The organism is Streptomyces sp. NPDC049837 (assembly GCF_040674455.1).
Classification (GTDB): Bacteria; Actinomycetota; Actinomycetes; order Streptomycetales; family Streptomycetaceae; genus Streptomyces.
On the sequence record NZ_JBFAMP010000002.1, the window covers coordinates 673,348 to 728,835 of the forward strand.

Genomic DNA, 55,488 nt, shown 5'->3' on the forward strand with positions numbered 1-55,488 from the left:
TGCGCATCGCGCCCGGCCCGGCCGAGCGCGACCGGGCCGAGCGCCTGCTGCTGGAGGCGGCCGAGGACGCGGCGCGCTTCGGCGTGGAGGCGGTCAGCACCGCCCGGCTGCTGCTCACCCAGCACTACGGCCGGACCGGGCGCGTCGACCTCGCCCGGCGCCAACTGGAGACCGCCCGGGAGGAGTTGACGCCCGGTACGGCCGAGATGTTCACCGGGATGCTCCTCGGCCTGCACGGCTGGCTGGACTGCCTCGACGGCGACCACGCGCGCGCCCGGGAACGCCTGGCGGCGGCCGTCCGCAGCATGGAGAGCCTGGCGTACCTGGTCGCCCCGCACCTGGTCCTCACCCAGTTCCCCACCGCCGCCTGGGCCATGGCCCACCAGGGCGACCCACGCGACGGGGCACGGCTGCTCGGCGCGTACGACCGCCACGCCGATGGCCCTGCCGGTACGGGCTTCCGCCAGTTGTCCGCCGACGCGGAGGCCGAGATCAGAACCCGCGCCGAGGCGGAACTGCGCGCGGTCCTGGACGACCGGGCCTACACCCGCGCCCACGCCGAGGGCAGCGACCTCCCGCTCCGGGCCGCCGCCGCGCTCGTACGCTGACGCCTTTCGCGCGCCTCGCCGAGTGTGACCGCTTGTATGCACAGGGTGACAGGTCGCCGTGCCCACACCGCACACACCCGAATGGTGTAGGGGATGCGATCCGGGTACCCGGCGACGACAATGACTTCAGGACAAGCAAGGAGGCGGCATGAACGCTGAGCCCGATTCGACCTCCAAGCGAGAGGGCGTCACGCCCGACAGGCTTCTGCACAGCGGCGCCGAAGGCGAATTCAACGCGGAAGACCTGGTGCTCGCTTCAGGACGTGACGTCAACCCCAAGAACCTGGCCTGGGCCGAACGCAGGCTGGCCGAGAAGGGCAAGGCCGCCCTCGACGAACTCCTCCCCTGACCCACCCACCGCCCGGGCCACGCGACCACCACCGCGCCGCGTGGCCCTCGCGCCTGCCGCCGTAAGCCCACCGCCGCGCCCGCCGCACGCGACGCGCCACAAAGGCCCCACTGGCCAAGCGGTGGCCCCACTGGCCCCAACCGTCACATGCGCGCCGCCACCGCCGGCAGCGGGCCGCGCAGCGACGAGCGGCCGTGGTCCCAGGCCGTGAGCACCCGGTTCTCCCAGAGCTCGTCCAGCCAGACCGTGGCCCGGATGCCGAACGCCACGTCGGCGGCCAGGTCAGGCTCCCGGTCCAGCAGGTCGCCCAGGACGTCGCGGCGCATCACCTGCTCGTGGACCGCGTCCGCCTCGATGTGCTCCGTGAAGAACCGGACGCACCGCTCCTCGGCCCCCAGCCGCTCCAGCGCCTTCGCCATCCGCCGGGCACCCGGCGGCGAGGTGATCTCCAGCACCGCGAAGTTCCCCGCCGCCGCGCCCCGCAGGGAGCGGTGCAGCCCGAACAGCGACATCACGTTCACCGTGGCCAGCGTGGTGGCCGGGGCGAGATCCAGATAGCGGCCGTACGAGGGGTTCAGCCCGGCTCCGTCCATGAGGTCCGCGAACAGCCGCGCGTGCACCCGTTCACCGCGCCCGGCCCCGAACTCGTCGTACGCCACCGCCACCAGTGACGCCTTCGCCTGCCCCTCCAGGCGCGGGATCAGCCACGCCTGCGGATCGGACTCCTTGAGCTGGTACAGCGAGCGGTGCACCAGGTACTCCCGCATCCGCTCCCAGGTGCCGTGCTCCATCAGCCGGTGCGACACCCCATGACCGTCGACGGGCTCGACGAGCAGCGGGGCGAGCGCCGCCGCGACGTCGTCGCCGCCGGGCACCGCCTCGCGCAGGGTGCCCAGGAACGCCTCCTCCATCGGGCGGCGCAGCCCCAGCAGACCGGCGTCCCACTCCCGCTCGGCGGCGACGCCCTCCAGGTCCCGGTAGTGGGGCTCGTACGACAGGTACAGCGCGAGCTGGAGGTCCTCGCCCAGCGGGTCGGCGCCGGCCACGGTGACCTCCGGCGCCGGCCCGCCCCGCAGCACGCGCAGCACCGCCGCCGACAGCGGGCCCCGTTCCTCCGGCAGGGGAGCCGGGCGCGGGGCATCCGGGCGCGGGGTTCCCGGGCGCCGGGAAGCCGGGCCCAGGGGAGCCGGGCGCGGGGCGGCGGCCGACGTCATTCGTACTCCTCCTCGTCCATGTGCTCCTCGTCCGCCTGCTCCACGTCCATCTGCTCCAGCGGTCGCAGCGCCGGACCCTGGACCACCTTGCCGTCCACGTCGAACCGCGAACCGTGGCACGGGCACTCCCACGCGCACTCCTCGTCGTTGAAGTGGACGATGCACCCCAGGTGCGTACAGCGCGCCGACACCGCGTGCAGCGACCCCGCCGCGTCCCGGTGCACCGCGAGCCGCCGCCCCCCGACCCGGACGACCGCTCCGCCGCCCCGGGGGATGTCGGCCGTCGAGTCGGCGTGCGCGCCCGGCAGCCGGTCGCCGATGAAGTGCTTGCCCACCTGCGCCTGGAGCCGCAGCATCGCGGGCGCCTCACGCACCGGATGCAGCCGCACCGGGTCGTACAGGCTCGTCCAGGCGGGCTCGCGGCCCCGGATGCGGGACGCGATCAGATCGCCCGCCATCACCCCGTTGCTCATGCCCCACCCGGCGAAACCGGTCGCCACGTACGCGTGCCGGGACCCGGCGTGCAGCCGCCCCACGTACGGCACCCGGTCGGTCGTGACGTTGTCCTGCGTCGCCCAGCGGTGGGTGAGCTCGACGCCCTCGAAGCGCTCCCGCGCCCAGGAGGAGAGCTTCTCGTAGTGCCTCCCGACCTCGCCCTCGTCGACCGTGCCGGGCGTGAACTTCTCGCCCGTGACGATGAGCATCCGCCGCCCGTCCTCGCCGTACGGCGCCGTCCGCACCGACCGCGTGTTGCCCTCCCACGTCAGGAACATCCCGCCCGGGTCCTGCCCGGCCGGGATCGGCCCGGCCACGACCAGTTCCCGCTTCGGTTCCAGCCGGGTGAACAGCAGCGCCCGGTCGAAGACGGGGTAGTGGGTGGCGATGACGACGTCACGCGCCTTGATCGTGTGCCCCGCGCTCGTGGTCAGCTCGCACGGCGAACCCTCCTGGAGACGCGTCACCCGCGTCCGCTCGAAGATCCGCCCGCCCAGCACCTCCAGGTCGGCCGCGAGCCCCAGCAGGTACTTGCGCGGATGGAACTGGGCCTGGTTCTCCACCTTGACCGCGCCCACCACCGGGAACGGCAGCGGCACGTCGGTCTCGTACGAGGCCTCCAGCCCCGCCGCCCGGGCCGCCTCCGCCTCCGCGCGCAGTTGGTCCTCCTTCGCCGGGTCCTCGGTGTACGTGTACGCGGGCAGCCGCTCCAGGTCGCAGTCGATGCCCAGCTCCTCGCTCACCTCCACCACATGATCGATGGCGATCTGCTGTGAATGGGCGTACAGCCGGGCGGCCCGGGCGCCGTGGATGCGGGCGATGTCCGCGTACACGAGGCCGTGCAACGCCGACAGCTTCGCCGTGGTGTGGCCGGTCACGCCCGACGCGACGCGGTCCGCCTCCAGCAGCACCACCGGATGCCCGGCGCGGGCCACCTCCCACGCCGTGCAGAGCCCGGCGATCCCGCCGCCCACCACGGCCACCTCGGTCTCCACCGGACCGTCCACGGCCGGCCGGGCGGGCCCCGGGGCGTACTCCATCCACAGAGAACCGGAACCGGAACCGGACTCAAGACTCATCGCTCACTCCTCACACACCGATCACCGGCGTTTCGCCGGGGAAAGTCCGAGGTACCCGCTGTCCATGCGTCTACTCAGACCGCGCGGCGTGTACGCGCCCCAGGAGGACACGGAACTGCTCGCCCAGGCCGCCCGCGATGAGCTGCGCACCCTCCGCTCCCAGCCCCGCGTCGAGGTGCTCGACGTGGGAACCGGGACCGGCGCGCTGGCGCTGTTGGCGGCGGAGTGCGGAGCGGCCCGGGTGACCGCCGTCGACATCTCCTGGCGCGCCGTGCTCGCCGCCCGGTACAACGCCTGGCGTCTCGGTCTGCCGGTCGTCGTCCGTCACGGCGACCTGACGGAGCCCGTCGAGGGCCGCCATTTCGACCTGATCCTGTCGAACCCGCCGTACGTGCTGTCCCCAGGACCCGCCCGCGGGGCGGAGCGGACCTGGAACGCGGGAGCGGACGGGCGGCAGGTCCTCGACCGGATCTGCGCGCGGGCGCCGGACCTGCTGCGGGACTCGGGGGTCCTGTTGCTGGTGCAGTCGGCGCTGTGCGGTGTGGACGCCACACTGGACACACTGCGGGACCGGGGCCTGTCGGCGCGCGTCGAGCTGCGCAGCACGATCCCCTTCGGGCCGGTGATGGCGCGGCACGCGAAGTGGCTGGAGGAGCGCGGGCTGATCGCGCCCGATGAGCGCAAGGAAGACCTGGTGGTGATCCGTGCGCAGCGAGTCTGAACGCACCGCCGAACGGGTGGTGATCGATCCGGAGGGGCCGCTGCTGCTGGAGGGGCCCGTCGAGATCCGGCTGCCGGACGGCACGACGGCGTACTCGGACCGCTTCATGGTCGCGGTGTGCACCTGCCGCCGCAGCCGCCGCTACCCGTGGTGCGACACCAGCCACCGGCGCCGCACCCGGGCGGACGGCCCACCGGACGGCCTGGCCGAGGACCGGGCCGAGGACCCGGCGGAGGATTGAAAGGCGCCTGCCTGCGCACTCGTACGGCATGACCCACCCGAACCCGAACCCCGACCCGGATCCTGATCCGGAGCGCACCCCGGGTCTCGAAGCCGGTGGCGGCGTCCCGCCGGGCGACACGCCGCCCGCGGAATCGAGCATGTCCGGGGCCGGGCCGAGGGAGACGCACAACCCGCCGACCGGCTGGGCGAAGGCACCGATGGTGCTGATCCTGCTGGTCGTCGCCCTCGTGGCGGCGCTGTTCGTCGCGATGGCCATCGTGATCGCACTCTGAAGGGAGCTCGAAGCATGACAACCGCACGTCAGCTCATGACCAAGGGCGTCGACTGCGTCGGCGAGAACGACACCGTCCTCCAGGCCGCCGAGATGATGAAGCAGCTCGGGGTCGGGGCGATGCCGATCTGCGGCTCCGACGACAAGCTCAAGGGCATGCTGACCGACCGCGACATCGTGGTGAAGGCGCTCGGCGCCGGCAAGGACCCGGCGACGACGACGGCGGGCGAGCTCGCGCAGGGCCAGGTCGTGTACGTGGACGCGGACGACGACGCGCAGATGGTGCTGCGCAAGATGTCGGAGCACAAGGTGCGCAGGCTTCCGGTGATCGACAACCACCGCCTGGTCGGCATGATCGCCCAGGCCGACGTCGCCCGTGCGCTCCCCGACCCCCAGGTCGGCGACCTCCTGGAAGCTCTCTCCACCGACTGACCTCCACCGACTGACCCTCCGCCACCGGAGCGCCTTCGCCCCGCCCCGCGCACCACGCGGGGCGGGGGCGGTGCGTGCCCGCCCCGCTCAGCCCAGCCCAGCCCAGCTCATGAGGCAGCCCCGCCACGGTGGCGGGGCTGGGGCTGTGCGCGCCGGTACGGCGCCTCCGCGCGCCGCCCGGGGTCACCTGCCGCGTTCGCCCTTCGGGCCGCGGCCGCGTTCGGTCTTGGGCCCCTTGGACCGGAGGCCCTCGTCCTCCTGGAGCGTCGCGTTGGCCTCCCTGTTCGCGTCCTGGTCGGACACGCCCCGGTTCTCCTCGTCCTTGCGGGTGCGGGCGCGCCGGACGTCGTACTTCTTGCTGCCTGGCTCGGGCATGTGCGATCACCTCCGGCGTGACCGGGTACCCACCGCGCCCACCGGGAACCGTGTCACGGGCCTTCCGGATTACTGGAACAGGTTCTACTCTGTGCCGCGCCGCAGGGACTGGCCGCGACACCGCGACGCCTGGAGGGGCCGTGCACCTCGAATACACACCGGAGCAGCACCGGCTGCGCGCCGAACTGCGCGCCTACTTCGCCGAGCTCGTACCCGAAGGCGCCCACCCGGGCGACGCCGATCCGACCGCCCGCAAGCGGTTCTACCGCGCCACCATCCGCCGCCTCGGCGCCGACCGCTGGCTGGGCGTGGGGTGGCCCGAGGAGTACGGCGGGCGCGGGCTGACGCCCATGGAACAGTTCATCTTCTTCGACGAGGCCGCCCAGGCGGGCGTACCGCTGCCGCTCATGGCCCTCAACACCGTCGGCCCCACGATCATGCGGTTCGGCACCGACGAGCAGAAGGCGTACTTCCTGCCCCGCATCCTCTCCGGCGAGATCGACTTCGCCATCGGCTACAGCGAACCGGACGCCGGCACCGACCTCGCCGCCCTGCGGACGAAGGCCGTCCGGGAGGGCGACGAATACGTCGTCAACGGCCAGAAGATCTGGACCACGAACGGGGACACCGCCGACTGGGTGTGGCTCGCCGTCCGCACGGACCCCGACGCCCCGCCCCACAAGGGCATCACCATGCTCCTGGTCCCGACCTCCGACCCCGGCTACTCCTGCACCCTCATCAACACGCTCGCCGGACACGACACCACGGCCGGCTACTACGAGAACGTCCGCGTCCCCGTCTCGAACCGGATCGGCGAGGAGAACAAGGGCTGGCGGCTGATCACCAACCAGCTCAACCACGAGCGCGTCACGCTCGCCGCGCACGGCACGATGGCCATCCGGGCCCTGCACGACGTGCAGCGCTGGGCCGCCGGGACCAAGCTCGCCGACGGCCGCCGCGTCATCGACCTCGGCTGGGTCAGGAAACGCCTCGCGCAGACGCACATGAAACTCGACGCGATGAAGCTGCTCAACTGGCAGATGGTCACCGCGCTCCAGCACGGCACCCTCACCCCCCAGGACGCCTCCGCCGTCAAGGTGTACGGCTCCGAGGCCCGCCGCGACGCCTACGCCTGGCTGATGGAGGTCGTCGGCTCGGCCGCCCCGCTCAAGGAGGGCTCGGCCGGCTCCGTCCTCCAGGGCGAACTGGAGCGCGGCTACCGCTCCGCCGTGATCTTCACCTTCGGCGGCGGCAACAACGAGATCCAGCGCGAGATCATCTCCTGGATCGGCCTCGGCATGCCCCGGGTACGGCGGTGAACCCACCGCTCCGCTGCCCCATCCGTATCCGCCCGTAACTACCGCCCCAGCGCTCATCGAAGCCGTTATCGGTCCGTCGCCCGACACCCGCCCGGCCCCGTACACACTCCGCAGAGGGGCAGCCATACTGGACGGGCCGGGGAGGGCGTAGCGGGGGCGACGGGCAGAGCGACGCGCACAGCGAGCGTGGAGCGACGGGGACTCGACGGGGGCGAGGGCACGCGATGGGGGAGACCAAGCTGCTCCAAGGCCGTTACCGGCTGGAGGAGTTGATCGGACGCGGCGGCATGGGCGAGGTGTGGCGCGCCACCGACGAGTCGCTCGGGCGCCGCGTGGCGGTCAAATGCCTCAAACCGCTCGGACCGCAGCAGGACCCGAACTTCGTCCGGGTGCTGCGCGAGCGCTTCCGCCGTGAGGCGCGCGTCGCGGCGGCGCTCCAGCACCGCGGCGTCACCGTCGTCCACGACTTCGGCGAGTCCGACGGCCTGCTCCACCTGGTCATGGAGTTCCTCGAAGGCCGCAACCTCAGCCAGCTCCTGGAGGACAACGAACAGCACCCGCTGCCCGTCCACGACGTCATCGACATCGCCGGACAGATCGCCGACGCGCTCGCCTACACCCACCGGCAGGGCATCGTCCACCGGGACCTCAAGCCCGCCAACATCATGCGGCTCGCCGACGGCACCGTGAAGATCTGCGACTTCGGCATCGCCCGCCTCGGCGCCGACATCGGGTTCACCTCCCGGCTCACCGGCACCGGCATCGCCATGGGAACCCCGCACTACATGTCGCCCGAGCAGATCAGCGGCGGCCACGTCGACCACCGCAGCGACCTGTACTCGCTGGGCTGCGTCCTGTACGAGATCGCCACCGGCGTCCCGCCCTTCGACCTGGACGACGCCTGGGGGATCCTCGTGGGCCACCGCGACACCCCGCCGGAGCCGCTGCGCAACCACCGGGCGGAGCTTCCCGAGTTCTTCGAGCGCCTCGTCCTCGACCTGCTCGCCAAGACCCCCGACGGCCGCCCCGACGACGCCGCCGACCTCGTCCGCCGCATCACGGCCGCCCGCCCCGCCCCGGCCACCGTGCTCCGCGCCCCTTACCCCCTCGCTCCCGCCTACCCGCGCGCCCAGCACCGCCTCCCGTCCTGGACCCGCGGCATGACCACCGGTCACAAAGCGGTCGGCACCACCCTGCTGCACGCCACCCCGCCGCCCGACCCGTCGGCCGGCCTCACCGGCGAGTGGACCACCTCCACCGACCCGCACGGCACCGCCGCGCCCCCGGCCGACGTGCCCGTCCACCTCTCCCACCTCGCCGGCCGGCACAGCACCGGCCTCCGCCTCGGCAGCCTGGGCCGCTGGGAGGAAGCGGGGGAGGTGCACCGCGCGGTCGCCGCCGAGCGGGAGCACACCCTGGGCGCCGACCACCCCGACACGCTCACCAGCCGGTACGAGGCCGGCTTCGCGCTCAGCAGGACCGGCCGCGACGCCGACGCGCTGCGCGAGTTCGGCCGCGCCGCCGAGGGCCGGGCCCGGGTGCTCGGCCCCGACCACCCCGACACCCTCACGGCCCGCCAGGAGATGGCGTTCGTCCTGGGCCGGCTCGGGCGCCACGTCGAGGCCCACCAGGTGTACACCTCCGTCCTGGAGGCCCGCAGCCGCACCCTGGGCGCCGACCACCCCGACACCCTGCGCTGCCGCCACAACCTGGCGTTCAACCTCGGCCGGCTCGGGCGCCTGGAGGAGGCCCACCGCATGGCGTGCGACGTGGCAGCCGCCCGCGCCCGGCTGCTGGGGCCCGACCACCCCGACACCCTGGTCACCCGGTACGAGGTGGCGTACGCGCTCGGCCGGCTCGGGCGGTGGACCGAGGCGCTGGGCACCTACCGGGACGTCGCCGCCGCGCGCGCCCACGTCCTCGGCCCGGACCACCCCGACACCCTCGCCGCCCGCTACGAGGTGGGGATAAGCCTCGGCAGACTCGGACGCGGCCCCGAGGCGCTGGAGCTGTTCCGTGACCTCGTCGGCGCCCGCACCCGGGCGCACGGGCCGGACGACCCCGAGACGCTGCGGGCCCGCCACGGCCTGGGCGTCAACCTCGGCCGGCTCGGCCGCTGGCAGGAGGCGCTCGCCGAGGCCCGCGAGGTGTGTGCGATCCGCGAGCGGGTGCTCGGCCCCGACCACCCCGACACGCTGGTCAGCCGCCGGGAGGTCGCCGTGGGGCTCGGCTGGCTCGGCCGCTGGGCGGAGGCGCTCTCCGGCTACCAGCGGGTCGCCGAGGCCCGGGACCGGGTGCTCGGCGCCACCCACCCGGACGCCCTGGCCAGCCGTGACGACGAGGCGCAGTGCCTCCAGCAGCTCGGCCGCCGGGCCGAGGCCGCCGAGCTGTACCGGCGGGTGGCCGAACTGCGCCGGCAGCGCGGCGGGCACTGGAAGACCCGTAGGGGCGCGTGTTACGAAGGGCCATGACCGCACCGCGCTCGTACGACGCCGTCATCATCGGCGGCGGCCACAACGGACTGGTCGCCGCCGCCTACCTCGCCCGCGCCGGGCGCTCCGTCCTCGTCCTGGAACGCCTGCCCGGCACCGGCGGGGCCGCCGTCTCCACCCGGCCGTTCCCCGGGGTGGACGCCCGGCTCTCGCGCTACTCCTACCTGGTGTCCCTGCTGCCGCCGAAGATCGTGCGCGACCTGGGCCTGCGGTTCGCCGTCGCCAGGCGCACCATCTCCTCGTACACCCCGGCCGAACGCGGCGGACGGGCCGCCGGCCTGCTGGTCGGCGGGGAGCGGACCCGGGAGTCGTTCGCCGCGCTCACCGGCTCGGACGCCGAGTACGCGGCCTGGCGGCGGTTCTACGCCAAGACCGGGCACGTCGCCGAACGCGTCTTCCCCACCCTCACCGAGCCGCTGCCGACCCGCGAAGCGCTGCGCGCCCGGATCGCGGACGACGAGGCGTGGCGGATGCTGTTCGAGGAGCCCGTCGGCGTCGCCATCGAGGAGTACTTCGCCGACGACCTCGTACGCGGCGTGGTGCTCACCGACGCGCTGATCGGCACGTTCGCCGACGCCCACGACCCGTCCCTGGTCCAGAACCGCTGCTTCCTCTACCACGTGATCGGTGGCGGGACGGGCGAGTGGAACGTGCCGGTCGGCGGCATGGGCGCCCTCACCGGCGCCCTCGCGGACGCCGCCCGCTCGGCCGGCGCCGAGATCCGCACCGGTCACGAGGCGACCCGGATCGGGACCGACGGCCACCACGCCGAGGTCGCCTTCCGCACGGCCGACGGGGAAGGCACCGTCGCCGCCCGGCACGTCCTGGTCGGGGCCTCGCCCCACACGCTGGCCGCCCTGCTGGGCGAGGACGCCCCGCCGCCCGCCGAGGGCGCCCAGCTCAAGGTCAACATGCTGCTGAAGCGGCTGCCCCGGCTGCGCGACCGGTCCGTCGACCCGCGCGACGCGTTCGCCGGGACGTTCCACGTGTCCGAGGGGTACGGGCAGCTCGCCGCCGCGTACCGGGAGGCGGCGGCCGGCCGGCTGCCGAGCGCCCCGCCGTCGGAGATCTACTGCCACTCCCTGAGCGACCCGTCGATCCTCGGCCCGGACCTCGCCGCCCGGGGGTACCAGACGCTGACGCTCTTCGGCCTGCACACCCCGGCGCGGCTCTTCGCCGCCGACAACGACACCGCCCGCGCCGCCCTCCTCAAGGCCACCCTCGCCGAACTGGACGCCCATCTGGACGAACCGCTCGCCGACTGCCTCGCCACCGACGCGGAGGGCCGCCCCTGCATCGAGGCCAAGACCCCGCTCGACCTGGAACGGGACCTGCGGCTGCCCGGCGGCCACATCTTCCACGGCGACCTGGCCTTCCCGTACGCCGCCGACGGCACCGACGGAACCGGCCGGTGGGGCGTGGAGACCGCGCACGCCAACGTGCTGCTCTGCGGGGCGGGCGCGGTGCGCGGCGGCGGCGTCAGCGGCATCCCGGGCCACAACGCGGCCATGGCCGTGCTGGGCCGCTGAGGCACGGCGGCCGGACGAGGGACGACACACGGATGGGCGCCACCAGGGCGCCCATCCGTGTACCGCTCGTGATCAGACGTCCCAGCAGGTGGCCTCGTGGTGCTTCACCTTGACGTCGCCTGCCTTCACGTGGCCGCCGGACCCCCAGCAGCCTTCAACGTCCTTGTCGTGGGCGGCGGCGGGGGCCGCAGCCATGAAGCCGACGGCCAGCAGGCCGGCCAGAACGAGCGAGATGCGCCGAAGCATGAGTTTCTCCTTCGAGTTGGGGACTCGACACGACTGTTAATCAGCCGCAGCTCCACCGCACGCCGAGTCGTGCGTGCGGGTGGTGGAGCACTCGAAGGAGCCGGGTGCCGCTGCCGGACGTCCGTGCGCGCCGCGTCCCCGGTGGCCGTGGGAGCACGGCCGCCAGGGACGGACGGGCCGGTCGCGTCAGGGCCGGGTCGGCGGTTCCTGGTCGCGGTCCGCGCCGAGCTGCTGCTTGAGATTCTCCTGGCCGGTGTCGACCTGACTGCTGTACTTGCCCTGGGTCCTTTCGTCGACGAAGTCACCGGCCTTGTCGACGCCTTGGCCGGCCTTGTCCTCGTGGCCCTTGAGCATCTGCTTGAGCTTGTCCATCACGGACATAGGGTCATCCTCTCCTCGCAGAGTGACCCCCCGCCCCTCAGTTTCGCTCGCCCGTACGAAGCCCGCATCCGCACCCCGCTGACCTGTCAGTTCGCCGAGGCGACCCACCCCTGCGCCTCGATACGGGACCCGTCCCCGGGGCGCGTCTCGTCGAACAGGGTCCGCGAGCCGTCCTGGACGCGGAGGGCGTCCACGTACGCCCCCCGCCCGACGTAGAGCCGGTCCGTCGCGTACCGCCAGCGAAGCCGCACCGGTGTGCCCCGCCACCCGGACAGGTCCGCCTCCAGCCGGTACCAGACCCGGCCCGACCAGCCGCTCACCGACCCGGTCGGGTGCGGCCGGGGCTCCTGCCCGTTCCCGTGCCCGTTCCGGTTCCCATTCCCGTTACGTACGGTCACGAACGGCACCGGGTGCCAGGTCGCGCCACCGTCGCCGGACGCCTCCAGGAACAGGGCGTCCGAGCCGGGCTCGGTGTCCCACCACACCGCGCAGCGCAGCCGGGGGCGCGGCGAGGCGGGCGTCAGCTCGGGCAGGGTGAGCGTCGCCGCCGTACTCGACGCCATGCCCGCGTACCAGGCGGTGCGGCCGCGGGCGGGGCGTACCGGAACGGCGCGTGCCAGGTTGTTCGCGGCGGCCACGCGCGGCGCGGAGCCGGAGCGCCAACCGCGCACCGGGTGGACCGAGTTGCCGAGGACGACCAGGAAGGAGTCGGTGGTCGGGTCGACGACCAGACTGGTGCCGGTGAAACCGGTGTGGCCCGCGGTGTACGGGGTGGCCATGGCGCCCATGTACCAGTGCTGGTAGAGCTCGAAGCCCAGGCCGTGCTCGTCGCCGGGGAAGGCGGTGTTGAAGTCGGTGAACATCAGCTCCACCGACTTCGGTTCCAGGATGCGGGCGTGCCCGTACACGCCGCCGTTCAGCAGCGTACGGGCCAGGACCGCCAAGTCCCACGCGCAGGAGAAGACGCCGGCGTGACCGGCCACACCGCCGAGGCCGTAGGCGTTCTCGTCGTGGACCTCGCCCCACACCATGCCGCGGTCGAGGCCCGACCAGGGCGCCCGGGCGTCCTCGGTGGCCGCGATCTTCGGTCTCCAGGACGCGGGCGGGTTGAACCGGGTGCGGTGCATCCCGAGCGGGCCGGTGATCTCGTTGCGGAGCAGGGCGTCCAGCGAGTGGCCGGTGATCTCCTCCAGGATCAGTTGCAGGGAGATCAGGTTGAGATCGGAGTAGAGGTACCGCGTACCCGGTGGGTGCGCCGGGACCTCCTGCCACAGCAGCCGCAGTTGCCCCTCCCGCGTCGGCTCCTTGTACAGCGGGATCCAGGCGCGGAACCCGGAGGTGTGGGTGAGGAGCTGACGCACCGTGATGTCCTGCTTGCCGCCGCCCCCGAACTCCGGCAGGTACGCCGTGACCCGCTCCTCCAGCTCCAGCGCCCCGCGCTCGATCTGCTGCACGGCCAGCACGGACGTGAACAGCTTCGAGACCGACGCCAGGTCGAACACCGTGTCCTCGGCCATGGCGATCCGCCGTTCCGGCGGCAACTCCACGCCCGTGTCGGTCTTCTCGTCGTACGCCGCGTAGCGCACCGCGTGCCCGATCGCCCGGTGCAGCGCGACCGTGCCGCCGCGCCCCGCCAGCAGCACCGCCCCCGCGTACCACGGGTGCTTGGGGGAGGGCTCCAGGAACCGCTCGGCGTCGGCGACCAGCCGGTCCAGGTGCTCGGGCAGCAGCCCGGCGCGCTCGGCGGAGCCCAGCCGCAGCGTCGGCCGGCCGCCCGGTGAACCACCGGAACCCGCCGCCGTCGCGGCCCCCGGAATCGTACCGATCACCAGCCCACCTCCCAGGGTCAGCACCCCGCCGCCGAACCGGCGACGGCTGATCCCCTCCGTCATCCCCACCACGATCCCCCTTGCCGAAAACGCCCGGAGAAGCCCGCTGAAAAAATCCTTCGCCACCACCCGCACCACGTGAAACTTTCTTACCGCCGACCCGGCTCCGTCAAGAACCGGCCATGCGGAAAGAATCTGACGCATCATCAGAAAATCTCTTCCCTCGCCCGCCCCGCTGCGGCATCCTGCCGCCCATGGAGACGGAGCTGAGCAAGAGACTGGGTGTCGAGCACGCCATCTTCGGCTTCACGCCCTTCCCCGCCGTGGCGGCCGCCATCACCAGGGCGGGTGGATTCGGCGTCCTGGGCGCCGTCCGCTACACCGCCCCCGACGACCTCGCCCGGGACCTCGACTGGATGCAGGCCCACACCGACGGTCTGCCCTACGGCCTGGACGTCGTCATGCCCGCCAAGAAGGTGGAGGGGGTGACCGAGGCCGACGTCGAGGCGATGATCCCCGAAGGGCACCGGCGGTTCGTCGCCGAGACCCTCGCCAAGCACGGCGTACCCGAACTCGCCGACGGCGAGGCCTCCGGCTGGCGCATCACCGGCTGGATGGAACAGGTCGCCCGCGGCCAGCTCGACGTCGCCTTCGACTACCCCATCGCCCTCCTCGCCAACGCACTCGGCTCCCCGCCCCCCGACGTCGTCCACCGCGCCCACGACCGCGGCGTCCTCGTCGCGGCCCTCGCCGGCAGCGCCAAGCACGCCCGGCGCCACGCCGAGGCGGGCATCGACATCGTCGTCGCCCAGGGGTACGAGGCGGGCGGCCACACCGGCGAGATCGCGTCCATGGTCCTCACCCCCGAGGTCGTCGAGGCGGTCAGCCCCCTGCCCGTCCTCGCCGCCGGGGGCATCGGCAGCGGCGAGCAGATCGCCGCCGGGCTCGCCCTCGGCGCCCAGGGCGTCTGGCTCGGCTCGATCTGGCTCACCACCACCGAGGCCGACCTCCACTCGCCCGCCCTCACCGCCAAACTGCTGGCCGCCGGCTCCGGTGACACCGTCCGCTCCCGCGCGCTGACCGGTAAACCCGCCCGCCAACTGCGCACCGAGTGGACCGACGCCTGGGACCACCCGGACGGCCCGGGGCCCCTGCCCATGCCGCTCCAGGGCCTGCTGGTCGCCGAAGCCGTCTCCCGCATCCAGAAGTACGAGGTCGAGCCGCTGCTCGGCACGCCCGTCGGCCAGATCGTCGGCCGGATGACCTCCGAGCGCGGCGTCCGGGAGGTCTTCGACGACCTCACCCGGGGATTCGAACGGGCCGTGGCCCGCCTCAACCGCATCGCCCAGAGGAGCCGGTGACATGACGCAGCCCAATGGCCCGCAGCCCAATGGCACGCAGCCCAACGGCTTCTGGGCCCAGGCCGCCGCCGACCCCGCCCGCACGGTCCTGACCGCGCCCGACGGCGAGCAGTGGACCGCCGGCGAGCTGCACGCCGCCGCCAACCGGCTCGTCCACGGACTGCGCGCGGCGGGCCTGGAGACCGGCGACGCCTTCGCCGTCGTCCTGCCCAACGGGGTGGAGTTCCTCACCGCCTACCTCGCCGCGTCCCAGGCCGGGCTCTACCTGGTCCCCGTCAACCACCACCTGGTCGGGCCGGAGATCGCCTGGATCGTCGCCGACTCCGGCGCCAAGGTGCTCATCGCCCACGAACGGTTCGCCGACGCGGCGCGGGCCGCCGCCGACGAGGCGAAGCTCCCGCCGAGCCACCGGTACGCCATCGGAGCCGCCGACGGCTTCCGCCCGTACGCCGAACTCCTCGACGGGCAGCCCGGCTCACCGCCCGGCGGCCGCACCCTCGGCTGGGTGATGAACTACACCTCCGGCACCACCGGCCGCCCTCGCGGCATCCGCCGCCCCCTGCCCGGCAAGCCCCCGGAGGAGGCGTACCTCGGCGGATTCCTCGGCATCTTCGGCATCAAGCCGTACGACGGGAACGTCCACCTCGTCTGCTCGCCGCTCTACCACACCGCCGTGCTGCAGTTCGCGGGCGCCGCCCTGCACATCGGGCACCCCCTCGTCGTGATGGACAAGTGGACGCCCGAGGAGATGCTGCGCCTCATCGACGCCCACCGGTGCACCCACACCCATATGGTCCCCACCCAGTTCCACCGCCTCCTCGCCCTCCCGGAGGAGGTGAGGGCGCGGTACGACGTGTCGTCCATGCGCCACGCCATCCATGGGGCCGCCCCCTGCCCCGATCACGTCAAACGGGCGATGATCGACTGGTGGGGCACCTGCGTCGAGGAGTACTACGCGGCCAGCGAGGGCGGCGGCGCCTTCGCCACCGCCGAGGACTGGCTGAAGAAGCCCGGCACGGTGGGCAGGGCGTGGCCCATCAGCGAACTCGCCGTCCTCGACGACGACGGCCGTCCCCTCCCGCCCGGCGAACTGGGCACCGTCTACATGAAGATGACGACAGGCGGCTTCAGCTACCACAAGGACGAGGCCAAGACCCGCAAGAACCGCGTCGGCGACTACTTCACCGTCGGCGACCTCGGCTACCTCGACGAGGACGGCTACCTCTTCCTCCGCGACCGCAAGATCGACATGATCATCTCGGGCGGGGTCAACATCTACCCCGCCGAGATCGAGGCCGTCCTCCTCACCCACCCCGCCGTCGCCGACGCCGCCGCATTCGGCATCCCGCACCCCGACTGGGGCGAGGAGGTCAAGGCGGTCGTCGAACCCGCCGAGGGCCACGCCCCCGACGCCACCCTGGCCTCCGCGATCCTGGCCCACTGCGCCGAGCGCCTCGCCGGCTACAAACGCCCCAAGAGCGTCGACTTCATCGCGTCGATGCCCCGCGATCCCAACGGCAAGCTCTACAAACGCCGCCTCCGCGACCCGTACTGGGAGGGCCACGAGCGCCCCGTGTAGCCGCGCCACCGCACCCGTTTCGGCGCCCATACCGCGCGGTGCGCCGCCCGCTCTGGCAGCGTGGCGGCCATGAGTACCGGCACGGGCGGCACGGGCGGCACGGGCACGGACACCGGCACGGCAGGGCTGACGCACCAGTGGACCACGTGGGTGCCGGTCGTCGCCGTGCTCGTGCTGGGCCTCGGCTGGGGGCGCGACCTGCCGGGGCCGGTCGTCGCGGTCGTCGGGCTGTGCCTGATCGGCTCCGTCCTGTCGGCCGTGCACCACGCCGAGGTCGTCGCCCACCGCGTCGGTGAGCCGTTCGGGTCACTGGTTCTCGCCATCGCGGTGACCGTCATCGAGGTCGGGCTGATCGTCATGCTGATGGCGGGCGGCGGCGACAAGGCGTCCACCTATGCCCGGGACACCGTCTTCGCCGCCGTCATGATCACCTGCAACGGCATCGTCGGCCTGGCCCTCCTCGTCGCCGCCCTGCACAAGCGGCGCGTCGCGGTCTTCAACGCCGAGGGCTCCGGCGGCGCGCTCGCCACCGTCCTCACGCTCGCCGCCATGACCCTGGTGCTGCCCAGCTTCACCACCAGCCAGCCGGGCCCCGAGTTCACCGGGGCGCAGTTGGCCTTCGCCGCCGTCGCCTCGCTCTGCCTGTACGGGATCTTCGTCGCCGTACAGACCGTCCGCCACCGCGACTACTTCCTCCCCGTCGCGCGCGACGGGGACGCGACCGGTGGCGACGAGCACGCCCCGCCGCCCACCCTCCGGGCGACGTGGTGGAGCCTCGGCCTGCTCCTGGTGGCCCTGGTCGCTGTCGTCGGGAACGCCAAGCTGGTCTCACCCACCATCGAGGACGGCGTCGAATCCGCCGGCCTGCCCAAGGCGGTCGTCGGTGTCGTCATCGCCCTGATGGTGCTGCTGCCCGAGACCCTGGCCGCCGCGCGCGCCGCCCGCCGCGACCGCGTGCAGACCAGCCTCAACCTGGCGTACGGCTCCGCCATCGCCAGCATCGGCCTGACGATCCCCGCCATCGCGCTGGCCACCGTCTGGCTGTCCGGGCCCCTGGTGCTGGGGCTGGGCCCGCTCCACCTGGCGCTGCTCACGCTCACCGCCGTGGTGAGCGCCCTGACCGTGGTGCCCGGACGAGCCACTCTCCTCCAGGGCGGCGTGCACCTGGTGCTGTTCGCCGCCTTCGTATTCCTGTCGTTCAGCCCGTGACCGCCCGGCCCGTGACCGTCACTCCCTGACGCGCACCACCCGCAGCGCCGGATCGGTCAGGATGTTGTCCCTCTCGCAGAACCGGGCCGTCACCCACCGCTCGCCCGAGAACAGCGCCGTCTGGTCGCTGGCGTGCGGCGACACCGGGTTCGACGACTGCGCGTACGTCAGCAGGGTCCGTGCCACCGGGCACCGGCCGCCGTCCCAGCCGACCGCCTGGACGTGGCTCGTCCCGTGCGCCACCTCCGTGTAGCCGCCGCCCGCCGCGTTCCACACCGGCTCGATCTTGTTCCAGACGCCCAGCATCTCCGTACCGCCGTGCACGGGGACGCGTTTCCCGCCGCGTACGACGAACTGGTGGTCACCCAGCGGCGCGTCCAGCGGAATCCCGGCCGCCCGCAGCTCGGCGACCGCATCCGTCAGCGCCTTCGCGAAGGCCGGCGCACCCGTGTTCAGGGTGTGCGGCGTACGGACCGGGTCGGCCGCCGAGAACGGCACCTTCCACAGCTCGGCCGCCGGAACGGACGCCGTGAGCCTGCGCCAGAAGCGGTCGAAGAGCAGCGCGCCCCGGCTGCCGGTGTCCATCGTGCGGTCCCACCGCCCGAGCACCTCGCACGCCCTGGGCTCGTCCGGGAGCACGGCCGGGCACGCCCTCGCCACGTCGGCCGCCGCCAGGTCGCCGGCCGGCACCCGGTTCGCGAACTGCTGCCGTTGCAGATCCGCCACGGTCAGCCGGCCCTTCGCGGCCATCGCCGCCACGTCCTCGACACCGCCCCGGGTGCGCAGCGAACGCGGCGTCGCGATCGTCCCGAACACCCGCTCGTAGCCGGTCAGCGGCCGCTCGGCGTTGGTCAGCCACGCGCTGTCGTTGGAGTTCACCGCGTACGGCGCGTCCTGGAGCACCGGCGCCCGCGACGGCCCGAAGATGCCCGGCTGCACCGCGTCCCGGTCCGAGCCCGGCGCGCACTCGGCGCGCGAACTGTCCAGCACCGCCACACCCGACGCCGGATACGTCACCGTGCCCAGCGGCGTGGAACAGCGCCGCGCCAGCTCGTCGGTGACGCGCGGCAGCACCTGCGACTGGGTGAACAGGGTGTGGCCGCCCGCGTCCGCCGCGATCGTGTTCACCCACGGCAGGCCCTGGGTGCGCCGCAGCGCGTCCAGCACCCCGCGCGCGGAGCGGGCCCTGGCGAACCCGAGCGCGGTGTCCGTGCCGCGCAGGTTGGCGGCGTTGGGGTCGTTCAGCGCGTACGCCGTCGTCGCCGACCACGGCAGCGGCAACGCCGCGCCCAGCGAGGTGACGACCGGCCCGTACCGGGTCCACCACTGGGTACGGGTGACGGGGGCGCCGCCCTTGATGGGCACGGTGACCGTCCGCTTCCTCATCCGCTCCGGCCGGCCGTCGACCAGGTACACGGTCGGGTCGGCCGGGTCCAGGGCGAGCTGGTGCAGGTTGAGCGTGACGCCCGTCGCGACCGTGTGGCTCCACGCCACCTTGCCGGTGAAGCCGATGTTGACTGCCACGGTGCCGAGCAGGGAGCCGCCCGAGACGTTCAGCTCGCCCGGGATGGTCTGCTGCGACTGCCAGAACCGCCGGCCGCCGTGCCAGGGGTAGTGCGGGTTGCCCAGCAGCAGGCCGCGGCCGTTCGCGGTCGTGGCGCCGCTGAACGCCACCGCGTTGGATCCCATGTCGGCGCTCTCGGCGGCGAACAGGGCGCGGGCCGCCCGTGCCGCCCGTGCCGGGTCGACGGGCGCCACCGGAGCGCTGCCCGGCGGCCGCGCGGCCGTGATGCCGTCCACGGCGCGCCCCTGCCCGCCCAGCACCGCGAGGGCGAAGCCGCGCCGGGCCACGTCCAGCGCCGACACCGGGCGGACCCAGCCGGCGCCCGCGCAGGCCGGGTCGGTGACGCGGTTCTGCCGCAGCCAGGCGTTGTAGCCGGCCGCCCAGCCGCGCATCAGCTCCTTCGCCTCGCGGCTCGGGCCGGCCGGAGCGGGCGGGCGGAGCAGCCGCTCCACCGTCCCCGCGTCCCGTACACCACGGAAGTACAGGTCACTGGAGAGGTTCGTCCTCGCGGACGACAGCGCGCCGTCGGACGCGGCCTCCGGCCCGAAGTGGCGCGAGCGTTCGCCGCGTACGGTCACGAAACCGTCGGCGAGCACGCACACCTGGTCGGCGGCCTGCGCCCAGCCGGTGCCGAAGCCGAGGTTCGCGTAATCCTTGGCCAGGATGTGCGGGATGCCGTACTCGGTGTACCGGATGACGGCCGACAGGCCGCCGCCGGAGTGACGTTCAGCCGGTACGGCGGGACTCGCCGTACCGGCTGCGGTCGCGAGCGCGACGACGGCCGGCACCAGGCGTCTTCTCAGGAGATGCCTTCTCAGGCGATTGCGGAGGGGCAACGTGCCTCCCAACGGGACTGGGACGAAAGCGCGTTGGGCCATGCACCCACCCGTCGGACCGGCCTGTCAACATCCCGTTCGGTATCCGCTGGTGAGACGTACGCATTCGGCGACCACCTCGCGCAGGTCGCCGGTCCGCCGCAGCAGGTCCCGCTGGATCCGGGCGCCGTTGCCGGTCTTCAGCAGGCCGGCCAGCGCCTCCTGCGCGGGCACCACGTCACCGCTGTCCTCCAGGGCGTCCCTGACGTGGTCGAACAGCGCCCGCACCACCGCCTCCGCCGGCGCGGGCCGCATCGTCACCGGGTGGACCAGCTCGTCCTCCAGCCCCGACCGCGCCGCCCGCCAGGAAGCCAGCCGCAGCAGCGCCACACCGTGCCGGGCCGGCGGCTCGCCGTCGCGCCACTGCCGCGCCGCCGTTTCCACGAGGCCGCGCACCAGCGTGGCCAGCAGCACCGTGGTGGACGGGTCCAGACAGACGTCCGCCACCCGGACCTCCACGGTCGGGTACGCGTGGGACAGCCGGGCGTCGAAGTACACCATCCCCTCGTCCCGCAGCACCCCGCTCGCGACCATGTCGGCGACCTGCTCGTGGTACCGGTCGGCGGAACCGAAGATCTCCACCGGACCGGCCGACGGCCAGCGCCCCCACACCCGGTTGCGGTAGCTGGCGTACCCGCTCTCCTCGCCCTGCCAGAACGGCGAGTTCGCGCTCATCGCCAGCAGCACCGGCAGCCAGGGGCGGATGCGGTCCAGCACCGCCACGCCCTCCTCGTCCGACTCCACCGACACGTGCACGTGACAGCCGCACGTCAACTGCTCCTGGGCGGTGAGGCCGAAGTGCTCCTTCAGCCACTGGTGGCGCTCACCGGTGCCGATCGCCGGAGAGACCGGCAGCGGTGAGGTCGCCAGCGCGGCGATGGACGCGTCCAGCCCCTCGGCGTGCCGCGCCGCCTCGGCCCGGCACCGCCGGATCTCCTCGCCCAGGTCACCCATCACGGTCTGCGGGCGCGTGGCGAACTCCAGTTGCTGGCGCTGGAGTTCGCTCTCGAACACCTCGTCGTCGCCGTGCGGGTCCCGGGACGCGGCCGCCAGCACGGCCGCCGACAAGGCCCTCGGCTCCCCGCTCGCGCTGTCCACCAGCAGCAATTCCTCCTCGACGCCCACACTGCGCACGACCCACCTGCCTCTCCGACGACGATGAGCGTCGTTTGCCCCGGATCCGGTCCCGCACGCCTCGGCCGTGTGCGTGGACGCGCTGACGGGGCATACGGGCAGCACAAGATCGTCCGTCGGCATGAGTCCGCCCACGAGGTGTGAGAAGGGAGCCCGCAGATGGCGATACCCGTCCGCAGGCCAGGCACGGACCGAGTCACCCGCCCGGGCGGACGCCGCCCGCGCTTCAGCCTCCGCGACACCACGCTCGGCTTCGGTCTGGTGGCCATCGCCCTGTGCGGTACGGGAGCGATGGCGCGGGCAGCGGTCCGTGACACCGCCGACGTGCCCGCCGCCGCCCTCGCCGTGGCGGGCACCCTGGCGGTGGCTCTGGCCCTGGCCCTGGTCCTGGTCCTGGTGCGCGCGGCGCGGCGCCGCCGCGTTCCGGCCGCCCTGCCCACGGAGCCCCCCGTGTACGTGGACTACGCGGCCATGGACGCGGACGCCTTCGAACAGGCGGTGGCCGACCTCTGCGTACGGGACGGCTGCCTGGACGTCGAGGTCGTCGGCGGCGCGGGGGACCTGGGCGCGGACGTGGTGGCCACCGCGCCCGACGGGCGGCGCGTCGTCATCCAGTGCAAGGCGTACGGCCCCGACCACAAGGTGGGCTCCCAGGACGTGCAGCGCTTCGGCGGAACCTGCTTCGCCGTGCACGACGCCCACATCGCCGCCGTCGTCGCCACCAGCGAGTTCACCGAACCGGCCGCCCAGTACGCCGCCCAGTGCGGCATCCTCTGCGTCGACCGCCAGGCCCTGACGGCCTGGACGGAGGGCACCGGCCCGGCCCCCTGGCTCCAGGTCAGCGAGCCTGACGCAGGTCCACGATGCGCTTGATCTTCCCCACCGACCGCTCCAGCGTCTCCGGGTCGACCACCTCCACCCCCACCGACACTCCGATCCCGTCCTTCACGGCCGCCGCCACCGCCCGCGCCGCCTCGGCGCGCACCTCGCAGCTCGCGTCCGCCCGGGCCTCGGCGCGCACGGTCAGGGCGTCCAGCCGGCCCTCCCGCGTCAGCCGCAACTGGAAGTGCGGGGCCAGGCCCGGCGTACGCAGCACGATCTCCTCGATCTGGGTGGGGAAGAGGTTCACGCCCCGCAGGATCACCATGTCGTCGCTGCGCCCCGTGACCTTCTCCATCCGCCGGAACGCCGGACGCGCCGTCCCCGGCAGCAGCCGCGTCAGGTCACGGGTGCGGTAGCGCACGACCGGCATGGCCTCCTTGGTGAGCGAGGTGAACACCAGCTCGCCCCGCTCGCCGTCCGGCAGCACCTCGCCCGTCAGCGGGTCGACGACCTCCGGGTAGAAATGGTCCTCCCAGACGTGGAGGCCGTCCTTGGTCTCCACGCACTCCTGCGCGACCCCCGGGCCGATCACCTCCGACAGGCCGTATATGTCCACCGCGTCGATCGCGAACCGCTCCTCGATCTCCCGCCGCATCTCCTCGGTCCACGGCTCGGCCCCGAAGATGCCCACCTTCAGGGACGTGGAGCGCGGGTCGACCCCCTGCCGCTCGAACTCGTCCAGCAACGTCAGCATGTACGACGGCGTCACCATGATGATCTCGGGCCGGAAGTCCTGGATGAGCTGCACCTGCCGTGCCGTCATGCCACCGGAGGCGGGAACCACCGTGCAGCCGAGCCGCTCCGCCCCGTAGTGCGCGCCGAGGCCACCCGTGAACAGCCCGTACCCGTACGCCACATGGACCGTCTGCCCCGGCCGTCCGCCGGCCGCCCGGATCGACCGGGCCACCACGTCCGCCCAGGTGTCCAGGTCGCGGTCGGTGTACCCGACGACGGTGGGCCGGCCGGTCGTTCCGCTGGACGCGTGGACCCGCCGTACCCTCGACCGCTCGACCGCGAACATCCCGAAGGGGTAGTTGTCGCGCAGATCGGCCTTGGTGGTGAACGGGAAACGCGCCAGATCGGCGAGCGTACGGCAGTCCTCCGGGCGTAGCCCCGCCTTGTCGAAGGCCTGCCGGTAGAAGCCCACGTTCTCGTACGCGTGGCGCAAGGTGGCCCGCAGCCGCTCCAGTTGGAGCGCCTCCAGCGCCGCGCGGTCGAGCTCCTCCCCGGCGTCGAGCAGGTCCGTCATCCGTCGCACGCTCCGTCCTCCGCAGCCGCCCCGAACCGGACGACCGATCATTCGGTCGATCCGTTGTGGATCAGTAATCCAAGTCCGCGGCCGGAAGGCAAGGGGTGCGCGGCACCTTTCTCGTTACGGGGGTCCCGGCGACTACGGTGTGACGGGGATGACCAGCTCCGGGCGGTCCCACATCACGGCCGGCGGGTTGGCGTTCACCGTGCCGACCCGCCGCGCGCCCACGCTGCGGTAGAAGCCCTCGGCGGGCGGGTGCGACACGACCCGCACAGCGCCCACCCCGGCCGCCCGGGCCCGCTCCGTCATGTGCGCGATGAGCCGGCGGCCGACACCGAGCCCCTGGGCGGAGTCGGCGACGAACATGAGGTCCAGCTCCGGCGGGGACAGGACGAGCGCGTAGAAACCGAGCACGCGGTCGTCCTCCCCGGCGGCGAGGTGCACCTCGTGGGCGTCGATGTAGTCCGGCCCCACCCGGTAGCCCGCGACCATGGGCGCGTAGGGACCCTCGTAGGCGCGTGAATTCCGCACCAGCGAGGTCAGCCGCTTCGCGTCCCGGGCCGTCGCCCGCCTGATCCGCACCGGCTGCTGCTCCGGCCGGACCGCGGTGCCCGTCATATGCGAAGTCATGTGGAGAGTATTACCCTCCCGCCCGCCGGACGGGAAACGACCAGGTCAGGGCCGTGCGGCCGCGGCCTCCGCCACGGACCTGGCCCAGCGGTAGTCCGCCTTGCCGCTGGGGGAGCGCTGGATCCGGTCGGTGATCACGAGTTGCCGGGGCACCTTGTACCCGGCCAGCCTGGTGCGGCAGTGGCCCTGGATGTCGTCCAGCGAGGGCCGCTCCGCGCCCGCGCGCAGTTGCACCACGGCCGCCACGTGGTGGCCCCACCGGGGGTCGGGGACGCCGGCGACCAGCGCGTCGTACACGTCCGGATGCGACTTGAGCGCCTGCTCGACCTCTTCGGGGTAGACCTTCTCGCCGCCCGTGTTGATGCACTGCGACCCGCGCCCGAGGACGGTGACGATCCCCTCCTCGTCGACCGTCGCCATGTCACCCAGCAGCACCCACCGCTCCCCGCCCCGCCGGAAGAAGGTCTCGGCGGTCTTGACGGGATCGTTGTAGTAGCCGAGCGGCACGTGGCCGCGCTGGGCGACGCGCCCGACCTCTCCCGGTGCCACCGGTTCGTACGTCGCCGGGTCCACCACCTGCGTACGGCCGTTGACCCGCAGCCGGAACCCCTTGCCCGCACCCGAGTCGTCCGTCGCCGTGCCGTTGAAACCGGACTCGGAGGACCCGAAGTTGTTCAGCAGCATCACATGCGGGACCAGCGCCAGGAACTGCTCACGCACCGTCTCCGACATGATCGCCCCCGACGACGACACGCTGAACAACGACGACAGGTCGACCCCCTTCAGCGGCCCGTTCAGCGCGTCGATCAACGGCCGCAGCATCGCGTCGCCGACCAGCGACACGCTGGTGACCTTCTCCTTCTCTATCGTCCGCAGCACCTCGTGCGGCACGAACTTGCGGTGCAGCACGACCCGCTGGCCGAAGTTGAAGCCGATGAACGCGGTGAGCGTGGACGTCCCGTGCATCAATGGCGGAGTCGGGAAGAAGGTGATCCCCTCGCCGCCCGCCGCGACCCGCTCGGCCAGCTCCTCGGGGCACTTCACCGGCTCCCCGGTCGGCGCGCCACCGCCGAGGCCGGAGAAGAACAGGTCCTCCTGGCGCCACATCACGCCCTTGGGCATACCGGTCGTGCCGCCCGTGTAGATGATGAACAGGTCGTCGCCCGAGCGGTCCCTGAAGCCCCGCTCCGGCGACCCGCCCGCCTCCGCCTCCGCGAACTCCGTGCACACGAGGTCCGGCGCCCCCTCAGGGGGAGTGCCCACCCGCACCGGATGCCGAAGCCTCTCCGTCTTCGGCAGCGCGGCCGCGACCCGCCCCGTGAACTCGGCGTCGAACACGAGCCCGGCCAGATCGGCGTCCCGGTAGAGATAGACCAGCTCCTCCTCCACGTACCGGTAGTTGACGTTCACCGGCACGAGCCGCGCCTTCAGACACCCGAGCACCGTCTGCACGTACTCCACGCCGTTGTACAGGTGCAGCCCCACGTGCTCACCGGCCCGCAGCCCCGCGTCCAGCAGGTGGTGGGCGATCCGGTTCGCGGCGGCGTCCAGCTCCGCGTACGTCAGCCGGCGCTCCGCGCCCGTCCCCGGATGGTCGAGGTGGACGAGCGCCTCGCGGTCCGGGACCACGTCCACGACCGACTCGAACAGGTCGGCAAGGTTGTACTCCACCGCTCCTCCTCCACCCCGGCCCTCACTGGCTCGCGGTCATTAGAGCGCCGCCGCCCACAAGTGGGAAGGGACCGCGCCAAAGAACCTGACTGAGTGTCAGAAAGCTATTGAACTGACACCTCCACTCCTGCAACCTGTTCTGGATCCGGAACCGGGAGGACGGCCATGAGCGGTACGGAACACCTCACCGTGCGGCGCGAAGGCGCCACACTGATACTCACCCTGAACAGGCCCGAGGCGAAGAACGCCCTGTCCCTGCCCATGCTGGTCGGGCTGTACGACAGTTGGATCGAGGCCGACGAGGACGACGCCATCCGCTCCATCGTGCTCACCGGAGCCGGCGGCGCCTTCTGCGCGGGCATGGACCTCAAGGCCCTGGCCGGGGACGGCATGGCCGGCCAGGAGCACCGCGAGCGCCTGAACGCCGACCCCGACCTGCACTGGAAGGCGATGCTGCGCCACCACCGCCCCCGCAAGCCGGTGATCGCCGCCGTCGAGGGCCACTGCGTGGCCGGCGGTACCGAGATCCTCCAGGGCACCGACATCCGTGTGGCCGCAGAATCGGCCACCTTCGGGCTCTTCGAGGTGAGGCGCGGCCTGTTCCCCATCGGCGGCTCCACCGTCCGCCTGCCGCGCCAGATCCCGCGCACCCACGCCCTGGAGATGCTGCTCACCGGCCGCCCCTACACGGCGGCGGAAGCGGAGCGGATCGGCCTGGTCGGCCACGTCGTCCCCGACGGCACCGCCCTCGACAAGGCCCTGGCCATCGCCGAGCAGGTCAACGCGTGCGGCCCGCTCGCCGTCGAGGCCGTCAAGGCCTCCGTGTACGAGGCGGCGGACCTCCCCGAAACCGAGGCCCTGGCCGCCGAACTCAAGCGCGGCTGGCCCGTCTTCGACACTGCCGACGCCAAGGAGGGCGCCCGCGCCTTCGCCGAGAAACGCGCCCCCGTCTACCGCCGCGCCTGACGCCCCGGCCCGCAGCCGGCAGACGGCCGGGGCGGGGCGGGGCCGTGCAGGGTCGCCCCCGGAGGGGCTGGCGGCAACGGGCGGGCTCCCGAAAAGACAACCCATGGCCGCCGGCCCCGTGGGGGTGCCCCCTCTGGGGGACAGCCGAGCCCGGAGGGGCCCCGCCCCCCCACCCTGGCCGAACCCGCCCCGCCCCACCGGCAGGAGCCGCCCCACCCACCGGCGGGAGCGGCCCCGCCCCAGCGATCCGTACCGCCCCAGCGATCCGTACCGCCCCAGCGATCCGCGCCCGCGCGACGCGGAGATCGGAGCACCGCCCATGACAGCCGCCCCCGCGCCGCAGACCCTCCGCGCGCCCCTGGTCGTGGAGTTTCCGTTCACCCGCTCCCTCGGCCCCGTCCAGTCCGCCTTCCTCACCGGCCTGCGTGAACGCACCGTCCTCGGCGTCCGCGCCACCGACGGCAGGGTCCTCGTCCCGCCCGTCGAGTACGACCCGGTCACCGCCGAGGAGATACGCGACCTCGTCGAAGTCGCCCCCACCGGCACCGTCACCACCTGGGCCTGGAACCCGGCGCCCCGCCGCGACCAGCCCCTGGACCGCCCCTTCGCCTGGGCGCTGGTCCGGCTCGACGGCGCCGACACCGCGCTCCTGCACGCCCTCGACGCACCCGGCGGCCCGGACACCGTACGCACCGGAATGCGCGTCCGGGTCCGGTGGGCGGAGCACCGCACCGGCGCCATCACCGACATCGCCTGCTTCGAACCGCACGACGACAGGAGCGAACCCGGACCACGCCCCCAGCCCCGCCTCCACACGGGGCAGTTCACCGACCCCGTCACCGGCATCGTCGCGCCCGCCCGGCTCGACTACACCTATTCGCCCGGCCGCGCCCAGAGCGCCTACCTCAACGCCCTGGCCGGCCGCCGGACCGTCGGCGAACGCTGCCCGTCCTGCCGCAAGGTGTACGTCCCGCCCCGCGGCGCCTGCCCGACGTGCGGTGTCGCCACCACCGAGCAGGTCGAGGTCGGCCCGCGCGGCACGGTCACCACGTACTGCATCGTCAACATCAAGGCGAAGAACCTCGACATCGAAGTCCCCTACGTCTACGCCCACATCGCCCTCGACGGCGCCGACCTCGCCCTCCACGGACGTATCGGCGGCATCCCCTACGACCAGGTGCGCATGGGGCTGCGGGTGGAACCGGTCTGGACCGACGACAGCCGCTACCCCGACCACTACCGGCCGACCGGCGAGCCCGACGCCGACTACGACACCTACAAGGAGTTGCTGTGATGCGCGAGGTCGCGATCGTCGCCTTCGCCCAGACCGACCACCGGCGGCGCACGGACGACCTCTCCGAGGTCGAGATGCTCATGCCGGTGCTCCACGAGGTCCTGGACCGCACCGGCCTGAAGACCGGGGACATCGGCTTCACCTGCTCGGGCTCCTCCGACTATCTCGCGGGCCGGGCCTTCTCCTTCACCATGGCCCTTGACGGCGTCGGCGCCTGGCCGCCCATCTCCGAGTCGCACGTGGAGATGGACGGCGCCTGGGCGCTGTACGAGGCGTGGGTGAAGCTGCTGACCGGTGAGGCCGACACCGCCCTCGTCTACTCCTACGGCAAGTCGTCGCCCGGCCCGCTCCGGGACGTGCTCACCCGCCAGCTCGACCCCTACTACCTCGCCCCCCTCTGGCCCGACTCCGTCTCCCTCGCCGCCCTCCAGGCGCAGGCGCTGATCGACGCCGGTGACACCGACGAGCCGCGGCTCGCCGCCATCGCCGCCCGCAGCCGGGCCTCGGCCGCCGACACCAACCCGCACGCCCAGCTCCGTGGCCCATGCCCGCACGGCGACTACCTGGTCCGCCCGCTGCGCACCGGCGACTGCCCGCCCATCGGCGACGGCGCGGCCGCCGTCGTCCTCGCCGCCGGGGACCGGGCGCGCGAGCTGTGCGACCGGCCCGCCTGGATCCGTGGCATCGACCACCGCATCGAACCGCACGGCCTCGGCGTGCGCGACCTCACCGAGTCGCCCTCCACCCGCCTCGCCGCACAGCGCGCCGGCGCCTTCGACCGGCCCGTCGACACCGCCGAGCTGCACGCCCCGTTCACCTCCCAGGAGGTCGTACTGCGCAAGGCGCTGAGCCTCGACGACAGTGTCCGGGTCAACCCCTCCGGCGGCGCCCTGGCCGCCAACCCGGTCATGGCGGCGGGCCTCATCCGGCTCGGCGAAGCCGCCGCCCATATCCACCGGTGCGCCTCCGACCGCGCCCTCGCCCACGCCACGTCCGGCCCCTGCCTCCAGCAGAACCTGGTCGCCGTCCTGGAAGGAGAGCCCCGTGCCGCATAAGGAACCCGTGGCCGTCGTCGGGGTCGGCCAGACCAAGCACGTCGCCGCCCGCCGTGACGTCTCCCTCGCCGGACTCGTCAGGGAGGCCGCCCAGCGCGCCCTGCTCGACGCCGAACTCACCTGGGCGGACATCGACGCCGTCGTCATCGGCAAGGCCCCCGACTTCTTCGAGGGCGTGATGATGCCGGAGCTGTATCTGGCCGACGCCCTGGGCGCGGTCGGCAAGCCGATGCTGCGCGTCCACACCGCCGGCTCGGTCGGCGGCTCCACCGCCCTCGTCGCCGCGAACCTCGTCGCCGCCCGGGTCCACTCCACCGTCCTCACCCTCGCTTTCGAAAAGCAGTCCGAGTCCAACGCCATGTGGGGCCTGTCGCTGCCCATCCCGTTCCAGCAGCCGCTGCTCGCCGGCGCGGGCGGTTTCTTCGCCCCGCACGTGCGCGCGTACATGCGCCGCACCGGCGCACCGGACACGGTCGGCTCCCTCGTCGCGTACAAGGACCGGCGCAACGCGCTGAAGAACCCGTACGCGCATCTCCACGAGCACGACATCACCCTGGAGAAGGTCCAGGCGTCCCCGATGCTCTGGGACCCCATCCGGTACTCGGAGACCTGCCCGTCCTCCGACGGCGCCTGCGCCCTCGTCCTCACCGACCGGGCCGGCGCGGCCCGTTCGCCGAGGCCCCCGGCCTGGGTGCACGGCGGTGCCATGCGCAGTGAGCCGACCATGTTCGCCGGCAAGGACTTCGTCTCTCCGCAGGCCGGCAAGGACTGCGCGGCCGACGTCTACCGGCAGGCCGGGATCGCCGACCCGCGCCGGGAGATCGACGCCGTGGAGATGTACGTGCCGTTCTCCTGGTACGAGCCGATGTGGCTGGAGAACCTGGGCTTCGCCGCCGAGGGCGAGGGCTGGAAGCTCACCGAGTCGGGCGTCACCGAACTCGACGGCGACCTGCCCGTGAACCCCTCGGGCGGCGTCCTGTCCACCAACCCCATCGGCGCCTCCGGCATGATCCGCTTCGCCGAGGCGGCGCTCCAGGTGCGCGGGCAGGCAGGGGAGCACCAGGTGCCCGGAGCCCGCCGTGCGCTGGGGCACGCGTACGGCGGCGGGGCCCAGTTCTTCTCCATGTGGCTGGTCGGTGCCGAACCACCCGCCACCTGAGTGCCGCATCACCGGCACATGACCGGCTCACCGGTTACCTGACCGGCCGCGCGCCGCGCCCTGTCCGTGACCGGACCCGATGGCTAGTCTGAGCCCGGACGACGAACCGGGAGGAGCAGGCACGTGGCGGAGACCATCACCACCCAGCAGCAGCTCGCAGGATGGGAGAAGCCGGACCTCGACCTCAGCAACGCGAACTGGCAATCGGGCAGTCAGGGGGCGGGCGACGTCCAGATCGCCTTCGTCGAGGGATTCATCGCGATGCGCAACGGCGGCCGTCCGGAGAGCCCGTCACTGATCTTCACCCCCGCCGAGTGGCGCGCCTTCGTGCTCAACGCCAGGGAGGGGGAGTTCGACCTCACCTGACGGTGGTCTCCGGGTCACCCTGGTCCGCCCGCTTCCGGGCACGCGCGTCGGTGACAGCGAGCGCAAGCCCCGGCAGTATCAGCAGGACCGTGACCCACAGCGGCATGGGGAACAGCGGCTCGTCGCCGGCCAGTTGGTCTGCCACCAAGGCGGCCGGCAGGCCGACGACGGCCGCTACCAGCCAGCTCTTGGCCATCCCCAGCGAACCCCGCCGCAGCTCCACGGACACCGTGACCGCCGCGACGGCCACCAGCAGGGCGAGCCGGCCCGCGGTGACGGGGAGCGTGGTGGTCCGCCACAGCAGGTGGGACAGGAGCATCAGTACGCCCACCACGGACGGCACTATGGCCGCGAGCCGTGCCGCCCTCCGGTGCAGTGGCTGCCGGGCACGCGCCCAGGACGCGGCGAACGCCTTGACGTCGTCGCCGACCACGTCCCCCGGCCCCCGCCCGGCCGCCGCCGCGTCCTCCAGGTGGGCGGACAGCTCGGCGAGCATCTCCCGTACGGAGGCGTCGTCGATGCCCCGGTACGCCCAGTTGGCACGGCAGACCGCCAGTACCCGTTCGTTGGTCATGGTGTGGATTCCCCCGTCTTCTTCCTGTCCGCCAGGACCCGGCCGGCCTGGGCGGTGAACTCCCGCCAGACGGCCCGGCCACGGGTCAGTTCCGCTTCTCCGGCCGCCGTCAGCCGGTAGTACTTGCGCGGTGCCCCGCCGCTCGACGACGGGGCACGGTACGACTCCACGAGCCCGCCCCGCTCCATCCGCGCGAGCAGCGGATAGATGCTGCCCTCGCTGACGAGCTCCAGCCCGCTTTCCGTCAGAGCCTCCACGAACTCGTAGCCGTAGCGGGGCCTTTCGCCGATCAGCGACAGCAGGCACAGGTCGAGCACTCCGCGCAGAAGCTGACTGCGCCGCTGGTCACCGGTCGCCGGCAGCTCCTTTGTCATGCGACACATGGTAGTCACGCAGTGTCATGCGGCGCAAGACTTATGTGGAACAAGATTCATGCGGGGCAAGACTTCTGCCGCGCAAGACTCTTGCGGCGAACGGTAATGGCTGCCGGCCGCGCTACCGTGAGCCGTATGGCCGCACACCCGCTCGCGCTGGATCTCGCCCTCACCATCCGTCATGACGGCCGTGGCGGCGTCGCCGACGACCTCCAGCACCCCGACGGCCTCGCCGCCTGGATCCGCGAGCACGCGGACGCCCTCGACGCCGTACCCGGCGCCGCCCGCTCCGCCGCGGACGGGGACACCCTCGCGGCCGTCCGCGACCTGCGCGCCGCCGTCCGCGCCCTGTTCGCCCGCGCCGTGCCCGGCGACCCCAGCCCCGCCGACGCCCGGCGCCTGCTGCCGGTGGACACCGCGCTCCGGCGCCTCAACGCGGCCGCGGCAGCCGCCCCCGCCGTACCCCACCTGGCCTGGCCCGACGGGGCCGACCCGGTGGCCGGGTGGCGCCCCGTGGGCCCGGCGTCCGCCTCCGTCCGCGAGGCGCTGTGCGCCGCCCTCGCCCAGGACGCCATCGCCTTCCTCGCCGGACCGGACCGGTCCCGGCTGCGGGCCTGCCACGCGCCACGCTGTGTGCGGTACTTCCTCAAGGAGCATCCCCGCCAGGAGTGGTGCAAGCCCGCGTGCGGGAACCGCGCCCGCGTCGCCCGCCACCACCAACGCCACCACGCCTGACCGCGCCACCACACCTGACCCCACCACCACCCCCTGAGCCGCCACCACGCCCGGCGCCGGCTGTCCGGCCTAGGGTGAGGAGCATGAGTGGAGAACGCGACCTGAAGCGGCTGCTCGCCGGCATGCGACCCGAGCTCAACCCGGGGCACTTCGTCTTCGTCACCGTCGACGGCCCCGCCGTACCGCCCGGGCTGCACCCGGTCGTCACGGTCGCCGAATCGGAGGGCCTCACCCTGGTCGTACCGCAGGACGAGGCGGACGCCGCCTCGCTCCCGTACCACTACGTGGCCGGCTGGATCACCCTGCGGGTCCACTCCGCGCTCGACGCCGTCGGGCTGACCGCCGCCGTCTCCCGGGAGCTCGCCGACGCCGGGCTGAGCTGCAATGTCGTGGCGGGCTACCACCACGACCACCTCTTCGTCGAGTACGCCCGGGCGGGCGAGGCCCTCACCGCCCTGCGCCGCCTGGCGGAGCGCTCGGCCTGACCGGCCGGTCGCCCGAAACGGTGAATCACAGCGGCTCCCGTGGCCCTTGTGCCGGGGCCGTGCCGGCGGGCGGGGAGCGCGGGGCCGGGCGCCGCCCGGGGGGTCCGGGCACGTACCATGGCGACATGTCCTTCCTCCGCCGCCGCAGCGCCGCCACACCCGCGGGCCCGGACTTCGACGTCCTGGCCATGGACCCGGGCGACTGGCCCGGCAATCTCGGCGCCGGTCTCCTCCCCGCCCCCGACGGCACCTGCCAGGGCGTGTTCCTGCGGTACGACCTGTTCGGCGGCCGCGGCCCCGCGATGATCATCGGCAACCTCCCCGAGGGCTCCCCGGCCCGTGAGCTCGCGGAGGGACAGATCCCCTTCGAGGTCGCCCAGCTCCTGGCGGCGCTGGAGAACGACGAGCCGGTCGAGGTCGTCGAAACCGAGGACGTACCCGTGATGCAGGGCGACAACCTGCTGATCGTGCGCCGTCTGAAGCTCTCCGAGAGCCGGATCTCCTGCGTGCAGTTCGACCGCAGTGACAACGTGCTGGTGACCATCGCGAGCTGGGACCGCCCCATCACCGACGACCTGTACGCGCTGCTCAAGCCGCTGCCCGCGGAGCTCTTCCAGCAGGGCTGACCCGATCCTCCGACGCGGATTAGAGTCGGCGGCATGGCAGCGAACGAGGGGAAGACGACCGGTACCGCCCGGGTCGATAGCTGGATCTGGGCGGTACGGCTCACCAAGACGCGCTCGCAGGCGGCGACGGCCTGCCGGGCCGGGCACGTACGCGTCAATGGCGAGCGCGCCAAGCCCGCCCAGACCGTGAAGCCCGGCGACGAGGTGCGGCTGTTCCACGCCGGCCGCGAGCGCATCGTCGAGGTGAAGCAGGTGCTCACCAAGCGCGTCGGCGCGCCCGTGGCCGCCGAGGCGTACGTCGACAACAGCCCGCCCCCGCCGCCCCGCGAACACGTCGCCCTGGCGGGCGTCCGCGACCGTGGCGCCGGCCGCCCCACCAAGCGGGAACGCCGCGAACTGGACCAGTTGCGCGGCATCCGCCCGTCCTGACGACCACCACGGTGTGACCGCTACGGCGTGAACAGCGCCGCCAGCCGGGCCGCCGAGGTTCCCAGCCCCGTCGGCCCGCCGGGCAGGCCCCTATCCGGCGCGCCCACACCCGGCGCCGCCACACCGGCCACCTCGCCCGGCGCTTCGGCGCCCGCCGCCGCGCCCACGCCCTGCGACACCAGACCCGCCGGGGCTCCGGTCAGCAGCCGGGCCGTACCCGCGCCCGAGCGGACGTCCTCGTCCCGGTAGCGGCGTACGTTCCGGTGCCAGTGGAGGATGCCGGCGAGCCAGTCCTCCAGCTCCCGCACGTACGCGTCGAGGGCGGCCCGGCCCGCCTGGTCCAGTTCGAACCGGTCGCTCAGCACCGGCAGCTCATGCTTCTTCACATGCTCGAACTGGCGCAGCCGGCCCCGCATCAGGTCGTCGATGATCTTCACGCCCGTCGGGTAGTCGCAGTCGAAGAAGGTCTGCACCACCAGGACCCCGTTGTGCACCTCGCCCTCGACCTCGATCTCCTTCTGGTACGAGAAGAGGTCGTTGACCATGGTCGCGTAGTCCGACACGGAGTTCTCCAGGCTCCGGATCGTCCCGCTCCGCAGCAGGTCCGGCGGCAGGGCGTGCTGGTGCCGCAGCCGCGACAGGCTCATGGTGAGGTCCGAGCCGAAGGTGAGGCGCCGCATCTCGATGTAGTCGACCGGATCGGGCACCCGGTGCTGGGCCTGGTTGTGCAGCTCCCACAGCCAACTGTCCAGCATGTCGTCCATCGCCCGGCGCAGCGAGGCGCGGGCGTCCGGTCCCATGGGCCCCGCGGTGCGCCCCCACAGGTCGGCGAGCGCCCGCTCCATGGGGCTCCCCGCCACCGCCGCACCGGCCTCCGGGTCGTCGACGGGCATGCAGTCCTTCAGCCGTTCCGTGGACAGCTTCGCCCCGGCGAGGTCACGCGGCCGCCCGAAGACGATCGGGTAGTAGTCGTCGCCGTACGTCCCCCAGGTCAGCCACTGGGCGCTCAGCTCCAGCTCCTCGACGGTGGCGTCCGGGTCCAGACCGGCCGAGCAGAGCGCGAAGTCGAAACCGGCCAGCATCGGCTCGTCCCAGATGTCGTCCAGCAGACCCATCCGGCCGGCCCACTCCAGGGACTTGGCGCGGGCGTCCTCGTGGTGCGGACTGAGGGACAGGGGGTAGGGCAGGTCGAACTCCGGAAGCAGCGAAGGGCCGACATGCTGGTGCGGCACATGCGTGAGGGAACGCCGCCGCGCCTCCGCCGGCCTGCCGAAGAGCGTCGTGATGTCGAGTGCCGAGGTGCCCAGCACCCCGCTGAAGAGCGAAGGCCCGCTCCTCGCGCCCTCGTTCATGTAACGGCTGGAGCGCATGTGCCACTCGTGGCCGCCGGACTGCCAGTCCTGGAGGCCCTTGGCGTACGCGGCGACCGCGGCGCACTCCTCCGGGCTCAGGCCCTTCTCCACGCACAGTTCGGGGACCTCGGTCAGCGCGGTGTTCTCGAACTGCTGGAGCCGCGAGGTCAGCAGGTCGTTGACGGCCTCGGCGGCCTCCTGGGTGGTGCAGTCCAGGAACTTCTCCAGCACCAGGACGCCGTTGCTGTTCTCGCCCTCGTCCTCGACCTCGCGCTGGTACGAGAAGAGGTCGTTGCGCAGGTGGACGGCGTCGGCGAACGCGTCCCGCAGCACCCGCAGCGGCCGGGCGTCCGCCACCGCCTCCGGCACCTCGGCGCCCGCCGCGTACTCCACCAGGCCGGCGGACCAGGGCGCGCCACCGACCTTGCGGCGCATTTCAATGTACTCGACGGGGTTGGCGATCCGCCCCTCGTTGATGTTCGCCAGCTCCCACAGGGACTCGTTGAGCAGGTGCTCGGTCGCCTGGGCGAACCGGGAGCGCCAGGCGGACGACATGCTCGGCACGGTCCGCGTCCACAGGTCGGCGAGCCCGGCCTCCACCGGGTTCGTCGGCTCGGGCATCGGCCCGGAGAGGTCCAGCGGCATGAAGGCCGGCATCCGGTCCAGGTACGCCGTGCCGCCCGCCAGGTCCTGGGTGCGCTTGAACACCTCCAGGAAGTGGTCGTCGAAGAAGAACACCCAGACGTACCAGTCGGTGACCAGGGACAGCGCGTCGGCGTCGCAGTCGGGATGCGTGTACGCGCACAGCAGGGCGTAGTCGTGGGAGTCGAGATCGTGCTCCTCCCAGATCCCCGACCCCTCCAGCATCCCCATGCGGCGCGCCCATTCCTTGGTGTGGGAACGTGCCGTCTCCACATGGGGATTGAGGCGAGCCGGATACGGCATGTAGAAATCCGGCAGAACGAAGGGCTGTGCCATGCGTAGGGGGCCTTTCACGGGAGGTGGACATACCGCGCCACCCCCTACCCGACGTCGACCGGGCCCACGCCGCAGACCGGGTTAGTCATATGAACGCCAACTGGAGTGACTCGTGTGTCAGGTGGCGTCTCCTGAGCCCCCTGAGCCCTTCCTGGCGGCCTCCTCCGCTCCGGGGAACCGCGCCCCTCTGCGGAGGAACTCGGCCCGGAAATCCTGCCGGGGGATACCGCTGAACGAGAACGAGCCGTCCTTCGCCCGGCCGCGCAGGAGTATCTGGTCGCAACCGCCGCAGTACTTGGTGTGGTCCGTGTACTGCTTCCGTGCCCGCTCGGCCCTCGTGTCGCCGGCGCGTACGGCGGCCCGGCTGCGGTGGGCGGCGAAGCCCAGTACGACACCGGCGAGCAGAGCGCTCCACGCGATGCCCCCGTTGAAGGCGGCGAGCACGAACAGCACGGCGAGACCCGCCAGGAGGTACGTCCGGTGATGACGGCGCGGGTCGAGCTGCGCCGCGCCCAGGGGCTGGGGGAGATTCACCAGGGGAGACCCGGGATGGAGCCCCTTCGTGCGGAAGCAGATGTCCATCTCCCCGTTCGGGCAGTCCGCCACCGTTCCCCCCTTTGAATCGCACGGGTGACACAGGCTGCGTACTGGTCCTGCCCATGCCGGGAATCTGATATGCCCGGCGCGGCGGGGGGCGGCCACATCCGGCCACCCCCCGCTTCCTCCGTGCCGCCCGACCCTCAGACGCGGGACACGGTCACATCCGACGCCTTCACGAAGGCGACCCGGTGACCGAACTGGATCTCGTAGTACGCCTCCTCGCCCCGCACCACCCGGTGCCCGGACGTGTCGAAGGACGGGGCGTAGTAGTACTCGCCCGGTACCCGGTCGCCCACCACATACCGCTGGCCCGCCAGGAGCCGGTACGGCAGCGGTGACACCGGCTGGACCGGCACGCCGGCAGGGTAGGCGGACGCCTCGGGGTAGGCCCGCCCGTAGACCGGCACCTCCGCGAGGCCCTCCTTCGGCGTCAGGACCCAGCCGCGCGCACCCACGGCCACCGGCCTCGCACCGGGGTTGTGGAACCAGGCCTTCTGGCCCAGGTACCAGACCGCCGTCCACTCACCGCGCCGCTCCGCCACCGCGTAGCTCTGGCCCGTCGAGGCCCGCGCGCCCGTGTCGTTGACGCCGGTGGTCGAGTCCTGGCCCCCCGGCCGCAGCCCGATGTCCTTGACGAGGGGAGCGCTCTCGCTGGGCTCCGTGTGCAGCCGGACGGCGCCGCTGCCGTGCGGCGGACAGGCCTCACCGGGCTTCACGCAGCCCGTGTAGAGCGGCTGGTGGGCGGCGTACCGAGGGCGGATCGTCACGACCTCGCTGTGCGGTCCGGCGGTCGGCGTGAAGGGCCGGCCCAGAAGCTCGAAGTAGTGCGCCCAGTCCCAGTACGGACCGGGGTCCGTGTGCATGCCCCGGACCGTCGCCGCCGTCGGGCCGGGCACGTTGTCGTGGCCCAGGATGTGCTGCCGGTCCAGCGGAACGCCGTACCTCTTCGCCAGGTACCGCACCAGCCGCGCGGACGTGCGGTACATCGCCTCCGTGTACCAGGCGTCCGGCGACACCAGGAAGCCCTCGTGTTCCAGGCCCACCGACTTGGCGTTCACGTACCAGTTGCCCGCGTGCCAGCCGACGTCCTTCAGCGGCACGTGCTGGGCGATATGACCATCGGACGACCGCAATGAGTAGTGCCAGGACACATACTCCGGGTCCTGTACCAGTTGCAGCGTCACGTCCCAGGTCGCCTCGGTGTCGTGGACGACGATGTAGTCCACCGACTGGGAGGCGGGCCGGTCCGCCTTGTCATGGTTGCCGTAGTCGCCCTCGCCGAACTCCTCGTACGGCGCCGGGATCCACTCGCACGCCACCGTCCTCGGGCACTCGGTCCCGCTCGTCCGTGCCGTCCGCAGGCCGAGCCCGGTGGCCTGCGCGGTCTCCGGAACGACGCCCGGGTCGGCGGCCAGGGACACCACCTGCCCGCTGTCCGTCGTGCGACGCTCACCCGAACGGATGATGTCGTACACGTCATCGGCGTACGTCGTGGCGGTCGCCGTGTCATCGGCGCCCGAGTAGCGCGCCACCGCCCCGTACCAGTCGCCCGGGTCGCCGCTCGCCGGGTGGCCGAGCTCCCGCTGCGCGGCCGCCAGGAGGGCCGCACCGCCCCGGATGTTGGCGGACGTGCTGGTGCGCAGCCGCTCGGGGGAGAGCCCGGACAGCTCGGCCGCCCGGTCCAGCGTCCGCAGCCGGGGCGGCAGCGCCGACGGCTCGGGCAGCTCGGCGTCCGCCACGTGCTTGGCGCTGCGGGACGCGTCACCGCGCGCGTCCTCCGCGCCGTGCGAGTGGTGCGGTGCCGAGGCCAGCGCGGTGCGGGCGTCCGTGAGGTGCATGGGCCCGTAGCCACCGGTGACGCTCGGCGCGCCACCGTGCCCGTCCCAGCGGGACTGGAGGTACGAGACGGCCAGCAGCACGCTCTGCGGCACCCCGTACTCGGCGGCGGCCGCCGCGAAATCGCGCTGCAACGCCCCGGAGGCGGGCGGCCGCCCGGCCGTCGCGGACGGAGCCGCGGACACCAGCGGCAGCAGCAGCGCGGCGGACGCCACCACCGCGCCCGCCGTCCGTACCCGCCGCAACTGCCCAACGTTCCGTAACTGTCGACGAGCGGGAGCGGACAAGGCGGCCTCCTGGGACGGGTGGTGTGCGGCAGGACCGTACAGGCGTAGCGCCTGCCGGACCATCCGTCAATCAGCTCGCCGCGTCCCGGAGTCGACCGGTTCAGTCGACCCGCACCGCGAGCAGACAGGCGTCGTCGTCGTGGATGCCGCGCTCGTACTCCTCGGTCAGCCGGTCGACGATCCGCCGGGGCGGCAGACCGCTGCTCGCCGCCAGCAGCCCCGTCAGCGCGTTGATGCCCTCGGTGATGTCCTGGCCACGCCGCTCGACCACCCCGTCGGTGTACAGCAGCAGCACATCGCCCGGCTCCAGCCGGACCTCCGCCGTGTCGTACTCGTGCCCCGGCAGCACGCCCAGCAGCGGCCCCCGGTGCTCGGTCGGCAGCGCGTAGGCGCGGCCCTCGCGCAGCAGCAGCGGCGCCGGGTGCCCCGCACACGTCCACCGGAGGACTCGGTCGCCACTGATGTGCCCGACCGCCATGGTCGCCGTCGCCGACGTGGGGTCGCTGCACACCAACTCGTTCAGCCAGGTGGTCACCTCACCGGCGCACGCCCCCGTCTGGGCGAGCCCCGCCATCGCGTGACGCTGCTGCGCCATCCGGGCGACCGCCTCCAGCCCGTGCCCGCTCGCGTCCCCGATGGCGATCAGCGCCCGGCCGTCCGGCAGCGGCCGGCACTTGTACCAGTCGCCGCCCACCGCGGCGTCCGGCTCGGCGGGCAGGTACGCCGCCGCCACGGTCAGGCCCAGTTCCGCCAGCCCCTCCGAGTACGTCGGCAGCAGCGCCTCCCGCAGCGCCGACGCGACGTGCCGCTCCGCCGCGGCCTGCTGCCGCAACTGCTCCGTCTCCACCTGCTTCTCCACCAGTCTGCGGCGGCTGCGCATCTGGGGAGTCAGGTCCCGGGCCACGATCTGCAACGCCCACGGACGGCCGTCCGTGCCCGCCACCGGCCGGCCCAGCAGGTCGACCGTACGGATCTCGCCCAGGACCAGGAAACGGATGCGGGTCCAGGCGGGCTCCTCACCGGCCAGCACCGACGCGATGAACTCGCCGAACGGTCCCACGTCGGCCGGCACCAGCGCGTCGCACAGCTCCAGCAGGGACCACGGCAGCGCGGGGTCCGTGCGGAAGATCCGCTGCAACCCCTCCGACCACGTCACCGACCCGGACAGCAGGTCCCAGCGCCCCCACCCCATGGACGCCAGGTGCTGCGCGTCGATGGTGAGGAGCTCCGCCTGGCTGCGCACCGGGCGCCACGTCGTCAGCACCTGGTCGCCGCACGACGAGGCGTAATGCACGAGCTGTACGCGCCTGAGCCTGCCGTACCGCTCCTCGGTGTAGTCCACGACCAGGCCGTTCAGGGCGTGGCCCGTGGCCAGCACCTCCCGCAGCGCGGCCAGCAGCCCCCCGGCGGCCGCCCCGGGGCGGGCCTCCCCGAAGAAGCGCTGGCCCACCTGCTGATCCGGCGAGACCAGCCATTCGGCCGAGCGGATGTGGTTCCCGGCGCGGATGACGAAGTCCGTGATCCGGCCGGAGTCGTCCCGCACCGGGCTCAGCAGCGCCGCCGACACCGGAATGGCCGGCAGCGTCGCGCACAGGCACCTCCAGGGGTCGTGCCCGTCGCCCGCGTCCACGCACGTGTGCGGGGCGCCGTAGCCCTGGCCGCACGGGCACTGGGCCGTCCGGCCACCGCCGCCGGCCTCCCGGCCCTCCCCAAGGGCACCGGGGACGCGGTCGGCCGAGGGCTCGGCGACCCCGGCCGTCTCCGCCTTGCGGCGTACCTCTGAACGGAGCGTCGCGATCTCGCGCTCGATGAACGCCTTGAGCGACGCCACGTCGGCGGTGTGCGACCGGGTCATGAGGGCGTCACGGCCCCGGCGCCGACGGCCGGAGCGTGTCTCGTGCCCGGAACGCTCATGGTGACGGCCTTTCCTTTCGTGCCTCTCGTGCTGCGCGCACCGCGCGCACTCCGCGGGGGAGGTGCTCCGCCGGGGATGTACCCCGCCGAGGGAGTACACCCCCGGCCGGGTACTCCGTCCGGGTCAGGCGTGCACCCGGCGACCCCCGTGCCCGCGCCCGGTGAAGAGCCGGTAGAGAGCGAGCACGATCACCGAGCCGACGATCGCGGCGATCCAGGTCGACAGGTCGAAGAAGCCGTCGATCGACTCCACGCCGAAGATCACCTTGCCCAGCCAGCCGCCCAGCAGACCGCCCACGATGCCGATCAGCATGGTCACCAGGATGCCGCCCGGGTCCCGTCCCGGCATCAGCGCCTTGGCGATCGCACCGGCGAGCAGCCCGATGATGATCCACGCGATGATTCCCATTCTCGACCTCCTATGGATTTCCGCACGTTCCGCGTCAAGGCGGAACATGTCTCCGCGTTGCCGGAGCCGGGAGCGGTAAACACCGGCCGCCCCCACGGCCCGGGCTCAGAGGCGAAAGTCCCGGCGCCGAAAGGACCGAAGTCCCGGAACGGACAGGCCGGTCGGCGTGCTTGCCCGCGCCCCCCACCGGCAACACCAACGGCAGCCGCTCACCGCACCGGTCACGGCGAAGCCGACGAAGGAAGAAACCGCTCATGAAGTGGATGGCCCGCACCAAGGCCCGACTCCTGCACGCCACCGACCTGTTCTGCCCGCCGCGTGTCCTGCCCCCGCCTCCCCCCGAGTCCCTCCACGTCCGCAGCCCGGCCGAGGGCACCCGCTGGACATGCGTGGAACGGCACCGGATCAGTTGGCAGTACACCGGCGCCCTGTGGCACCCGTGCGACGTGCTGCTCGAACGGCGCACGGACCAGGGGTGGACCCCGGCGGTGCTCCTCGCCGCGCACGTCGACCCCCGCGCCCTGGGCACCTCCGTCGTCGTACCCGACCTGCCCTCGGGGCCGTACCGCGTCCTCATCACCTCGCCGGAACTGCCCGCCGCGGCGTGCAGCCCGCCCCTGCTGATCAGCCACCCCTGACCCGCCCGCACCAGGAGACGCAGCGCACGTGAAGCAGAACGAACTCATCCGCCTGACCACCGAGGTGACCCAGCTCCGTCAGGCCCTCGACAGCCGTGCCGTCATCGACCGGGCCCAGGGCATGGTCATGGCGCTCACGCCGTGCCCGGCCGAGCAGGCGTGGCAGGTCCTGGTGGAAACCTCCCAGCACGGCAACACCAAACTGCGGGACGTCGCCGCCGCCCTGGCCGTCGCCGCCGCCCACGGCCGCGGTCTGCCACCGGGGCTGCGCGTCCCCTTCGAGCGAGCCGTCCGCCGCGCCCGCGCGGGTGCGCACACCACAGCGGCCGCCGGACGGTGACCGAGCCGAAGAAGCACGGCAACACGACAGCGCGCTGCGTGCCCGGTGTGTCGGCACCGGTCACACAGCGCACTTCCCCCTCGTCGCGGTCAGCGCGTGCCGACCGCCGCGCGCACGGCCCGCCGTGCCAGTGCGCAGTCATCGTGCAGCCGCCGCAGCAGCAGCCGCTGTTCCTCCCCGGTCGACACCGCGCCCGGCGCGGCCGGCACCGAACCGGCGGGCGGCGCTTCGCGTATCGTGCGCTGCACGGCCGTCTCGTACGTACGGATCTCCCGCGTCAGCACCAGCATCAGGTTCACCAGGAACGCGTCCCGGGCCGCCGGGCCCTCGCGCTGCGCGAGCTGACTGATGTGACGGCGGGCCGCGGGGGCGTCGCCCAGCACCGCCCACAGCGTCGCCAGGTCGTACCCCGGCAGGTACCAGCCCGCGTGCTCCCAGTCGACCAGCACCGGACCGGCGGGCGACAGCAGGATGTTGGAGAGCAGCGCGTCCCCGTGGCAGAACTGCCCCATGCCCTGGCGCCCGCCCGCGTGCGCCAGACCGTGCAGCAGCTTCTGCAGGTCGTCCCGGTCCCGGTCGGTGAACAGCCCCAGCTCGTGGTAACGGGAGATCCGCGAACCGTAGTCCAGCGGGGCGTCGAACGTCCCGGCCGGCGGCCGCCAGGTGTTGAGCCGGGTGATCGCGCCGAGCGCGGCCCGCAGGTCCGCCCGGGGCGGCGCCTCCAGCGGGTGGCGGGTGAGAGCGGCGGCCCGGCCGGGCATCCGCTCGATCACCAGCGTGCAGTTGTCGGGATCGGCGGCGATCAGCCGCGGCGCGCGCACCGGCGGCCGGTGGCGTACGAAGGCCCGGTAGGCGGCGATCTCGTGCCGGAACCGCTCGACCCACGCGGGGGAGTGGTCCAGTAAACACTTGGCGACCGCGGTGGCGCGTCCGGTGGTCCCGACGAGCAGGACGGAACGTCCGCTGCGCCGCATCACCTGCACCGGGTTGAACTCCGGGCAGATCCGGTGCACCGACGCGATCACCTTCCGCAACTGCGCGCCCTGGGTGCCGGACAAGTCGATTCTCCCGCTGAGCGGCCCGGCCACCGTCCCCGCCCAGCGCCGGGCCCGACCCGCCTGGGTGGGATCCAGATACGGTCCGCTGCCGGCCGGGACGGTGCGCTGCGGCCGGGGCGGGGCGGACACGGAGGACGATGCTGTGTACATGGGCGAGACAGATCCCTTCGTGTGCCGACGATTTACGTACGCTGCCCCGTCCCGGCAACCGGCCGACACCCTGGGGAATGAGGGCCGGTTGCCGGGGCGGGGTGGCGCTTTCCTACCTGACACCCGGGCGCGGGTGGCACACCATCTGGCGGACCCTGGCGAACCCTGGCGAATAGTCGCCAGCCCTATGACAGCGGGTTAGTGTCAAGTCAGCCGAGAACCTGGGGGCTTGACGTGACCGGAGAACCCAACACCCGCCTTGCAGACCTGTTCGGCCTCGCCGGCTGGTCGAAAGGCGAGCTCGCAAGACTCGTGAACCGGCAGGCGGCGGCCATGGGCCACCCCCAGTTGGCGACCGACACCTCGCGGGTCCGGCGCTGGATCGACATGGGGGAGACCCCGCGCGATCCCGTACCCCGGGTGCTGGCAGCCCTGTTCACCGAGCGACTCGGCCGTGTCGTTACCATCGAGGACCTCGGGTTCGTACGACACGGGCGCGCCGGGAAACGGCGGGACGTCAGGAACACCGACAACCCTGACGGGCTGCCCTGGGCGCCCGAGCGTACGGCTGCGGTCCTCACCGAATTCACGGGAATGGACCTCATGCTCAACCGACGCGGCTTGGTGGGCGCGGGCGCCGCGCTCGCCGCAGGCTCCGCACTCACCAGCGCCATGCACGACTGGCTCCACACCGACCCCGCTCTCTCCTCCGACGCCCCCCGCCTCGACGATCCCCTGCACGCCGACCCCGCCGGGTTCGACCGCTACGAGGCCGCCCCCATCGGGTCGCAGGAGATCGAGGCGCTGGAACGCTCCGTCGAAGTGTTCCGCGCCTGGGACGCCGCCCGTGGCGGCGGGCTCCAGCGCAAGGCCGTCGTCGGCCAGCTCAACGAGGTGGGCGGCATGCTCGCCTACCGCCACCCCGACCACCTCCAGCGCCGGCTCTGGGGTGTCGCCGCCAACCTGGCGGTGCTGGCCGGCTGGATGTCCCACGACGTGGGCCTGGAACCCACGGCCCAGAAGTACTTCGTCATCGCCGCCCACGCGGCCCGGGAGGGCGGCGACCGGCCCCGCGCCGGCGAGGCCCTCTCCCGCGCCGCCCGCCAGATGGTCCACCTGGGCCGCCCCGACGAGGCCCTGGACCTGATGAAGCTCGCGAGGTCCGGCTCCGGGGAGGAGATCCTGCCGCGTACGCAGGCCATGCTGCACACCATCGAGGCCTGGGCGCAGGCGTCCATGGGCCGTGGCCAGGCGATGCGCCGCACCCTCGGCGAGGCCGAGGAGCTGTTCGTCTCGGACAAGACCGACGTGCCCCTGCCGAGCTGGATGCAGACCTTCAAGAGCGAGGACCTGTACGGCATGCAGGCGCTCGCCTACCGGACGCTCGCCGAGCACGAACCCGCGGCGGCCAAGCAGGCGCAGTACTTCGCGCAGAAGGCCCTGGCGCTGCGCAACGACGGCCGGCAGCGGTCGAAGATCTTCGACTACCTCTCCATGGCGTCGGCCTGCTTCATCGCGGACGACCCCGAACAGGCCGACCGGTACGCCAGGCTCGCGCTGATGTCGATGGGCGAGACCTCCTCCCAGCGCACCTGGGACCGGCTGCGGGAGATGTACCGGCTCACCGGGCAGTACGCGGGCTACTCGAAGATCGAGGACCTCCGCGAGGAGATCCAGCTCGCCATGCCCAAGACGACGGCGAAGCGGCCCCGGCGCGGCCAGGCCTGACCCCCCTCACCGCGTCGCACCGTACGATCCCTGGCCGGACGCCCCGGCCCGGCCACGACTCACACACCCCGCCCGGCGGGCGCCCAGCTCCGGCCGCCGGCCCGACCACCCGCCCCCGACCCACCAACGCGTCCTCGCCGACGGCCCTGACCAGCCGTCACCCAACGCGACGCGACCAACGACCGCGACCATCAACGCAACACGCCCACGCGACGCGACCGACGGCCGTGACCAGCCGTCATGACAGCGCCTCGCACCCCCACGACCACGACCGACCATTCACGAACCGACCGTAAACGGCACTGACCGTAAACGCACTGACCGTAAACGCACCGACCCTTCACGCCCGCGCCCACGCATCATGACCGTACGGGCCCATGGCGTATGGGCCCGGACTCACGGCTAGCCGCAGATCCGGGCGACCATGACGCACGCGTCGCCGTCGCGCGACGAGCGGCCGAACTCCTCGACCACCGACCGTACGCACTCCTGCGCATCGCGCGCCCGGGCGAACCGCGGTGCCAGATCCAGCAACCTGTCCGTGCCGGAGGCGTCCCGGGTCAGCCCGTCCGTGTGCAGCACCAGCAGGTCACCGGGCAGCAGCCGGACCTCGGCCTGCTCGTACGCCGCCCCGGGGGTCGCCCCGAGCAGGGCGCCCTCCGGCCGTGACAGCTCGTGCCCCGTCCCGCCGCGGAACAGCAGCGGGGCGGGGTGGCCCGCCTGCGCCCAGGTGAGGGTCCGCGTCCTCGGGTCGAAGCGGCAGCACACCGCACTGCCCAGGGCGGGCTGCGAGGAGGAGTCCAGTACCTGGTTGAGGTAGCCCATCAGGGCACCGGGGCGGATTCCGGCGACCGCCATGCCGCGCAGGGCACCCAGCAGCATCGCCATCGTGGACGTCGCGGACACCCCGTGTCCGGTCAGGTCGCCCGCGGTCAGCAGGGCGTCCCCGCCCGGGAGCTCCAGCGCGTCGTACCAGTCACCGCCGATGGTCGCGCTGGTCCCGGACGGCAGGTACTGCCCCGCCAGGTCCAGTCCGGCCGGCCCGCCGTGCGGGAAGCCGGAGGTGCCGCGCCACGGCGGCAGGACCGCCTCCTGCAACTCCACGGCCATCCGGTGCTCGGTGCGCTCGATGTGCTGGGCGCGCTGGAGCGAGTCCCGTGATTCGCGCACGGCCCGCTCGCTGCGGCGCAGTTCGCTGACGTCCCGTAAAACCGCCCACATCGACGCGGTGCACCCGTCGACGTCGAGGACGGGCTCGCCCATCATGTGCAGGGTGCGCACCCGGCCGTCCGTACGGACGATCCGGAACTCGCCGTCGATGGGCTTGCCGTCGATCAGGCAGCCCGTCACCATCGCCGTGAGCAGCGCCTGGTCCTCGGCGAACACCATGGAGGGCAGCTCGTCCAGAGTCATCGGCCCGGCTTCCGGGGAACGGCCGAAAATGACGTACAGCTCGTCGGACCAGCTCACTTCGTCGGTGAGGAGGTTCCACTCCGCGCTGCCGACCCGGCTGAGCAGCGACCCGGTGGGCGGCGGGTCGGCCGGTGCGCCGTCGTCGGTCTCCACGCGGTCGTACGGCTCGGCCGGCTCCGCGAGGCCGTCCGGGACGCCTTGCTTGAGCTGGCCCAACTGGGCGCCCAGGTCGTCCAGTTGGTGGACCGCGAGGTCGCACAGCGCGCGCTGCCAGCGGCCCTGCGGGTCGTCCTCGTCCGCCACGGCGTCCCGGCGCACGGCATCGACGTCTCCGCGCAGCCGGCGAGTCTGCGAGATCAGGGCGTCCAGCGTGCCGCGCTCGGGCGGCTGTGGGGCGGGACGGTCCGCGAACAGATGGGACGGCATGTCGTACTCCGATACGGGCGCGGCGCGGCCAGGGTCTGAAATTGAGGACCGGTTACGACTGTTGCACAGGCGGAGACCGCCTGTAAGGGGTTTGGCAACACTCGATACGGTGGTGCTTGTGGCATATGCCAAAGGCTCGGCGAGAACCGGCCACGGCGGATCACGGGAGGATCGAGTCCACGTACCCGCCGTCGACCCGCAGCGCCCCGCCGGTCGTGGCCGACGCCTGCGGAGAGCTCAGGTAGACCACCATGTGCGCGATCTCCTCGGGCTCGATCAGCCGCTGCAACAGTGACTGCGGCCGGTGCTTGCGCATGAACACGCGCTGTGCCTCGTCCCAGGCGAGGTCCCGGTCGACGAGCTCGTACACGAAGTCCTCGACACCACCCGTGTGGGTGGGTCCCGCGATGACCGCGTTGACGGTGACGCCCGTGCCGGCGGCCTCCTTGGCGAAGCCGCGGCTCACCGCCAGCAGGGCCGTCTTCGACATGCCGTAGTGGATCATCTCGGCCGGGATCACGACGGCCGAGTCGCTGGCGATGTACTGCACCCGCCCCCAGCCACGGCCCGCCATGCCCGGCAGGTACGCACGGGTCAGCCGCACCGCCGAGAGCACGTTCACCTCGAAGTACCGCCGCCACTCCTCGTCCGTGATCTCCAGGGCCGGCCGGGGCTCGAAAATGCCCAGGTTGTTGACGAGGATGTCCACCTCGGGCAGCAGTTCCACGGCCAGCTCGGTGCCCTCCTCGGTCGCGAGGTCCGCGGCGACGGGGACGACCTCGGCGTCGGGCACCTCCGCCCGCAGCCGCTTCACCGCCTCCGTGACACTGTCCGAGGTGCGCCCGTTGACCGCCACCGTCGCCCCCGAGCGCGCCAGGGCGGTGGCGATCGCCGCGCCGATGCCCTGCGTCGAGCCGGTGACCAGCGCCGTCCTGCCCGTGAGGTTCACATGCATCCGCCCGGTTCCCTTCTCGCGTGCCGTCCCCCGCGTCCCATGGTGCCCTTCCGCCGCTCCCCCCATGCCCCGTCCGGGAGTGATGTGGAGTCCCGTACAGCGGGTACCCGGACCTCCCGGCGCCGGGTGCCGGCCCGGGACCGAGGCAAGCCGTCGGAGGGCAGGAGCCGTGAATATGAACGCCGGGAAGCGGGTCGTCGTCACTGGGGCCACCGGAAATGTCGGCACCAGTGTGGTGGCGGCCCTCGCCGATGACCCACAGATCTCGTCCGTGCTGGGCCTGGCCCGCCGGCTGCCCGGCTGGTCGCCGCCGAAGACCGAATGGGCCGAGGTGGACCTCCAGGAGGAGACCGACCTGGTCCGGCACTTCGAGGGCGCCGACGCCGTGGTGCACCTGGCCTGGGCCTTCCAGCCCACGCACGACCCGGTCGCCACCTGGCGCACGAACGTCCTGGGCAGCCTCCAGGTGTACCGGGACGTGTCGGCCGCCGGGGTGCCCGCGCTCGTCCACGCCTCGTCGGTGGGCGCGTACTCGCCGGGGCCGAAGGACGGCGCGGTCGACGAGTCGTGGCCCACGCACGGCTGGCCGGGGGCCGCGTACTGCCGTGAGAAGGCCTACCTGGAGCGGGTTCTGGACGCTTTCGAGGCCCGCAACCCCGGAGTGCGGGTGGTGCGGATGCGCCCGGCGTTCCTGTTCAAGGAGGAGTCGGGCAGCGAACAGCGGCGGATCTTCGCCGGCCGGTTCATGCCGGGACAGCTCGCCGGTCCCAAGACCATCCCGGTCGTCCCCGACATCCCCGGCCTGCGCTTCCAGGCCCTGCACACCGACGACGCCGCCCGGGCCTACCGGCTCGCGGTCACCAAGGACGTCAGCGGCGCCTTCAACCTGGCCGCCGAGCCGGCCCTCGACGCCCGGCAGCTCGCCGACCTCCTCGACGCCCGGGTCGTACGCCTGCCGCGCCCGGCCATCCGGGCCGCGCTGGCGGCCGGGTGGGGGCTGCGGCTGATCCCCGCCTCGCCGCAGCTCTTCGACGCCGTGCTGCGCCTGCCGATACTGGACTGCGCGCGGGCCCGCGACGAGCTGGGCTGGCGCCCCGAGCGCACCTCCCTGGAGGCCCTCGAGGAGATGCTGCGGGGCATGCGGAGCGGTGCCGGCATGGACACCGCCCCCCTCGCGGGGCGCAAGGTGAGCTGAACCGGCGCGTACTCGGCGATGGCTGATACGTCACCACCCACACGGGTGACAGGTGACGGGCCCGCCCCCAGTGGGCAGACCGACAGGAAGAGCAGGACGCCTGGGCGTCCGGGCTCGTGCTCACATCCGGTCGGTTCGGTGAAGGGGGCCACAGTGCCGGACAGGCGTCCTCGCGGCTATCAGCCGGACTGGCAACCACGCCCCGCGACCCAGGAGCTGCTGGCCGCCGTCGAGCTCATCCTCGGCAGATACGCGGCACAGTTGCCTCTGACGATTCGTCAAATCTGGTACGCGGCCGTGTCCCACGGCGTCCTCGCGAAGCAGGAGCGCACCTACAAACGCCTCGTCGACCTCCTCGGCATGGCCCGCCGCGCGGGCCGGATCTCCTGGCTGGCGATCCGCGACGGCTCGGACGCCGCCGTGGAACCCGTCGCCTACGACGGCCCCGACGGGTTCCACCGCGCGCAGTTGGACGCCGCCCGCGGCTTCCGGCTCGACCGCCAGGCCGGCCAGGAGGCCCGGCTGGAGGTCTGGTGCGACACGGCCGGCCTGGTGCCGCAGCTCGCCGCGGTCACCGACCCCTGGGGCGTACCCGTGTACGCGTCCGCCGCCGGGCTGTCCGCCAAACGCGCCGCCGCCCAGCGGGCGGCCGTGGGCGGCCACGCCGCCGTCCGGATCATGGTCATCGGCGACTGGGACCCCACGGGACTGCACCTGTTCACGGCACTCGCCGAGGACGTCACGGCCTTCGCCGCGCTCGACGCCCCCGACGTGGCCATGCGCTTCGACCGGCTGGCCGTCACCGAGCACCAGATCGCCGAGTACCGCCTGCCCACGGCTCCGGTGAAGGCCAGCGACCGGCGCTCCTTCCCCGGCACGTCCACCACCCAGGCCGAGGCGCTGCCGCCCGACGCGCTGGCGGCCCTGGTGCGGGACGCGATCAGCGGCAGCCGCGACACCGGCGTCCTGGCCGAGGTCCTGGAACGCGAGGAGGCCCAGCGGCGCGCCCTGCTGGAGAGCCTTCCCGAGCAGCTCAGGGCGGGCGGCCGGCCGGCCCCGTCCTTCCCCGCAGCCGGTCCAGGCGGCTGATCACCGGGGTGGCCGTCACCCCGTGCAGGACGACCGAGGCGAGGACGGTGAAGGCCACGGCCGCCCACAACTGCCGGTCCAGCCCGCCGAAGTCGTCCTGCCCCAGGGCGTACGCCAGGTAGTAGAGCGATCCGATGCCCCGCAGCCCGAACACCGCCGCGACGGCCCGTTCGCGCGGCCCGGCCGCCGAGCCGATCTGCGCCAGCCAGCCGGTGACCGGACGGACGACCACCAGCAGCAGCACCGCGACAGCCGCCGCCTCCCACGTCAGGGCCGCGAGCCCGCCCCCGGCGACGTACCCGCCGAGCAGGAACAGAAGGAACGCGGTGAGCAGCCGCTCGATCTGCTCGGTGAACTCGTGCAGCACCTTGTGGTACCCGTGACTGCGCTCGGCGGCGCGCAGGGTGCAGGCGGCGACGAACACCGCGAGGAAGCCGTATCCGTGCAGCAGCTCGGCGACCCCGTAGGACAGGAACGTGGCCCCGAGCGCGACGAAGCCCTCCATGTGCTCCGACAGCCGCAGCGCGGCCGCCCTGGCGCGGAAGAACATCCACCCCAGCAGCTTGCCCACCGCCATCCCGGCCACCACCCCGACGGCCACCCTGCCGAGCGCGTCGGACGGCACCCAGCCGCCGATCCACCCCGCCGACCAGCCGGTCCCCGCCGAGGCGGCCAGCGCGACGGCCGCGAGGACGAACGGGAAGGCGAGCCCGTCATTGAGGCCCGCCTCGCTGGTGAGCGTCAGGCGCACCTGGTCCTCGTCCTCCTCCGCGTCGGTCGGCTCGCCCACCCGTACCTCCGCCGCCAGCACCGGATCGGTGGGCGCCAGCACGGCCCCCAGCAGCAGCGCCGCGGCGGGCGGCCAGTCCAGCAGCGCCCACGCGAGCACGGCCGTCACCACGACCGTCAGCGGCATGGTGACGCCCAGCAGCCGCCAGGTGCCCGCCCATGAGCGCGGTCCGGGCGGCCGGTTGATGGCCAGCCCCGCGCCCATCAGCGACACGATCACACAGACCTCGGTGATGTGCTCCACCCACATCCGGTCCGCGAGCGGGTCGACCGGGCACACCGGCAGGGGCAGGAGCTGCACGGCGACGCCCGCGGCGAGGAACACCATCGGCATGGAGAACGGGCGGCTGAAGACCACCCGCGGCAGGACGGCGGCCGCCAGGGCGCCGACACCGAGGCCGGCGTACACCAGGTCGGAAAAGGTCATTCAGTCAGAGTGCGCGTGGTGACCGTGAACAAACCGCCGTCGGGGTCGCGGAGGGTGGCCTGGACGCCCGGGTCGTACTGGACCACGGTGCCGCCGTGCTGCTGGGCGACCGACACACAGGCGTCGACGTCGCGGACGGGGAAGTGGACCTCCCAGCGGGGCCGGATCGCCGGGTCGGGCGCGGCCTCGAGGGCGCCGGAACTGAGCCGGGCGACCACATGGCCGGCGCTGCGCAGCACGACTTCCTCCTCCTCGTACTCGACGTCGCAGCTACCGGGCCGGCCGGACGCCCAGTCGAAGACCTCCCCGTAGAAGATCGCGGCCTCGAAGGCGTCCCGGGTCTGGAGCCGCAGCCAGGCGGGCGTGGCGGCGCGCCAGGTCTCCCAGCCCGACAGGAGCTGGCCCTCCCAGATGCCGAAGACCGCGCCGTCCCGGTCGGCCGCGAGCGCGCCCCGCCCGACGACGAACCCGACCGGCCCGACGGCGACCGTGCCGCTGCGCTCCCTGATGCGGGCCGCCGTCTGGTCGGCGTCCTGGACGGCGAAGTACGGGGTCCAGGCGACGGCCACCTGGAGGGCGGTGGCCAGTGCTCCTATCCCGGCGACGGGCTTCCCGTCCGCCACCGCGACGCTGAACTCCTTGCCGAGCCGCGCCGGACGGAACTCCCAGCCCAGGACCGCACCGTAGAAGTCCTGTGCGGCGTGCAGGTCGCGGGTCATCAGGCTGACCCAGCAGGGGGCACCGAACACGGAGCTGCTGGACGTCACCCCTGACGCCGTGGTCGCTGTCGGCTTCCTGTTCATGTCCAAACCGTCCCGGTGTCTTCCGCCTCTGCCCGGTGTCCATACTTGCACTGTTTGTAGGAGATAGCCCTTTTGGTTCAGCGGCGCCGTGGCGGCCGGCGCAGGCGGGTGCGCCAGCGCTCCCACCCCCGGGCCAGGTGCCAGCGCTCCTCGTACAGCAGCCGGCCCACCAGTGCGCCGCCGAAGACGACGAAGCCGACGCCGACGAGCCAGGACTGGACGACCAGGAACGTGCCGACGGGCCCGTACGCCACCGCGTTGGAGGCGATCAGGGGGGAGAACACCAGACGGGAGAAGACCCGCAGCCCGGCCAGCCCGATCACGGTGCACACGGCGCCGGGCAGCAGGGCGCGCCAGGGCAGCCGCCCGCCGAGGAGCAGCCGCTGGGACCACCAGAAGAACACCACCGCGCTGGCGAAGGCGAGTGTCACGCGCCAGACGAGGTCACCGCCGGTCGCCGGGCGGGAGAACACGTCCGCCGACAGCAGCAGGTAGCCGATGAGCAGGGCGAGCCAGACGGCGTGGCGCCACATGGTGTGCCAGCGGGCGGCGGACAGTTCCCACACCTTCTCGTAACCCGTCTGCACCACGCCCCCGAACGTCAGGCCGAACACGGCGGTGGCGGCGATACCGAACCCAGTGATCGACTCCAGCGCCGCGCCCGGAGGCGCGAACAGTCGTTCGACCTCGTCCGTGGAGCCCTTCGCGACCCCGAGGCCGTCCGAGAGCCACTGGGCGAACCCGGTGCCGCCGGCCGGGTCGGCCGCCGCGATCACGATCAGCAGGGGTACGAGCGTGAGCAGCCCGAGCGCGGCGAACCCCATCGACCGGTGCATCAGCTCCAGGTCGGTGCCCCGCCGCCAGCCACGCCCGGCGGCCGAGCGGTGGAAGGCGCCGTGGAGCCGCCTGGGCCACCAGTGGTGGGCCCCGCCCTCGGCCCCGGGAGACTTCTCGGACATGCACCTCGCATACCCGGCGGCGGCCCGCGGGGTGCGGGTGGGGGCGGGGGAGGGCCCGAATGGACGCCTCCGCCCGCCTCCCCGGGTGGACCGCCGTTACGACAGCTTGCCGTCGTAGTCGGGCAGCTTGAACGTCTTCTCGGCGTGGCCGCCGACGAGGTCGGTGGGCCGGTTGCCGATGTTGGCGATGATCGTGTACCCCTTGGCCTCGATCTCGGTGCGCTTGGCCGTCTTGTACGCGCTCACCTCGTCGAACAGGTCCGGCAGGTCGCGCACGTACAGGCCGTCGACGGGGTAGCCGACCGCCCTGAGGTTGTACGCGGTGGGCGCGTGGAGGATGCCCGGTCGCGCGGTGACGAAGAAGACGTCCACGCCGCGTGAGTCGGCGTACCGGACCAGGTCGAGGACCGGCCGGACGGCCGGTGTCGGGTACTCCCAGAAGTAGTGGAAGTCCGTCTCCAGTGAGGTGTTGTCGATGTCGAGGACGACGGCGAGCCGCTGGCCGGAGGGCGACGCGGTGCGCTGCTCGATGTAGGGCCGGGCCTGGCTGAGCGCGGCGGCCACGTCGCGCTGCCAGGTCGCGTAGTCCACCCCGGCGAGCTGAGCGCCGGTGCTCTGCGTCGCGACCCGGGCGGCGGAGGCGGAGGCGGCCGTGGCCGGTGTGGCGGTCGTGGCCGTGGTCGCCGTGGTGACGGCGAGGGCGGCGAGGGTGAGGGCCGCTCGTGCTCTCCATCGAGCTGCATGCATGGGGGGTCAACTCCTAGGGGGATGGGGATCGGTGGAGCGTTGGCATGCTCGCGCTCAATGATGGACGGAATAAGGCCTTCCATCTACTGGTCGGTAGCCATTTGGTGGTTCGTGAAATCCCGGCGCCGCATCGGGGCGTGAAATCCGTTTGCGCGGTGGGCCGTCGGGCGCGGACAGTGTCCCGATGCAGACGGGACCCATACCGACCGTCCGGGCCGCCCGGACCGACGACGCGCCGCAGATCTGCGAGCTGCTCAACACCATCGACACGATCGAGATCGGCGCACCCGAAACCGATCTGCACACCGTCGAGGCCGACCTGGCCCACCCGGAGGTGGACCTCGGCCAGGACTCGTGGCTGGCCTTCGAGGACGGCCGGCTCGTCGCCTACGCGCTGCTGTGGAACGACTCGGGCGCCGAACGCGTCGACCTCGACCACTACGTGCTGCCCCAGCACCAGGCCGCCGGCGAGCGGCTGCTGGACCTCGCCGAGGAGCGGTGCCGGGCGAAGGCGCGGCACAACGGCGCCGCCCGGGCCGTGGTCCACCTCCACCTGAACCAGCGGCCGACCACCGACACGGCCATCCTCACCCGGCGCGGCTGGCACACCGTACGGCGCTACCAGGTCATGGTCCGCGACCTGACACCCCACCAGGAACCGCTGCCCGAGCCCCCGGCCGGGGTGACCCTGCGCACCTGCGCCGACGAGGACGGCCGGCGGCGCGCCCACGCCCTGGTCGAGGAGACCTTCGCCGAGCACTTCGACCACCAGCCCCGCACCTACGAGCAGTGGCTCGACGACATCGACGCCGCACACCTGGACTGGTCACTCGTCTGGATCGCCACCGTGGAAGGCGTCGGCGACGCCGCCGTGCTGCTGACCCGCAACGACCGCGCCGGCATGGGCTGGGTACGCAACCTCGGCGTCACCAAGGCCGTGCGCGGCCGGGGCCTCGGCGGCCACCTGCTGCGCCACGCCTTCGGCGTCTACGCCGCCCTGGGCCGCGACACGCTCGGGCTCGGGGTCGACACGCTCAACGAGAGCGGCGCCCTCAGGCTGTACGAGGCGCACGGCATGCGGCTGCACTACGCCGTGGACACCTGGGAGGTCACCCTCCCCGTGACGGGCTGAGCTCAGGGGCGCAGGAGCGTCTCCAGGACGGAGTCCAGGTACGCCGGGTCCGACGGGACGGCCTCCGGGACCGCGTGGACGAGCTGGGTGTGGCCCAGGTAGGCCGTGTACGCGAGCAGCCCGCGCCGGGCCGCCGCCGGGGGCGGGAAGCCCAGGTCCCCGAAGAGGCGGGCGACGTAGCCGATCCGGCGCTCCGTCACCCGGCGCAGGACGTCGGCCACATCGGGGTGGTCGGCGGTCGCCAGGAGCGAGACCTCCAGGGGGTCCTCGACCGCCTCCGCCATGACCGTCCGGAACAGCGAGCGCAGCCGGGTCTCCGGGTCCGGTTCGCGTTCGGTGGCCGCGATGATCCGCTCGGTGGACGTCTCCTCCCACCGCTCCAGCGCCGCCCGGACGAGGGCGTCGCGGCCGGTGAAGTGCCAGTAGAAACTGCCCTTGGTGGTACCCAGCCGGGCGGCCA

Annotated in this window: 54 protein-coding genes (2 of these 54 cut by a window edge); 28 read left to right on the forward strand and 26 right to left on the reverse strand. The window is 72.9% G+C overall.

Annotation, left to right across the window (positions count from 1 at the left end; genetic code table 11):
* On the forward strand, positions 1-608 hold the 3' portion of the coding sequence (locus tag AB0J57_RS07555) for a BTAD domain-containing putative transcriptional regulator (protein WP_366127066.1). It extends 2,710 nt beyond the left edge of the window; the window shows 608 of its 3,318 coding nt (coding positions 2,711-3,318); the start codon falls outside the window, past its left edge; the stop codon is at positions 606-608.
* Positions 609-756: 148 nt separating this feature from the next.
* Positions 757-957 carry a hypothetical protein gene (locus AB0J57_RS07560; RefSeq protein WP_189551108.1) on the forward strand — a complete coding sequence of 67 codons (201 nt, stop codon included), beginning with the start codon at positions 757-759 and terminating at the stop codon, positions 955-957.
* 143 nt (positions 958-1,100) lie between these two features.
* On the opposite strand, the gene AB0J57_RS07565 is transcribed toward AB0J57_RS07560, so the two are convergent.
* Positions 1,101-2,171: an iron-containing redox enzyme family protein gene (locus AB0J57_RS07565; protein ID WP_366127067.1), complete on the reverse strand. Its 1,071-nt coding sequence runs from the start codon at positions 2,169-2,171 to the stop codon at positions 1,101-1,103.
* Positions 2,168-3,745 (reverse strand): FAD-dependent oxidoreductase, encoded by a 1,578-nt coding sequence (locus tag AB0J57_RS07570; protein ID WP_366127068.1) that lies wholly within the window; start codon positions 3,743-3,745, stop codon positions 2,168-2,170. The genes AB0J57_RS07565 and AB0J57_RS07570 overlap by 4 nt, the downstream gene beginning before the upstream one ends.
* Before the next feature lie 64 nt (positions 3,746-3,809).
* Between AB0J57_RS07570 and AB0J57_RS07575 the strand changes: the two genes are divergently transcribed.
* Genes AB0J57_RS07575 through AB0J57_RS07590 form a run of 4 tightly spaced genes read left to right on the forward strand, consistent with a single transcriptional unit; the run spans position 3,810 to position 5,412 of the window.
* Positions 3,810-4,466 carry a HemK2/MTQ2 family protein methyltransferase gene (locus AB0J57_RS07575; protein ID WP_366127069.1) on the forward strand — a complete coding sequence of 219 codons (657 nt, stop codon included), beginning with the start codon at positions 3,810-3,812 and terminating at the stop codon, positions 4,464-4,466.
* A complete protein-coding gene (locus AB0J57_RS07580) occupies positions 4,450-4,707 on the forward strand; it encodes a CDGSH iron-sulfur domain-containing protein (protein WP_366127070.1) in 258 nt (85 codons plus the stop codon). Before AB0J57_RS07575 ends, AB0J57_RS07580 begins: the two co-directional genes overlap by 17 nt.
* Before the next feature lie 28 nt (positions 4,708-4,735).
* Positions 4,736-4,981 carry a DUF6480 family protein gene (locus AB0J57_RS07585; RefSeq protein WP_366127071.1) on the forward strand — a complete coding sequence of 82 codons (246 nt, stop codon included), beginning with the start codon at positions 4,736-4,738 and terminating at the stop codon, positions 4,979-4,981.
* A gap of 14 nt (positions 4,982-4,995) precedes the next feature.
* Entirely contained in the window at positions 4,996-5,412 is a 417-nt protein-coding gene (locus AB0J57_RS07590; protein ID WP_366127072.1) for a CBS domain-containing protein, read from the forward strand.
* A gap of 183 nt (positions 5,413-5,595) precedes the next feature.
* On the opposite strand, the gene AB0J57_RS07595 is transcribed toward AB0J57_RS07590, so the two are convergent.
* Positions 5,596-5,787, reverse strand: coding sequence for a hypothetical protein (locus AB0J57_RS07595; protein WP_366127073.1), 192 nt, complete (start codon positions 5,785-5,787; stop codon positions 5,596-5,598).
* A 140-nt stretch (positions 5,788-5,927) separates the two neighbouring features.
* On the opposite strand from AB0J57_RS07595, the gene AB0J57_RS07600 reads away from it, so the two are divergent.
* The 3 genes from AB0J57_RS07600 (at position 5,928) to AB0J57_RS07610 (ending at position 11,127) form a co-directional block, all read left to right on the forward strand.
* The gene (locus AB0J57_RS07600; protein ID WP_366127074.1) at positions 5,928-7,106 is read left to right on the forward strand and encodes an acyl-CoA dehydrogenase family protein; all 1,179 of its coding nucleotides are present in this window, start codon (positions 5,928-5,930) and stop codon (positions 7,104-7,106) included.
* A gap of 224 nt (positions 7,107-7,330) precedes the next feature.
* Positions 7,331-9,577 carry a serine/threonine-protein kinase gene (locus AB0J57_RS07605; protein WP_366127075.1) on the forward strand — a complete coding sequence of 749 codons (2,247 nt, stop codon included), beginning with the start codon at positions 7,331-7,333 and terminating at the stop codon, positions 9,575-9,577.
* Complete coding sequence (locus AB0J57_RS07610; RefSeq protein WP_366127076.1) at positions 9,574-11,127, forward strand: NAD(P)/FAD-dependent oxidoreductase; 1,554 nt, start codon at positions 9,574-9,576, stop codon at positions 11,125-11,127. The genes AB0J57_RS07605 and AB0J57_RS07610 overlap by 4 nt, the downstream gene beginning before the upstream one ends.
* 72 nt (positions 11,128-11,199) lie before the next feature.
* Here AB0J57_RS07610 and AB0J57_RS07615 read toward each other — a convergent pair whose 3' ends face one another.
* From AB0J57_RS07615 to AB0J57_RS07625, 3 genes are all read right to left on the reverse strand, one after another.
* A complete protein-coding gene (locus tag AB0J57_RS07615; RefSeq protein ID WP_366127077.1) occupies positions 11,200-11,373 on the reverse strand; it encodes a hypothetical protein in 174 nt (57 codons plus the stop codon).
* A 186-nt stretch (positions 11,374-11,559) separates the two neighbouring features.
* The gene (locus AB0J57_RS07620) at positions 11,560-11,754 is read right to left on the reverse strand and encodes an antitoxin (protein WP_366127078.1); all 195 of its coding nucleotides are present in this window, start codon (positions 11,752-11,754) and stop codon (positions 11,560-11,562) included.
* 86 nt (positions 11,755-11,840) lie between these two features.
* Complete coding sequence (locus tag AB0J57_RS07625; RefSeq protein ID WP_366127079.1) at positions 11,841-13,646, reverse strand: serine hydrolase; 1,806 nt, start codon at positions 13,644-13,646, stop codon at positions 11,841-11,843.
* A 191-nt stretch (positions 13,647-13,837) separates the two neighbouring features.
* Here AB0J57_RS07625 and AB0J57_RS07630 point away from each other — a divergent pair, with 191 nt between their 5' ends.
* From AB0J57_RS07630 to AB0J57_RS07640, 3 genes are all read left to right on the forward strand, one after another.
* The gene (locus AB0J57_RS07630; protein ID WP_366127080.1) at positions 13,838-14,944 is read left to right on the forward strand and encodes a nitronate monooxygenase family protein; all 1,107 of its coding nucleotides are present in this window, start codon (positions 13,838-13,840) and stop codon (positions 14,942-14,944) included.
* Position 14,945: 1 nt separating this feature from the next.
* Entirely contained in the window at positions 14,946-16,523 is a 1,578-nt protein-coding gene (locus AB0J57_RS07635; protein ID WP_366127081.1) for an acyl-CoA synthetase, read from the forward strand.
* Positions 16,524-16,592: 69 nt separating this feature from the next.
* A complete protein-coding gene (locus AB0J57_RS07640) occupies positions 16,593-17,732 on the forward strand; it encodes an ionic transporter y4hA (protein ID WP_366127082.1) in 1,140 nt (379 codons plus the stop codon).
* A gap of 18 nt (positions 17,733-17,750) precedes the next feature.
* On the opposite strand, the gene AB0J57_RS07645 is transcribed toward AB0J57_RS07640, so the two are convergent.
* Together AB0J57_RS07645 and AB0J57_RS07650 are read right to left on the reverse strand one after the other, a co-directional pair.
* A complete protein-coding gene (locus tag AB0J57_RS07645) occupies positions 17,751-20,084 on the reverse strand; it encodes a penicillin acylase family protein (RefSeq protein ID WP_366127083.1) in 2,334 nt (777 codons plus the stop codon).
* A gap of 114 nt (positions 20,085-20,198) precedes the next feature.
* On the reverse strand, positions 20,199-21,305 hold the full coding sequence (locus AB0J57_RS07650) for a glutamate--cysteine ligase (protein ID WP_366127084.1): 1,107 nt from the start codon (positions 21,303-21,305) through the stop codon (positions 20,199-20,201).
* Between the two features lie 159 nt (positions 21,306-21,464).
* Between AB0J57_RS07650 and AB0J57_RS07655 the strand changes: the two genes are divergently transcribed.
* The gene (locus tag AB0J57_RS07655) at positions 21,465-22,178 is read left to right on the forward strand and encodes a restriction endonuclease (protein ID WP_366127085.1); all 714 of its coding nucleotides are present in this window, start codon (positions 21,465-21,467) and stop codon (positions 22,176-22,178) included.
* On the opposite strand, the gene paaK is transcribed toward AB0J57_RS07655, so the two are convergent.
* From paaK to AB0J57_RS07670, 3 genes are all read right to left on the reverse strand, one after another.
* Complete coding sequence (paaK, locus tag AB0J57_RS07660) at positions 22,144-23,436, reverse strand: phenylacetate--CoA ligase PaaK (protein WP_366127180.1); 1,293 nt, start codon at positions 23,434-23,436, stop codon at positions 22,144-22,146. The two genes, AB0J57_RS07655 and paaK, sit on opposite strands and share 35 nt — an antisense overlap.
* A gap of 141 nt (positions 23,437-23,577) precedes the next feature.
* On the reverse strand, positions 23,578-24,069 hold the full coding sequence (locus AB0J57_RS07665) for a GNAT family N-acetyltransferase (protein ID WP_366127086.1): 492 nt from the start codon (positions 24,067-24,069) through the stop codon (positions 23,578-23,580).
* A gap of 45 nt (positions 24,070-24,114) precedes the next feature.
* On the reverse strand, positions 24,115-25,740 hold the full coding sequence (locus AB0J57_RS07670; RefSeq protein WP_366127087.1) for an acyl-CoA synthetase: 1,626 nt from the start codon (positions 25,738-25,740) through the stop codon (positions 24,115-24,117).
* Between the two features lie 165 nt (positions 25,741-25,905).
* On the opposite strand from AB0J57_RS07670, the gene AB0J57_RS07675 reads away from it, so the two are divergent.
* The 5 genes from AB0J57_RS07675 (at position 25,906) to AB0J57_RS07695 (ending at position 30,580) form a co-directional block, all read left to right on the forward strand.
* A complete protein-coding gene (locus AB0J57_RS07675; RefSeq protein ID WP_366127088.1) occupies positions 25,906-26,706 on the forward strand; it encodes a crotonase/enoyl-CoA hydratase family protein in 801 nt (266 codons plus the stop codon).
* A 319-nt stretch (positions 26,707-27,025) separates the two neighbouring features.
* Positions 27,026-28,000 carry an OB-fold domain-containing protein gene (locus AB0J57_RS07680; RefSeq protein ID WP_366127089.1) on the forward strand — a complete coding sequence of 325 codons (975 nt, stop codon included), beginning with the start codon at positions 27,026-27,028 and terminating at the stop codon, positions 27,998-28,000.
* Positions 28,000-29,055: a thiolase domain-containing protein gene (locus AB0J57_RS07685; protein ID WP_366127090.1), complete on the forward strand. Its 1,056-nt coding sequence runs from the start codon at positions 28,000-28,002 to the stop codon at positions 29,053-29,055. The genes AB0J57_RS07680 and AB0J57_RS07685 overlap by 1 nt, the downstream gene beginning before the upstream one ends.
* On the forward strand, positions 29,045-30,214 hold the full coding sequence (locus AB0J57_RS07690) for a thiolase domain-containing protein (protein ID WP_366127091.1): 1,170 nt from the start codon (positions 29,045-29,047) through the stop codon (positions 30,212-30,214). Before AB0J57_RS07685 ends, AB0J57_RS07690 begins: the two co-directional genes overlap by 11 nt.
* Positions 30,215-30,337: 123 nt before the next feature.
* On the forward strand, positions 30,338-30,580 hold the full coding sequence (locus tag AB0J57_RS07695; protein WP_366127092.1) for a DUF397 domain-containing protein: 243 nt from the start codon (positions 30,338-30,340) through the stop codon (positions 30,578-30,580).
* Here the strand turns inward: AB0J57_RS07695 and AB0J57_RS07700 are convergent.
* Positions 30,573-31,154: a hypothetical protein gene (locus tag AB0J57_RS07700; protein ID WP_366127093.1), complete on the reverse strand. Its 582-nt coding sequence runs from the start codon at positions 31,152-31,154 to the stop codon at positions 30,573-30,575. The two genes, AB0J57_RS07695 and AB0J57_RS07700, sit on opposite strands and share 8 nt — an antisense overlap.
* A complete protein-coding gene (locus AB0J57_RS07705) occupies positions 31,151-31,528 on the reverse strand; it encodes a PadR family transcriptional regulator (protein WP_366127094.1) in 378 nt (125 codons plus the stop codon). The genes AB0J57_RS07700 and AB0J57_RS07705 overlap by 4 nt, the downstream gene beginning before the upstream one ends.
* 135 nt (positions 31,529-31,663) lie before the next feature.
* Here AB0J57_RS07705 and AB0J57_RS07710 point away from each other — a divergent pair, with 135 nt between their 5' ends.
* The 4 genes from AB0J57_RS07710 to AB0J57_RS07725 all read left to right on the forward strand — a co-directional run bounded on the left by AB0J57_RS07710 (position 31,664) and on the right by AB0J57_RS07725 (position 33,803).
* Positions 31,664-32,263: an ABATE domain-containing protein gene (locus AB0J57_RS07710; RefSeq protein ID WP_366127095.1), complete on the forward strand. Its 600-nt coding sequence runs from the start codon at positions 31,664-31,666 to the stop codon at positions 32,261-32,263.
* Between the two features lie 83 nt (positions 32,264-32,346).
* A complete protein-coding gene (locus tag AB0J57_RS07715; protein ID WP_366127096.1) occupies positions 32,347-32,748 on the forward strand; it encodes an ACT domain-containing protein in 402 nt (133 codons plus the stop codon).
* Between the two features lie 125 nt (positions 32,749-32,873).
* Complete coding sequence (locus AB0J57_RS07720; RefSeq protein WP_064070633.1) at positions 32,874-33,374, forward strand: hypothetical protein; 501 nt, start codon at positions 32,874-32,876, stop codon at positions 33,372-33,374.
* Between the two features lie 33 nt (positions 33,375-33,407).
* A complete protein-coding gene (locus AB0J57_RS07725; RefSeq protein ID WP_366127097.1) occupies positions 33,408-33,803 on the forward strand; it encodes an RNA-binding S4 domain-containing protein in 396 nt (131 codons plus the stop codon).
* Between the two features lie 20 nt (positions 33,804-33,823).
* On the opposite strand, the gene AB0J57_RS07730 is transcribed toward AB0J57_RS07725, so the two are convergent.
* From AB0J57_RS07730 to AB0J57_RS07750, 5 genes are all read right to left on the reverse strand, one after another.
* Positions 33,824-36,133, reverse strand: coding sequence for a terpene synthase family protein (locus AB0J57_RS07730; RefSeq protein ID WP_366127098.1), 2,310 nt, complete (start codon positions 36,131-36,133; stop codon positions 33,824-33,826).
* A gap of 117 nt (positions 36,134-36,250) precedes the next feature.
* Complete coding sequence (locus AB0J57_RS07735; protein ID WP_366127099.1) at positions 36,251-36,739, reverse strand: hypothetical protein; 489 nt, start codon at positions 36,737-36,739, stop codon at positions 36,251-36,253.
* Positions 36,740-36,873: 134 nt separating this feature from the next.
* On the reverse strand, positions 36,874-38,814 hold the full coding sequence (locus tag AB0J57_RS07740) for a peptidoglycan recognition family protein (RefSeq protein WP_366127100.1): 1,941 nt from the start codon (positions 38,812-38,814) through the stop codon (positions 36,874-36,876).
* Positions 38,815-38,956: 142 nt separating this feature from the next.
* Positions 38,957-40,711 carry a PP2C family protein-serine/threonine phosphatase gene (locus AB0J57_RS07745; protein ID WP_366127101.1) on the reverse strand — a complete coding sequence of 585 codons (1,755 nt, stop codon included), beginning with the start codon at positions 40,709-40,711 and terminating at the stop codon, positions 38,957-38,959.
* Positions 40,712-40,894: 183 nt separating this feature from the next.
* Positions 40,895-41,179: a GlsB/YeaQ/YmgE family stress response membrane protein gene (locus tag AB0J57_RS07750; protein WP_366127102.1), complete on the reverse strand. Its 285-nt coding sequence runs from the start codon at positions 41,177-41,179 to the stop codon at positions 40,895-40,897.
* Positions 41,180-41,433: 254 nt separating this feature from the next.
* On the opposite strand from AB0J57_RS07750, the gene AB0J57_RS07755 reads away from it, so the two are divergent.
* A complete protein-coding gene (locus AB0J57_RS07755) occupies positions 41,434-41,817 on the forward strand; it encodes a hypothetical protein (RefSeq protein WP_366127103.1) in 384 nt (127 codons plus the stop codon).
* A gap of 28 nt (positions 41,818-41,845) precedes the next feature.
* The gene (locus AB0J57_RS07760) at positions 41,846-42,157 is read left to right on the forward strand and encodes an ANTAR domain-containing protein (RefSeq protein WP_366127104.1); all 312 of its coding nucleotides are present in this window, start codon (positions 41,846-41,848) and stop codon (positions 42,155-42,157) included.
* Positions 42,158-42,246: 89 nt separating this feature from the next.
* Here AB0J57_RS07760 and AB0J57_RS07765 read toward each other — a convergent pair whose 3' ends face one another.
* Positions 42,247-43,365: an aminoglycoside phosphotransferase family protein gene (locus tag AB0J57_RS07765; RefSeq protein ID WP_366127105.1), complete on the reverse strand. Its 1,119-nt coding sequence runs from the start codon at positions 43,363-43,365 to the stop codon at positions 42,247-42,249.
* 234 nt (positions 43,366-43,599) lie between these two features.
* Between AB0J57_RS07765 and AB0J57_RS07770 the strand changes: the two genes are divergently transcribed.
* Positions 43,600-45,093 carry a hypothetical protein gene (locus AB0J57_RS07770; RefSeq protein WP_366127106.1) on the forward strand — a complete coding sequence of 498 codons (1,494 nt, stop codon included), beginning with the start codon at positions 43,600-43,602 and terminating at the stop codon, positions 45,091-45,093.
* Between the two features lie 402 nt (positions 45,094-45,495).
* On the opposite strand, the gene AB0J57_RS07775 is transcribed toward AB0J57_RS07770, so the two are convergent.
* Positions 45,496-46,932, reverse strand: a complete 1,437-nt coding sequence (locus tag AB0J57_RS07775) for a SpoIIE family protein phosphatase (protein WP_366127107.1) — start codon at positions 46,930-46,932, stop codon at positions 45,496-45,498.
* 160 nt (positions 46,933-47,092) lie between these two features.
* Positions 47,093-47,887, reverse strand: coding sequence for an SDR family oxidoreductase (locus AB0J57_RS07780; RefSeq protein ID WP_366127108.1), 795 nt, complete (start codon positions 47,885-47,887; stop codon positions 47,093-47,095).
* Between the two features lie 169 nt (positions 47,888-48,056).
* Here AB0J57_RS07780 and AB0J57_RS07785 point away from each other — a divergent pair, with 169 nt between their 5' ends.
* A complete protein-coding gene (locus AB0J57_RS07785; RefSeq protein WP_366127109.1) occupies positions 48,057-49,082 on the forward strand; it encodes an SDR family oxidoreductase in 1,026 nt (341 codons plus the stop codon).
* Positions 49,083-49,235: 153 nt separating this feature from the next.
* Positions 49,236-50,171, forward strand: a complete 936-nt coding sequence (locus tag AB0J57_RS07790) for a hypothetical protein (RefSeq protein WP_366127110.1) — start codon at positions 49,236-49,238, stop codon at positions 50,169-50,171.
* Here the strand turns inward: AB0J57_RS07790 and AB0J57_RS07795 are convergent.
* The 4 genes from AB0J57_RS07795 to AB0J57_RS07810 form a co-directional block, all read right to left on the reverse strand.
* Positions 50,116-51,387 carry a cation:proton antiporter gene (locus tag AB0J57_RS07795; RefSeq protein ID WP_366127111.1) on the reverse strand — a complete coding sequence of 424 codons (1,272 nt, stop codon included), beginning with the start codon at positions 51,385-51,387 and terminating at the stop codon, positions 50,116-50,118. The genes AB0J57_RS07790 and AB0J57_RS07795 overlap by 56 nt on opposite strands.
* Positions 51,384-52,190: a VOC family protein gene (locus AB0J57_RS07800; protein ID WP_366127112.1), complete on the reverse strand. Its 807-nt coding sequence runs from the start codon at positions 52,188-52,190 to the stop codon at positions 51,384-51,386. The genes AB0J57_RS07795 and AB0J57_RS07800 overlap by 4 nt, the downstream gene beginning before the upstream one ends.
* A 77-nt stretch (positions 52,191-52,267) precedes the next feature.
* Positions 52,268-53,149: a ribonuclease BN gene (locus AB0J57_RS07805; RefSeq protein WP_366127113.1), complete on the reverse strand. Its 882-nt coding sequence runs from the start codon at positions 53,147-53,149 to the stop codon at positions 52,268-52,270.
* Between the two features lie 96 nt (positions 53,150-53,245).
* Positions 53,246-53,896 (reverse strand): HAD family acid phosphatase, encoded by a 651-nt coding sequence (locus AB0J57_RS07810; RefSeq protein ID WP_366127114.1) that lies wholly within the window; start codon positions 53,894-53,896, stop codon positions 53,246-53,248.
* A 184-nt stretch (positions 53,897-54,080) separates the two neighbouring features.
* Here AB0J57_RS07810 and AB0J57_RS07815 point away from each other — a divergent pair, with 184 nt between their 5' ends.
* Positions 54,081-55,028, forward strand: a complete 948-nt coding sequence (locus AB0J57_RS07815) for a GNAT family N-acetyltransferase (RefSeq protein ID WP_366127115.1) — start codon at positions 54,081-54,083, stop codon at positions 55,026-55,028.
* A 2-nt stretch (positions 55,029-55,030) separates the two neighbouring features.
* Here AB0J57_RS07815 and AB0J57_RS07820 read toward each other — a convergent pair whose 3' ends face one another.
* Positions 55,031-55,488 carry the 3' portion of a TetR/AcrR family transcriptional regulator gene (locus AB0J57_RS07820; protein ID WP_366127116.1) on the reverse strand. It continues 118 nt past the right edge of the window, so only the last 458 of its 576 coding nucleotides appear in the window; the start codon falls outside the window, past its right edge; its stop codon occupies positions 55,031-55,033.

What these genes read in the sequence shown, in the direction of transcription:
- AB0J57_RS07560 (WP_189551108.1), top strand. Translation starts at nt 757, where the DNA reads ATGAACGCTGAGCCCGATTCGACCTCCAAGCGAGAGGGCGTCACGCCC.
- AB0J57_RS07565 (WP_366127067.1), bottom strand. Translation starts at nt 2,171, where the DNA reads ATGACGTCGGCCGCCGCCCCGCGCCCGGCTCCCCTGGGCCCGGCTTCC.
- AB0J57_RS07570 (WP_366127068.1), bottom strand. Translation starts at nt 3,745, where the DNA reads ATGAGTCTTGAGTCCGGTTCCGGTTCCGGTTCTCTGTGGATGGAGTAC.
- AB0J57_RS07575 (WP_366127069.1), top strand. Translation starts at nt 3,810, where the DNA reads ATGCGTCTACTCAGACCGCGCGGCGTGTACGCGCCCCAGGAGGACACG.
- AB0J57_RS07585 (WP_366127071.1), top strand. Translation starts at nt 4,736, where the DNA reads ATGACCCACCCGAACCCGAACCCCGACCCGGATCCTGATCCGGAGCGC.
- AB0J57_RS07590 (WP_366127072.1), top strand. Translation starts at nt 4,996, where the DNA reads ATGACAACCGCACGTCAGCTCATGACCAAGGGCGTCGACTGCGTCGGC.
- AB0J57_RS07595 (WP_366127073.1), bottom strand. Translation starts at nt 5,787, where the DNA reads ATGCCCGAGCCAGGCAGCAAGAAGTACGACGTCCGGCGCGCCCGCACC.
- AB0J57_RS07605 (WP_366127075.1), top strand. Translation starts at nt 7,331, where the DNA reads ATGGGGGAGACCAAGCTGCTCCAAGGCCGTTACCGGCTGGAGGAGTTG.
- AB0J57_RS07610 (WP_366127076.1), top strand. Translation starts at nt 9,574, where the DNA reads ATGACCGCACCGCGCTCGTACGACGCCGTCATCATCGGCGGCGGCCAC.
- AB0J57_RS07615 (WP_366127077.1), bottom strand. Translation starts at nt 11,373, where the DNA reads ATGCTTCGGCGCATCTCGCTCGTTCTGGCCGGCCTGCTGGCCGTCGGC.
- AB0J57_RS07620 (WP_366127078.1), bottom strand. Translation starts at nt 11,754, where the DNA reads ATGTCCGTGATGGACAAGCTCAAGCAGATGCTCAAGGGCCACGAGGAC.
- AB0J57_RS07625 (WP_366127079.1), bottom strand. Translation starts at nt 13,646, where the DNA reads ATGACGGAGGGGATCAGCCGTCGCCGGTTCGGCGGCGGGGTGCTGACC.
- AB0J57_RS07630 (WP_366127080.1), top strand. Translation starts at nt 13,838, where the DNA reads ATGGAGACGGAGCTGAGCAAGAGACTGGGTGTCGAGCACGCCATCTTC.
- AB0J57_RS07635 (WP_366127081.1), top strand. Translation starts at nt 14,946, where the DNA reads ATGACGCAGCCCAATGGCCCGCAGCCCAATGGCACGCAGCCCAACGGC.
- AB0J57_RS07640 (WP_366127082.1), top strand. Translation starts at nt 16,593, where the DNA reads ATGAGTACCGGCACGGGCGGCACGGGCGGCACGGGCACGGACACCGGC.
- AB0J57_RS07655 (WP_366127085.1), top strand. Translation starts at nt 21,465, where the DNA reads ATGGCGATACCCGTCCGCAGGCCAGGCACGGACCGAGTCACCCGCCCG.
- paaK (WP_366127180.1), bottom strand. Translation starts at nt 23,436, where the DNA reads ATGACGGACCTGCTCGACGCCGGGGAGGAGCTCGACCGCGCGGCGCTG.
- AB0J57_RS07665 (WP_366127086.1), bottom strand. Translation starts at nt 24,069, where the DNA reads ATGACTTCGCATATGACGGGCACCGCGGTCCGGCCGGAGCAGCAGCCG.
- AB0J57_RS07675 (WP_366127088.1), top strand. Translation starts at nt 25,906, where the DNA reads ATGAGCGGTACGGAACACCTCACCGTGCGGCGCGAAGGCGCCACACTG.
- AB0J57_RS07680 (WP_366127089.1), top strand. Translation starts at nt 27,026, where the DNA reads ATGACAGCCGCCCCCGCGCCGCAGACCCTCCGCGCGCCCCTGGTCGTG.
- AB0J57_RS07685 (WP_366127090.1), top strand. Translation starts at nt 28,000, where the DNA reads ATGCGCGAGGTCGCGATCGTCGCCTTCGCCCAGACCGACCACCGGCGG.
- AB0J57_RS07700 (WP_366127093.1), bottom strand. Translation starts at nt 31,154, where the DNA reads ATGACCAACGAACGGGTACTGGCGGTCTGCCGTGCCAACTGGGCGTAC.
- AB0J57_RS07705 (WP_366127094.1), bottom strand. Translation starts at nt 31,528, where the DNA reads ATGACAAAGGAGCTGCCGGCGACCGGTGACCAGCGGCGCAGTCAGCTT.
- AB0J57_RS07710 (WP_366127095.1), top strand. Translation starts at nt 31,664, where the DNA reads ATGGCCGCACACCCGCTCGCGCTGGATCTCGCCCTCACCATCCGTCAT.
- AB0J57_RS07715 (WP_366127096.1), top strand. Translation starts at nt 32,347, where the DNA reads ATGAGTGGAGAACGCGACCTGAAGCGGCTGCTCGCCGGCATGCGACCC.
- AB0J57_RS07720 (WP_064070633.1), top strand. Translation starts at nt 32,874, where the DNA reads ATGTCCTTCCTCCGCCGCCGCAGCGCCGCCACACCCGCGGGCCCGGAC.
- AB0J57_RS07725 (WP_366127097.1), top strand. Translation starts at nt 33,408, where the DNA reads ATGGCAGCGAACGAGGGGAAGACGACCGGTACCGCCCGGGTCGATAGC.
- AB0J57_RS07730 (WP_366127098.1), bottom strand. Translation starts at nt 36,133, where the DNA reads ATGGCACAGCCCTTCGTTCTGCCGGATTTCTACATGCCGTATCCGGCT.
- AB0J57_RS07745 (WP_366127101.1), bottom strand. Translation starts at nt 40,711, where the DNA reads ATGACCCGGTCGCACACCGCCGACGTGGCGTCGCTCAAGGCGTTCATC.
- AB0J57_RS07750 (WP_366127102.1), bottom strand. Translation starts at nt 41,179, where the DNA reads ATGGGAATCATCGCGTGGATCATCATCGGGCTGCTCGCCGGTGCGATC.
- AB0J57_RS07755 (WP_366127103.1), top strand. Translation starts at nt 41,434, where the DNA reads ATGAAGTGGATGGCCCGCACCAAGGCCCGACTCCTGCACGCCACCGAC.
- AB0J57_RS07765 (WP_366127105.1), bottom strand. Translation starts at nt 43,365, where the DNA reads ATGTACACAGCATCGTCCTCCGTGTCCGCCCCGCCCCGGCCGCAGCGC.
- AB0J57_RS07775 (WP_366127107.1), bottom strand. Translation starts at nt 46,932, where the DNA reads ATGCCGTCCCATCTGTTCGCGGACCGTCCCGCCCCACAGCCGCCCGAG.
- AB0J57_RS07780 (WP_366127108.1), bottom strand. Translation starts at nt 47,887, where the DNA reads ATGCATGTGAACCTCACGGGCAGGACGGCGCTGGTCACCGGCTCGACG.
- AB0J57_RS07795 (WP_366127111.1), bottom strand. Translation starts at nt 51,387, where the DNA reads ATGACCTTTTCCGACCTGGTGTACGCCGGCCTCGGTGTCGGCGCCCTG.
- AB0J57_RS07800 (WP_366127112.1), bottom strand. Translation starts at nt 52,190, where the DNA reads ATGAACAGGAAGCCGACAGCGACCACGGCGTCAGGGGTGACGTCCAGC.
- AB0J57_RS07805 (WP_366127113.1), bottom strand. Translation starts at nt 53,149, where the DNA reads ATGTCCGAGAAGTCTCCCGGGGCCGAGGGCGGGGCCCACCACTGGTGG.
- AB0J57_RS07810 (WP_366127114.1), bottom strand. Translation starts at nt 53,896, where the DNA reads ATGCATGCAGCTCGATGGAGAGCACGAGCGGCCCTCACCCTCGCCGCC.
- AB0J57_RS07815 (WP_366127115.1), top strand. Translation starts at nt 54,081, where the DNA reads ATGCAGACGGGACCCATACCGACCGTCCGGGCCGCCCGGACCGACGAC.